This window comes from Streptomyces sp. NPDC048290 (genome assembly GCF_040652095.1).
Taxonomy (GTDB): Bacteria; Actinomycetota; Actinomycetes; order Streptomycetales; family Streptomycetaceae; genus Streptomyces.
Map to the genome: position 1 here is coordinate 112,438 of NZ_JBEZLM010000025.1, position 47,796 is coordinate 160,233.

Genomic DNA, 47,796 nt, shown 5'->3' on the forward strand with positions numbered 1-47,796 from the left:
CGTTCCAGAAGATACGGGAGCGCGGCAGGCGGCTGCCCGCGTTGCCGGGTGCCGACCTGCGCATCCAGTACCTGGTCAAGGATGTCCCGCGGCGCGGCGAGGTCCGGTACGCGCTGATCATCGAGGAGGGCCGCATCGTGGACCTGGTGGAGGGTGTCATCGACGACCCCTCCTTCGACGTCACCATGGCGTACGAGGTGAGCGTGCGCCTCCACCGCCTCGAACTGACCCCGCCGGAGGCGGCCTCGGCCGGCCTGGTCACGGTCGGCGGGGACAGGACCAAGCTCCCGTTGATGATGAGCGTCGTCGGCCGCCCCGAGTACCAGGCCCTGGTCAAGGAACTCGCCGACATCACCGAGTTCTGAGGAGCGGCGGGCTGCGGACGCCGGACCACCGCGATCTCCGCAGCCCGCCCGGAGCTTCTGCCCGGTCGTGTCAGCCCGACCGTCACGGTTCCCCCCTGCCCATCGGAGACCTTGCATGATGATGAGCGCGGAACACACGGAGTGGATCACCCTCACCGCTCTCGGTGGTATCGCCCTGGTGCTCGTGGTCGGAGCGGCCTTCGCCGCCCTCGCCCGCCGCCTCCGCCAGCCCACGGTCATCGGTGAGATCACCGCCGGGATCTGTCTGGGACCGAGCCTTCTGGGGCTGCTGCCCGGCGAGTTGCCCGAACAGTTCTTTCCACCCGAGGTCCGTCCCTATCTGAACGTCGTGGCCCAGGTGGGGCTGCTCCTGTTCATGTTCACCATCGGCTGGCACTTCGACTCCGCCTCGCTGCGCGGCCGAGGCCGCGCCACCGGCACCATCTGGCTGGGCGCGGCGGCGCTGCCGATGGCGCTCGGCTTCGGACTCGCCGCCTGTCTGTACGGCTCCTACCAGGTGGTGAACGGCGAGCGGATCGAGTTCCTGCACTTCGCTCTCTTCCTCGGCACCGCCATCTCCATCGCCGCCTTCCCGGTGCTGGCCCGGATCATCACGGACAAGCAGCTGCACCACACGCGCACCGGGCACCTCGCGCTGGCGCTCGCGGCGCTGGACGACATCCTGGCCTGGTGCCTGCTGGCCTGCGTCGTCGCCCTGGTGTCCGCGACCGGCGCCGGCACCTTCCTCGGCGTCATCGGCTGGGGTCTGCTCTACATCGGCGTGATGCTGGCGGTGGTCCGCCCCGTACTGGCCGCCCTGGCGGCACGGGCCAGCACCGCCCTTGCTCCGGTGCTCCCCATGCTCGCCGCCGCCGGCGCCCTCGCCTCGGCCTACGTCACCTCCCACATCGGCCTGCACGCCATCTTCGGGGCCTTCTTCTTCGGCCTGGTCATGCCCCGTACCGACCAGCACGGGCTGCTGCGCCAGTCCGCGCTGATCCCGATCGAGCACACGAGCAAGCTGCTCCTTCCGGTCTTCTTCGTGATCACCGGGCTCGCCGTGGACCTGACCGCGCTCACCGCGACCGGTGCCCTGCACATGGTGCTGATCATCGCGGTCGCCTGTGCGGGAAAGCTGGGCGGCGTGCTGCTCTTCTCCCGCCTCAGCGGCATGGGCTGGCACGAGTCCTACACACTCGGCCTGCTCCTGAACACCCGGGGCCTCACCGAGCTGGTCATCCTGAACGTCGGCCTCGGCATCGGGCTGCTCAGCACCGAGTTGTTCACCGCGATGGTGATGATGGCGCTCGTCACCACCGGCATGACGTCTCCGCTGCTGTCCCGCACTCTGCGCCGCCCCGCAGCCACGGCTGTGGCGTCCGGGCAGCAGGACACCCGACCGGCGACGGCCCTCCCCTCCCCCGGCCCGCGCTGACCCCGCAGCGCACCCACCACTCGCCGAGCAGGAGAGACCCATGGACTTCGGCTGGAACGACGACCAACTGGCCCGCTACGACAAGACGTTGTCCGACGTACGCGGGGCCTTCCCGTTCGAGGACACGTCAAGGGCGACGGACCACTACCGGCGCGAGGACTGGCTGCGCCTGGGCAAGCTCGGCCTGCTCGGTCCGAGTGTCCCGGCCCGCTACGGCGGCGGCGGACTGGGTGCGCTGGAGACCGCGCGGCAGATCGAGGCGCTGGGCCGGGGCTGCGCCGAGACCGGCCTGGTCTTCGGCGCCAGCGCCCACCTGTTCGCCTGTGCCATGCCCCTCGTCGACTTCGCACCGGCCGCTCTGCGTGCGGAACTGCTGCCCGGCATGTGCACAGGTGAGCTCATCGCCGGCAACGCGATCACGGAGGCGGACGCGGGCTCCGACGTCTCCAGGCTCGCCGTCACCGCGCAGCGCGTCCCGGGCGGCTGGCGGCTCAACGGCGAGAAGAGCTTCGTCAGCAACGGTCCCCTGGCAGACGTCTACCTCACCTACGCCACCACCGACCCGAACGCCGGGCACTTCGGCATCACCGGCTTCGTCGTGCGCCGTGGCACGTCCGGACTGGCTGTCGGCGGGCCGATGGAGAAGATGGGCCTGGCGCAGTGCCCCGCCGGCACCGTCCGGTTCGACGACTGCTTCGTGCCCGACGCCCAGCTGCTCGGCGAGCCCGGACAGGGCGCGGCGATCTTCCAGCATTCCATGGGATGGGAGCGCGCCTGCCTGTTCGCCGGATACGTCGGCCTCATGGACCGCCTCGTCGACCAGTGCGTCGAACACGCCCGCAGCCGTCGCCAGTTCGGCCGCCGACTGACCGCCTTCCAGGCGGTCTCCCACCGGATCGCCGAGATGAAGCTGCGCACCGAGAGCGCGCGTCTGCTGCTCTACCGCGCCTGCTGGGAGATGGACCAGGGCCGTCCCGCCACGCTGTCTGTCGCGCTGTCGAAGCTGGCCGTCTCCGAAGGCGCGCTGAGCAGCGCGCTGGACGCCGTACGGATCTTCGGCGGGCGCGGCTACCAGCGGGCCGACCGCATCGAGGCCGCGCTGCGCGACACCGTTCCCTCGGTGCTCTTCTCCGGAACCTCCGACATCCAGCGCGAGATCATCACCAGGGAGCTCGGGATATGAGGCTGCACCAGCTGCTCAGCGACTCGGCGAGGAAGTATCCCAGGGCCCTTGCCGTGGCGGGTCTTCAGGAACGCGCCACCTACGAGGAACTCGACCGTCTCGCCGACCGCTACGCCGCCGCCCTGAGCGACCGGGGAGTGCGCCCCGGTGACCGGGTCGTCATCTGGAGCCACAAGAGCGTGGCCACGGTCGCGGTGATGCAGGCCGTGCTGCGGATCGGCGCGATCTACGTGCCGGTGACCGGCGCCAATCCGCCCGCCCGTCTCGCACTGATCGTGGACAGTGCGGCGCCCGTCCTCGTCGTGGCCGACGCCGAGGCCGCGCCGCGTGCCGCACAGGCCGACTGGGCCGAGCGTGTGGTGAGCCTGCCCGACCTCCTCGGCGACGAGACGAAGGGGGCCGCGCCGCCCGCGCCGTACCGGAGCGCACCGGACGACCACGCCTACATCCTCTACACGTCCGGCTCCACCGGCGCGCCCAAAGGGGTGAGCATCAGCCACCGCAACGCGCTGGCCTTCGTCGAATGGGCGGCGGCCGAGCTGGAGATAGGGCCCGACGACCGGCTGTCCAACCACGCGCCGTTCAACTTCGACCTCTCCGTGTTCGACCTCTACGCCGCGTTCCTGTGCGGCGCCTGCGTCCACCTGGTGCCCGAGGACATGGCCTACGTGCCCGCCCACCTGGCGCAGTTCATCCGCGAGAGGGAGATCACCGTGTGGTACTCGGTGCCCTCGGCACTCAACCTGATGATGCGCGACGGCCGGCTCCTCGACGAGCCGCCCCCCGCCGCGCTGCGGGTCTGTGTCTTCGCCGGCGAGCCGTTCCCGCTCCCCCAGGCACAGGAGCTGCGCCGGAGCTGGCCCAAGGTGCGGATGCTCAACTGGTACGGCCCGACCGAGACCAATGTGTGCACGTCGTACGAGGTCACCGACGCGGACCTGGAGCGCACCGCCCCGCTGCCCATCGGGCAGGCCTGCTCCGGCGACACCGTACGGCTGGAGGCGGCTGACGCGGCGGACGAGGGGGAGATCGTCGTCCTGGGCCCCACCGTGATGCTGGGCTACTGGGGACAGCAACCGCACGAGGGGCCCTATCGCACCGGCGACCTCGCGCGGCGGGACGAGGACGGAACCCTGCACTACGTCGGCCGGCGCGACCAGATGGTGAAGATCCGCGGCCACCGCGTCGAGCTGGGCGAGATCGAGGCGGCGCTCCTGTCGATGGAGTCGGTCGCCGACGCCGGCGTGGCGGTGGTCGGTTCCGGCTTCGAGGCACGGCTGCACGCCGTGGTCGTCCCCGCCGGCGCGCAGTCCCCCTCGCTCCTCGCCGTCAAGCGCCACTGCGCGCAACGACTGCCCACGTACATGATCGTCGACCGGATGTCCGTCTGCGCCGACCTGCCGAGAACCCCCAACGGCAAACTCGACCGGCGCGGACTCGTCCGTGCCCTCGAGGCGGGTGAGCTGTGATGGGAAGCCCTCTGCGAGCACACCTGAGCGACGACACCGAGCTCGCCTCCGTCGACCGGGAGACCTTCCGCTCGCTGCTCGGCTCCCTCGCCAGCGGCGTCAGCGTGATCACGGTACTGGACGGCTCCGGGCCCAAGGGCTTCACCTGCTCGGCGGTCTGCAGTGTCTCCGCCGCTCCCCCGATGCTGCTCACCGGGGTCAGCAACCGCAGCGGCACCCTGCGGGTGATCAAGGAGACCGGCCGGTTCGCCGTGAACTTCCTCAGCGAGCACGGACAGAGCCTGTCCGCCCTGTTCGCCTCGGACTGCGGCACCAAGTTCGACGGCATCCGGTGGGAGCCGGGCAAGGTCACCGGGATGCCGCTCCTGGAGCCCACGGTGGCCCACGCCGAGTGCGTCCTCGCGCAGTCCGTGGTCGCCGGGGACCACACGCTCATCGTCGGCCGGATCGTCGGCGGCGGTATGGAGCAGCAACGTCTGCCCCTGGCCTACTGGCGCGGCGACTACCGGCGGCTGCTGGGTCCGGAGCCGTCACGCGCGGAGGAGTCATGAGCGCCCACGCACAGGACGTCGTCGCCATCGTCGGCGCGGGATGCCGCTTCCCCGGCGGCGGCAACAGCCCCGAAGGGCTGTGGCAGTTGCTGCGCGGCGGCACCGACGTCATCACCGAGGTCCCCGCGTCCCGCTGGGACCTGGAGAGCTACTACGACCCCGAACCGGGGACGCCCGGCACCATGTACACCCGGTGGGGCGGATTCCTGCCGGACGTGGACAAGTTCGACGCCGCCTTCTTCGGTATCGCGCCCCGCGAGGCGCGGCAGATGGACCCGCAGCAGCGGCTGCTGCTGGAGGTCGCCTGGGAGGCACTGGAGGACGCGGGCATCCAGCCCGGGTCGCTCGCCGGCAGCCGTACCGCCGTCTTCACCGGCGGGCTCGGTGCGGACTACTTCGTCCTCCACTCGCAGCGGGCCGGCCGCACCGGCATCGACCCGTGGTACGCGTCGGGCAAAGAGCCCAGCTTCAGCTCGGGCAGGCTCTCCTACCATCTGGGACTGCGCGGTCCGAGCATCTCGCTGAGCACCGCCTGCTCGTCCTCGCTCGTCGCCGTGCACCTGGCCCGGCAGTCCCTGCTCCTCGGTGAGTCGGACGCGGCGCTGGTCGGCGGTGTGAACCTCCTCCTGGCGCCCGAGCTGACGATGTTCATGTGCCAGGCGGGAGCGATGTCCCCCCAGGGCCGCTGCAAGGTCTTCGACGCCGGCGCGGACGGGATCGTACGGGGCGACGGCTGTGCCGTGCTGGTCCTCAAGCGGCTCTCCGACGCGCTCGCCGACGGGGACGACGTGCTCGCGGTGATCCGCGGTTCCGCCGTCAACCACGACGGGCACAGCGTCGGGCTGACCGTGCCCAACACCGAGGCCCAGCAGGAGCTGCTCCAGGACGCGCTGCGCAGCGCCGGCATGGATCCGCACGACATCGGCTACGTCGAGGCGCACGGTACGGGCACACCGCTCGGCGACCCGATCGAGATGTACGCGCTCGGCCATGTGCTCGGCCGGGGCAGGCCGCGGGACGAGCCGCTCATGGTCGGCTCGGTGAAGACCAACCTGGGACACACCGACGCCGCCGCCGGAGTGGCGGGCCTGCTCAAGGCCGCGCTCGCGGTCCGGTACGGCGAGATCCCGCCCCACCTCCATCTGCGGACGCCCAATCCGGCCATCTCGTGGGACGCGTGGCGGCTGCGCGCCCCCTCGGCGTCGGAGCCGCTGCCCTGGCCGGGCAGTCCGGGTCGGTCGCGGGCGGCGGGTGTCAGTGCCTTCGGACTCAGCGGCACCAACGCGCATGTGATCGTCGAGGAGCCCCCCGTCCGCCCGGTGACCGCGGACGCCGGACCCGGCCCCGGGGCGCCGGCACAGCTGGTCCTTCCGCTGTCCGCGCGCAGCGGTGACGCGCTGCGCGAGCTGGCCGCCGCCCACCGCGACCGGCTGGCCCGGCTGGCCGAGGAGAGCGGCCCCGAGAGCGCCGGCGTCCTCGGCGCATACGTCGACACCGCCTCCCGGCGCCGGACCCACCACGGGCAGCGCAGGCTCGCCGTGACGGGTGGCGACGCCGCAGAGCTGGCCGCCGAGCTGGACGCGCAGCTGCGGTACGGGAGCGCCGGGGCGGTGGCGGGCGACCGGCCGGGCGGCGTGTGCTTCGTCTTCTCCGGGCAGGGCAGTCAGTGGCCGGGGATGGGGCGGCTGCTGCACGAGCGGGAGCCCGTCTTCCGTGCGCGCCTGGACGCGTGCGACGCGCTGATCTCCGATCTCACGGGCTGGTCGGTCCTCGCCGAGCTGACGGCCGACGAGGAGCACTCCCGCCTCACCACCGACACCGAGGTCGCCCAGCCGGTCGTCTTCGCGGTCCAGGTCGCCCTCGCGGCGCTGTGGGAGTCCTGGGGTGTGCGACCAGGGGCCGTGGTGGGGCACAGCATGGGCGAGATCGCCGCCGCACATGTGGCGGGGGTGCTGTCGCTGCCGGACGCCGTACACATCGTCACGCACCGCGGCCGGCTGCTCCAGGCGGTCGCGGGGCAGGGCCGGATGGCCTCGGCCACCCTGTCCGAGGCCGAGGCCGCCGCACTGGTCGAGCACCACGAGGGGCTGTACATCGCGGCCGTCAACGGCCCCCGCAGCACCGTCGTGGCGGGCGAGCCGTCCGCTGTCGACGCGTTCGTCCGGCAGGTGCGGGAGGAGGGCGGCGACTGCCGGACCATGCCGGGCGGTTACGCCTTCCACACTCCCCGGCTGGCCCCGTACGGGGAGGAACTGGCCGGGCTTCTGGAAGGCATCCGGCCGCGCGAGAACAGTGTCGCGATGTTCACCACCGTGCCGCACCCGCGGGGCGAGGACACGCGTCCCGGCTTCGGTGCCGGGCACTGGGCGCGCAACGTCAGCGAGCCCGTGCGTTTCCACGAGGCGATCGAGGCGGCACTGGGCGCCGGACACCGGACCTTCGTGGAGATAGGTCCGCACCCCGTCCTCGCACAGCCGATCGCCCAGGTGCTCGACGCCCAGGGGACCGCGGGACTTGTCGTGCCGTCGCTGCGGCGCGCGACCGACGACGTGCGCACGGCACGAACCGCCCTGAGCGCCCTGTACGCGCGGGGCGTGCCCGTCGACTTCACCCACGTCAACCCGCGGCACGACACGGTGAGTCATCTGCTGCCGGGCTACCCCTGGCAGGGCACACGTCTGTGGTTCCCCCCGGGGACGGTGAGCGAGCCGTTGCCCGCCGAAGCACCCGCGGAGCCGGCGCGGACCGCGGCGCCCGAGGAGTCCGCCACCACGTACGAGGCGGCCGACCTGGCCGTCCTGGTCGGTGACTTGGTGGCTCGCGCGCTCGGTCTCACGGAGGGCGGCGCGGTCCGGCGCAGCCAGGGCTTCGCGGAGCTCGGGATGGACAGTCTGGGCGCCGTCGAGCTGGCCAGGTCGCTGGAGCGGGTCCTGCGCCTCGAGCTGCCCAAGACCGTGGCTCTGGACCATCCCACGGTCGACCGGCTCACCGACCACCTGCTGCCGCTGCTTCCCGCCGCGGCCGGTCACCCGCCGACCGCGACCGCACCGGACCCGCACGCCGCGACCGCATCGGACCCGCAGGGCACGCCCGCCCCGGACCCGCAGGGCACGCCCGCCCCGGCGCCCGGCGGCACGGCCCGCCGCGAGTCCGGGCCCCGGCAGCCGCTGCCCGGCTCCGCGGCCTTGACGGCGCCGGCGGACCCCGCGCCGTCACCTGGCCCGAGCGGTCCGGAGCCGATCGCCGTGGTGGGTCTGGGCTGCCGCTTCCCGGGCGGGGCCGAAGGGCCGGACGCGTACTGGAAGATGCTGCGGGACGGCGTGGACGCCATCCGCACCCTTCCCGAGGGCCGGTTCGACGGGGCCGGACTGTGGCGGGGCGGATTCATCGACGGCGTCGACGAGTTCGACGCGGCGTTCTTCCGGATACCGCCCCGTGAAGCCCGCGTGATGGACCCGCAGCAGCGGCTGTTCCTGGAAGTCGCGTGGGAGGCGCTGGAGCACGCGGGCCTGCCGTCGACCGACCTCGCGGGCACCCGCACCGGTGTCTTCCTCGGCATGAACTCCACGGACTACGGCCAGATCGTCACCCGGCACCCTGGCAACATCGACGCCTTCTACGGAACGGGGAACTCCTTCACGGCCGCCACGGGCCGCCTGTCCTACCTGCTGGGCCTGCACGGTCCGAGCCTGGCCGTGGACACCGCCTGCTCCTCCTCGCTGGTCGCCGTCCATCTGGCCGTGCGGAGCCTGCGGTCGGGCGAGAGCGAGGTGGCTGTCGCCGGGGGCGTCAACCTCATCCTGAACGACACCATCCACCGCTCCACCAGCGCGATGGGGGCACTCGCCGCGGACGGAAGGTGCAAGACCTTCGACGCCTCCGCGGACGGATACACGCGCGGCGAGGGATGCGGCATCGTCGTCCTCAAGCCCCTGTCCGCCGCACTCGCCGACGGCAACGAGGTGCTGGCGCTCATCCTGGGCTCGGCCGTCAACCAGGACGGCGCGAGCAGCGGCCTGACCGTGCCCAACGGCCCGGCCCAGGAAGAGCTGTTGCGCACCGCCTTCGCCGACGCGGGAGTGCATCCGGACGAGGTCGGCTACGTCGAGGCGCACGGCACCGGCACCCCACTGGGTGACCCGATCGAGCTTCAGTCGCTCGGCGCCGTGCTCGGCCGGCGGGAGAACGGTGCACCGTGCCGGGTCGGCTCGGTGAAGACCAACTTCGGGCACCTGGAGGCGGCCTCCGGCATCGCCGGACTCATCAAGAGCGTCCTGGCCCTGCACCATGCCGAGATCCCGCCGCATCTGCACTTCAGGGAGCCGAGCCCGGACATCCCCTGGGACAGCCTGGCCCTGGACGTGCCGACCCGGTCCGTGGCATGGGAGTCGCCCGGCGCACGCCGGGTCGCCGGGGTCAGCGCCTTCGGTTTCAGCGGCACCAACGCGCACGTGGTGCTCTGCGAGCGCCCTGCCCCGCAGCCCGTCCGGGCCCGCACCGAACCGACCCCGCACACCGTCGGGGAGGGCACGTTCGTCCTCCCGCTGTCGGCGGCGACCCGGCCCGCACTCGAGGCGCAGGCACGGGCCTACGCCGCACTGCTGACGGCCGGCGAGGGCACCGCGCCCGCGCTCGCCGACCTGACGTACACCACGGCGCTGCGGCGCAGCCATCTCGACCACCGGCTCGTGGCGGTGGGCCGGGACGAGGCCCAGCTCGCCGAGCGGCTCCACGCCGTCGCGCACGGCGAGAGCGCCCCGGGGACCAGCGTCGGGCAGGCGGGCGGGCCGTCCCGGCGCGGACCGGTGTTCGTCTTCTCCGGGCACGGCTCCTACTGGCGCGGTATGGCCCGCGACCTGATGCGGGACGAGCCCGTCTTCCGCACGGCGGTCGAGGCGTGCGACCAGGAACTGCGGCGACACCTGGACTGGTCGGTGGCACGCGTCCTGGCCGAGGGCGAGGAGCCACGGGCCGAACTCGACCAGCAGTTCCTGCTGTTCAGCATCCAGTACGCGCTCGTCGAGCTCTGGCGCAAGCTGGGCGTGGAGCCGGCGGCGGTCACCGGCCACAGCATGGGTGAGGTCTCCGCGGCGCTGTGCGCGGGCGCACTCGACCTCTCCCAGGCCGTGGACGTCATGGCGCACCGCACCGAGGTGCTGAAGGACCTCATGGGCAAGGGCGCCATGGCCGTGGTCGGTCTCGACGCAGAGCGCACGGCCACCGAACTCATGGGGTACGAGGACCGGCTGTGCGTCTCCGTGGTCAACAGTTTCCGGTCGACGGTCATCTCGGGCGACAGCGGCGCCCTGGCCGAGATCGAGGAGCGGATGCGGCGCGAGAACGTCTTCTTCCGCACGATCGCTGCGGGTGGTCCGGCGCACAGCCCGCTGGTCGAGCCGCTGCGGGCCCGCCTGGTGGACCGGCTGTCCGAGCTGACAGCGGTCGCTCCGCGCACCCCGCTGTACTCCTCGGTGCTGGGGGCGCGGATGGACGCGCCGCCGGACGCCGACTACTGGGGCCGGAACCTTCGCCAGCCGGTCTGGTACGCCAACTCGGTGCGCGCCCTGCTGGCCGACGGCTACGACACGTTCATCGAACTGTCCCCGCACCCTCTTCAGCTGACACCGACCGAGCACGAGGTGGAGGCCGCCGGTGTCAGCGACGTCCTGCTCATCCCCTCGCTGCTCCGGGACACCGACGGGCGCGAGGCGCTCCTGACCGCCCTGGGCAGGCTGCACACGGGGGGCCGCACCGTGCAGTGGCGGCGTCTGCACCCCCGTGGCGGCAGACTCGTGGGCACTCCGCGCTACACCTGGCAGCACAAGCGCTACTGGGTCGAACACGAGACCGCGCCCGCCACGGGCACGGTCGGCGGCCACCCGCTGCTCGCACGGGAGCTGCGCACCACGGGCCCGGAGGGTTCCCGGATCGTGGAGGCCGAGATCGGCAGCGACCTGGCCGGGCGGCTCGGCGCCCCCCTGACCGGCGAGGCGGCACGGCTGCCCGCGGGCGGCTGGCTGGAGCTGGCCCTGGCCGCCGTCACCGGTCAGGGCGACAAGCCGTACCGGCTGGTGGACGTCGCCCTGGAACGGCCGTGCTTCGTCACCCGGGAGCAGGGCGTGGTGGCCCAGCTCGTGCTCACCCCGGGGGCGGCCGGTGCGCGCGGCTTCGCCCTGCACGCCCGGCGGGGCGAAGGGCCGTTCCGCACCATCGCCCTCGGCAACTCCCTGCCCGGCCGGGGAAGCGGCGCGTCGTCCCCGCCGGACGGAGTGCCGGACGGACTGCCGGACGGACTGCCGGACGGACTGCCGGACGCCTGGACCGAGCCCGACGGTCAGCTCGCCCAGTGGTGCGCCTCCCAAGGTGACCGGGCTGCCCGTGTCCTCGCCGTGCGGCGCGGACCGCACGCCCTGGAGATCGACATGGAGCTGCGCCCCGCCACCTTGCGCTGGCTGGGTGACCCGGAGGTCCTCGAGACGGCGCTGCGGCTGCCCCACGTGCTGCTCGGCGCCGGCGAGGAGCTGGTGCCCCGCCGCATAGGTTCTCTCACGGTGCACGCGAGGCCGGGTGAGCGCGTACGCGTGACCGCCTGGCGGACACCCGAGCACGGGGACCGGCCGCAGGCCCATGTGCGGGTGAGCACGCCCGAGGGCGAGATCCTGGCCGAGCTACGGGATGTGCTCCTCGCGCCGGCGCCGCAGCGGGCACCGGCCGCCGAGGAGAGGCGTCGGGCCGCGGAGAGCCGCTACCGCGTCGACTGGCGGGAACGGGCCCACCCCGGTACTCCCGGCAGCGGGCACACCATGGGCGCGTACGTACTGCTCGCCGACCGCGGCGGCGTCGCCGGCGAACTGGCGGACCGGCTGCGCGGGCTCGGCCACACGGTGCACATCCTCGTGCCGGAGGCGGGCGGGCAGCTCGCGGAGCGGCTCACCGAGGTCCTGCGCACGAGTCCCGCGGACTCGGTGCGCGGCATCGTGCACCTGACCGCGCTGGACCTGCCCGACCACGCGCCCACGCAGGACGAGTCGCTGCTCGACGCGGCCCGGGTCGCGGCCTCGGTACCGGCCGTTGCCGCCGCCGCGCAGGCGGTCACCGGCTCCGGGCAGGACCCGGCCCGCGTCACCTATGTCACGCGCGGCGCGGTGCGTCCGCACCGGGGTGAGCTGCCGGCAGCGCTGCACGCCCCCGTGCACCGGCTCGCGGGCGTCACGGGAGTGGAACGGCCCGCGGTCTGGGGCGGCGTGCTGGATCTCGATCCGCTGGTCCGGGACACCGGGGCCGACGCCGCGGCCGTGCTCGCCCACCTCCTCGCCCTGGACGACGAGGACCATGTCGCTGTACGTGACGGCCGCAGGCTGGTCGCACGTATCGTCCGCTGCGCGCCGCCGGAGCCGGTGCTGGAGCAGCCGGCGCTGCGCACCGACCGTACGTATCTCCTCGCCGGAGACGACGGGGAGCTGGCCGGGCACGTCGAGCGCTGGCTGAAGGAGCGCGGAGCGGGGCACGTGGTGCGCACCGGGGCGCTGGTGTCCGAGCACGACGGCTCGGGGGCCGGCCGGGTGGCGCGGCTGATCAAGGAGGCGGAGCAGCGGGACGTTCCCGTGGCCGGCGTGCTCTGGCTGGGGGCCGGCTGGAACCTGGACTCCGCCGATGCCGCGCCGCCCGAGCAGGACGAGCTGGCCTCGCTCGCGCGCGACCGGGCTCTCGGTGCCTGGACCCTGCACGAGGTGTGCCTCGCCGAGGGCCTGGACCTGGACGTCTTCGTCGTCTTCGGTTCCGTGGCGTCCCTGTGGGGAGCTGTGGGATCGGGCCGGCAGGCCGCACCGGACGCTCTTCTGACGGCCCTCGCCGAGCATCGGGACTCGCTGGCGCTACCGGTCCGGCAGATCGCCTGGACGCCGTGGGACGGTGTCGGTCTGCTGGACGGGCAGAGTGCCGCTCTGATGGTCCGCAGCGGTCTGGAGCCGCTCGCTCCGCCGGACGCCCTCGAGCTCCTGGATCACGCGCTGGCGGGGGACGACGCCCTGTCCGCGGTGGCGAGGGCCGATTGGAGCCTGCTGCTCCCGCTGTACCAGCGGACACTGCCCTGGCCGCTCTTCGACGAGCTTGCCGCCGAGGGTACGGCGGCTCCGGCGGGCCGGGGCGAGCTGCTCGACCGGTTGCGGGCGCTGCCGGTGGCAGAACGTGACGATCTCCTGCTCGACTGCGTGCTGGAGGAGGCATCGGCGGTCCTGGGGCTGGACAGCGCCGACGAACTCGGGCCGGATCAGGGGTTCTTCGAGATAGGCATGACGTCCATCACCGTCCTGGAGATGCGGATACGCCTTGAGCGCCGTTTCGGTTGCAGCCTTCCGGCGACGCTGGCGTTCGAGCACCCCACGTCCGCCGCCGTCGTACGCCATCTGGCCACCGAGGTGCTCGCCCTCGGCCAGGACCCGCGGCCCACGGCGCCAGCGGCGCGGCCGGCCCCGCCGCCCGCGACCCCTGTGGCGGCGCCCGGAACCACTGACCTGGCGGGGGCCTCCGACGACGAGCTGCTCACCCTGCTCGACGACGAGCTTGCCGCGGCGGACGAGCTGATCAACCGGACCTCGTACTGACCGACCACGCATCTCAGGAGGGAAAGACCATGGACACGTTGGCCGATGCCGTTGTCTCAGGTGCGCCACCGGAGGTTCTGGCGCGTGAACCCGTTCCGCGCCGCTACCTCGCCGCACACACCCGCCGTGAGGACATCGGCATGTTCGCGGGCGTCGAGGACAAGGACGTACGCAAGTCACTGCGGGTGGGCCACGTGCCCATGCCGGAACTGGCCCCCGACGAGGTCCTGATCGCCGTCATGGCCAGCTCCGTCAACTACAACAGTGTCTGGGCGGCCATGTTCGAGCCGCTGCCCACCTTCAACTTCCTGAGCCGCTTCGGCAAGGAGGACCGCTACGCGGCACGCCACGACCAGCCCCACCACGTCCTGGGCTCCGACGCGGCCGGGGTGATCGTGCGGGTCGGGCCGGGAGTCCGGCGCTGGCGTGTGGGCGACCATGTCGTCGCCACCTGCGTCCAGGTGGACGACCAGGAGCCCGCCACGCACGCCGACGGTATGCTCGGCGCCGGCCAGCGCGCCTGGGGGTTCGAGACGAACTTCGGCGGTCTCGCGCACTACGCCGTGGTGCGGGCGAGCCAGTTGCTCACCAAGCCTGCTCACCTGACGTGGGAGGAGGCCGCCAGCAACATGCTGACGGCGTCCACCTCCTACCGCATGCTGATCAGCGACCGGGGCGCCCGGGTCAAGCTCGGTGACGTGGTGCTGATCTGGGGCGCGACAGGGGGACTTGGCGCATTCGCCGTGCAGCTCGTCAAGAACGCCGGTGGCATCCCCGTCGGCGTGGTCAGCTCCGAGAGCAGGGCGCAGCTGCTGCGCGGTCTCGGCTGCGACGTGGTGATCAACAGGTCCGAGATCGGTATCGGCGGCGCGGCCACGCCGGAGCAGACCATCGAGCAGGGCAAGCGTCTGGGCCGCCTCATCCGTGCCGAGGTGGGCGAGGACCCGCACATCGCGTTCGACTACGTCGGCCGCGCCACGTTCGGCATCTCCGTGTTCGTCGTGCGCCGCGGCGGGACCGTCATCACCTGCGGTTCGAGCTCCGGTTACCGGCACGAGTACGACAACCGCTATCTGTGGATGAACCTGAAGCGGATCATCGGCAGCCACGCGGCCAACCTTCAGGAGCAGGCCGAATGCAGCCGCCTGTTCAGTCTCGGAAAGCTCGTTCCCGTCCTGTCCACGGTCTTTCCGCTGGAAGAGGTCGGGGAAGCGGTGCGGCTGGTCCAGCGCAACGCGCACATCGGCAAGGTCGGGGTGCGATGCCTGGCTCCTCGCGACGGCACCGGCGTCACGGACCCCGCTCTGCGGGCCCGCATCGGTGAGGAACGGATCACCGCCCTGAGGAACGCCGGCTGACTGCGTCCGCGACAGGCGACAGGCGGCACATCCTCACCAGGAAGAGAGGGGACTGGCCATGGCCAGGCAAGGAATCGGCATCCTGAGCACCGGTTCGTACGTCCCGAAGGAGGAAGTCAGCAACGAGGAGGTCGCCGCGCGGGTCGGGGTGGAGACCGAGTGGATCGAGCGGAAGACCGAGATCATGGGGCGCCGTTACGCGGCGCCGTCCGAAGCGACCTCGGACCTGGCGACCCGGGCCGCGCGGCACGCCCTGGACCAGGCCGGTCTCGACGCCGCGCAGATCGACTACATCATCCTGTCGACCTCCACCGGCGACTCGCCCCAGCCGCCGACCAGTTACCTGGTGCAGGACCGCATCGGCGCCTGGAACGCCGCTTGTTTCGACATCAATGTGGTCTGCAGCGGATTCGTCTACGGCCTGGAACTGGCCCGCACCCTGGTCGCGCGCCGGCCCGCGGCCCGGGTCCTGGTGATCTCGGCCGACCTCTACTCGCGCTGCCTCGACTTCTCCGACCGGCGAACGGCCGTGCTGATCGGTGACGGCGCCGGGGCCGCGGTGGTCGGCGCGGTACCGGAGGGCACGGGCTTCATCGACATCCGGCTCGCCAGCCGTGGCGACGCGCATCGGCTGATCCGGGTGGAGGCGGGTGGCAGCAGGCTTCCCGCCTCGGAGGCGACCGTGGCGGAGGGCGGTCACTACTTCCGGATGGAGGGACGCGGTGTACGGGACTTCGTCCTCGAACACTTCCCCCCGCTGGTGGCACGTCTGGCCCAGGACTGCGGCGTCGGCGTCGACGAGATCCGCCACTTCGTGCCGCATCAGCCCAACGGCGTCCTGCTGCGCCAGCTCGCCGTGGAGTGCGGTCTGGGCGCCGCTCGCACCCACCGCACCCTGGAGCGCTACGGAAACATGGGCAGCGCCTCCGTCGCGGTCACTCTGGACGAGGCACACCGCGCCGGCGCACTGCACGACGGTGACCTCGTACTGATCGGGACGTTCGGGGGCGGCATGTCCCTGGGGGCCGGTCTGCTGCGCTGGTCGGAGGCATCATGACGGCGCGTCACCCGGAGGGGGCCGGCATCCGGCGCGCCGGTGTGGTCGGCTGCGGGCTGATGGGCCTGGGCATCATCGAACTGTGCACGCGGGCCGGCCTCGACGTGGTCGGCGTGGTGCGCTCGGTGGGCGCCGCCGACAAGGGGCGCGCCCGCCTGGCGGAGTCCCTCGGGCGCTCCGCGCGGCGGGGCCGGATGTCGCAGGACGAGGTGCGGGCCTGTCTGGACCGGGTCCGTTTCACGACGGATCTGCTCGACCTCGCCGACCGCCAGTTCGTCATCGAGTGCATCCCCGAGAACCGGGCGGCGAAGAGCGAGCTCTTCACCGAGCTGGACAAGATCGTGGAGGACCCGGGCGCCGTCCTCGCCTCCAACACCTCGTCCCTGTCCATCATGGGCATGGGCCGGGCGACCAACCGCCCCTCCCATGTCCTGGGGGTGCACTTCTTCAGCCCGGCCCCTGTCATCCCGCTGGTCGAGCTGATCCCCTCGCTGCACACGGACGCCTCCGTGACCGACCGCACCGAGCAGTTCCTGACCGAGACGCTCGGCAAGGAGGTCATCCGCTCGACGGACCGGACGGGTTTCGTGGTCAACACCCTGCTCGTGCCCTACCTGCTGTCCGCCATGCGCATGGTGGAGTCCGGGTTCGCCACCGCCGAGGTGATCGATCAGGGTATGCAGGGCGGCTGCGGCCACCCGGTCGGGCCTTTGCGGCTGGCGGACCTCGTCGGACTGGATGTCGTCGCGTCGGTCGCGGGCGCCTTGTACGAGGAGTTCAAGGAGCCCCTGTACGCACCGCCGTCGCTGCTCAGCCGCATGGTCGAGGCCGGGTGGCTCGGCAAGAAGGCCGGGCGCGGCTTCTACACCTACGCCTAGCCGCGGCCCGCCCCAGACGCACACCGGAGAGGAGAGGGACCCACGTGCGGCCACCGTCCGTCGACGACGACCCGACCGAACTGACGCTCTACTGTCTCGCCCACGCCGGAGGCAGCGCGGCTCCTTACCGGCGTTGGGGGTCGTTCGTGCCGCCCGGCTGCCGGGTGGTGCCGCTGGAACTGCCCGGCCACGGAGCCCGGCTGCGGGAACCGCTGGCCGACGGCCTGGACGAACTGGTGGCGGGGCTCGTGCCCACCGTCCTTTCCTCGGCCGGGAGCCGCTTCGCCGTGTTCGGGCACAGCTTCGGTTCCCTTGTGGCGTTCGAGCTGAGCCGCGAGCTGAGCCGGCTCGGCGCACCCCCCGCCGCACTGATCGTCGCGGGGCGCAACTGCCCCACCGGGACGCTTTCGCACCACCCGATGCATCAGATGCCGGACGAGCGGCTCCTCGGCGAACTCAGCCGGTACGGCGGCATTCCCACGGAGCTGCGGGACGTACCGGAACTGCTGCGGGTCTACCTCCCGGCCATCCGCCACGATCTGCGTCTCACCGAGACCTACACCAGGTCGCCCGGCCCGGCGCTGCGGGTTCCGCTCTCCGTCTACGCCGGGCGCCGCGACCGACTCATCGAACTTCCGCAGGTGTTCGGCTGGGCGCACGAGACCACGGCCCCGTTCGAGATGACGGTGCTGTCGAGCGGTCATTTCCTGCTGGACGGTGAGGACTTCAGGGCGTCGCTCACCGACCGTCTGCGCCGGGTCTTGACGGCCCCCGCCCCCGTACCGGCCGGCTCCCCCTCACATACGACCGTCCGGGCGACCAGCGCGCTGTGACGTGCTGCTGAGCCCGCGCACCCCAGCGGGTCCAAGCCCATCAACTCAGGAGACAGACCGTGGACACAACCGACCGCGACGTGATCAGCAAGGCTGTCAGCCAGTACATCGGCGACAACTTCCTGGACGGCAGCGACATCTCCGAGATCTCCCGCGACACCCCTTTGCTGGAGTGGGGCGTGCTCAGCTCGATGAACACATCGCTGCTGATCAACTACATCCAGACCGATCTCGGGGTGGCCGTCCCGCCGACTCATCTGACCGCCAGGAACTTCACGGACGTGGACGCCATCACGGACATGGTGCACGGCCTCGCGAAGGAACTGCGGTGACACCGAAAGGGAGAAAGACAGTGGACGCAGAGTTCGACGTCGCAATCATCGGTGGCGGACCGGCGGGTTCGACCATGGCCTCCTACCTCGCCAAGGCGGGGCTTTCGGTCGCGGTCTTCGAGAGCGCGGTGTTCCCGAGGGAACACGTCGGAGAGTCGTTGGTGCCCGCCACGACTCCGGTGCTCCTGGAGATAGGAGCCATGGCCAAGATCGAGGAGGCGGGTTTCCCGAAGAAGTACGGTGCGGCCTGGACCTCGGCGGAGGACCGCGACATCGACCACATGGGCTTTCGCGGTCTGACCCATGACTTCCGCGGCGCCGGCATCATGTTCAACGAGCGCAGCCAGGACGGTGTGGACCGCGACTACACGTTCCACGTGGACCGCGGCACGTTCGACCAGATTCTGCTCAAGCACGCCGAGGAACTGGGCGCCAAGGTCTTCCAGGGCGTCCGGGTCGGCAAGGTCGACTTCGACGGCGAGATACCGCAGCTCGAGGCCAGGATAGGCGGCAGGAGCGTCAACATCCCGGTCCGTATGGTGGTGGACGCGAGCGGTCGCCGTACGCACCTGGGGACGCAGCTGAAGTTCAAGGTGCCGGACCCGGTGTTCAACCAGTACGCGGTGCACACCTGGTTCAAGGGCATCGACCGTCAGGCCCTGTCCGCGGACAAGGAGCAGGCCGACTACATCTTCGTCCACTTCCTGCCGGTCAGTGACACCTGGGTGTGGCAGATCCCTATCACGGACGACATCACCTCGATCGGTGTCATCAGCCAGAAGCGCCGCTTCCAGGAGGCCGGGGGCGACCGCGAGAAGTTCTTCTGGGACACCGTCGCCAGCCGTCCCGCGCTGCTCGACGTACTCAAGAACGCCGAGCAGATACGCCCGCTCAAGACCGAGGGCGACTACAGCTACGGGATGAAGCAGATCGCCGGTGACAACTTCCTGCTCATCGGGGATGCCGCACGATTCGTGGACCCGATCTTCTCCAGCGGTGTGAGTGTGGCGCTCAACAGCGCCCGGATCGCCAGTCAGGACATCATCGCCGCCGCCAGGGCGGGTGACTTCTCCAAGGCCCGCTTCACCGCCTACGAGACGAAGCTGCGGCGTGGTGTGCGCAACTGGTACGAGTTCATCTCCATCTACTACCGGCTCAACATCCTCTTCACCGCGTTCGTCCAGGACCCGCGCTATCGCCTCGACGTCCTCAAGATGCTCCAGGGCGACGTGTACGACGACGCGGAGCCGAAGGCCCTGGCCGCCATGCGCGCGGTGGTCGAGACCGTGGAGAACGATCCGGACCACCTGTGGCATCCGTATCTGGGCGAACTCAGGGCGCCCTCCACGGCTCCGGCCTTCTGACCGGTCCGGGCCGCAGCGCCGCGAGTACCTCCCGCATCGCCCAGCCGGGGGTGTGGGAGGTATGCGCGGGCCCGGTGGGTGGCCGCCGGTGCACCCAGCTCACCAGGTAGGTCCGTTCCGCGCCGGGCACGGTGGCGGTCGAGCAGTCCCAGCCGGCGACCGGATGCCAGTCGCCGTCGGGGCCGAGGGAGCGCTGCGGCGGTCCCGGCCGGGCGAACCCGATGCGGTCGAAGGGGTAGCGCATCCCCTGCCCCATCGCCTTGCTGTACGCCTCCTTCAGCGTCCACAACCTGATCAGTTCCCCGTTGCGCCGTTCCGGCGGCAGCAGGACGAGGAGGGCCCGCTCCTGGGGCGTGCACACGCTGTTCTCCCATCCCTCGCCGCCGAGCCACCGGTCGGCGGCCTCCGCGTCCACGCCGACGCGGCCGTGCCGGCTCACCGCGGCGACCAGCAGGGGGCCGGCGTGGCTCAGTCCCAGCTCGAGTTCGGCGCAGCCTCGAACGTAGGGGCGCCCGTGGGGCATGTAGGCGATGTCCACGCTCTGTGCGGGTGCGTCCATCGCCTGGGCGGCGGTGTGCCGGAAGAAGACGCGGGAAGCCAGGTAGCGCTCCCGTGCGCGGGGGTGGGACAGCGTCAGGTAGTGGGGCAGGTTCGTGCCGAGGAGCCGACGCAGCGAGGGTCCGTCCGGGCGGTCGGGTGTCCACTGGGGAACCCAGCCGTACGCCACGGCGAGGCCATGCCGCAGGAGACTCTCGCGCAGCGGTGACCAGGGGCCGCGGGGGCCCGGAACATGGACCGGTACGACCGGGTCGGCGGGCACGGGTCAGTCCCCCAGGGTGATCGGTGCGGCCAGCGGGACGGCCCGCAGGTCGTAGCTGAGGCCACCGTCGAACCGCGCGAGCATTTCCTGGTGGACACGGTCCAGACACGACAAGGGGGGTTCGGTCGGGGCGGTGTCCAGCAGCCCCGCGATGCGGTGCAGCGCGGCCGTCAGCCAGCAGGTCTCGGCCAGGAAGCCCCGCGTGTGCGCTCGTTGCTGCCACCAGACCCCGACACAGGCGGCGGCGGCCACCAGCAGGGCGTAGCGGTCCGCGAGCGAGCGGGCGTACGGACCCAGCAGGGCCTTGTGCCCGGCCGCTGCCAGCGGCGCGCAGGCCTCCCCCAGCCCCGTGATCGCGCCGGCCAGGCGGTCGAGTTGCGCGCTCAGCGCGGCGTGGCAACCGGGGTGTGTGGCCGTGTCTCCCGCGTGCTCGATGCGTGTGGCGTGGTGGGCGAGCGATTCCAGCGGGGCGTCGGTGCCGGCCGCGCGCGGGCAGTGCGCCGGGCGGGCCAGGTCGAGTGCCGGCAGCGGCGCGTCGGGCTGGAACAGCGTCTCCGGAATCCGCGTGCGCGGGTCGCTGGCGGTGAGGACGTGGCCGGGCGGGCGGGTGGGGAGCCGGGCGACGAGTACCGCGTAGGCGGGCACCTCGTCCTCCGTGGGCCACAGGGGGGACGTCAGCGCCCCGAGGCGGTGGGCGAATCTCCGGTACCGCGGTGCGCCGCCGAGCCGCCTCCCTTCGAGGACGGTGGTCAGATCGTGCCCTGTCTCCGTCAGCAGCCGCTCGGCGAGGTAACCGGCGGCTGCCGCGTACACGGACGCCCAGTCGGGCAGGAGGTGGATCGCGCGCGCGGCGCAGAGCGTGACGCAGTCACTCACCAGCAGGTCCAGGAAGGCCCCGGCCAGCACGCCGGGCCCGGACGGTGCGGCGGGCTCGGGGCGGTCGGTCGCGTGCGTCGGCTCGATCGTGCCGCGCAGCAGGGAGTCGAAGCGGGCGATCACCGCCGAGGCGTGCACCCCGTGGGTCAACCGCGCGGCCCGCAGGGCGAGTTCGAGTCCGGCTCCGGGCTCGTCGACGACCGCGTCCCAGCCGAGTGTGCGGCTGTGCCCGCCGGGTGGCATGTCGCGGGGGTCGAGCAGCAGCGTGGTGTGATCGCGGCCCGTCCGGCTCATGTGGTGACGTGCCGTGACGACCAGCGCGTGGCAGCCGTGCGGGGGCGCGGGGGCCGCCGCCGCCGCGGACAGCCGCAGTCCGCCGGGGCCCGTCCGGGCCGTGAAGGTGTCGTGCGGTGGCGCGGGACCGCCGCCCGCCGGGGCCATCCGGTCGCCCCGCAGCAGGAGGGCGGCTGCCCGGTGTTGCTGGCCCCGGGAGCCGCCGGACCAGATCCGCACCGCGGACGGGAAACCGCTCAGCGTGTGCCAGGCGGCTTCCGGCAGGCCCCTGCGAAGGACCGTGCGCACCACTTGGTGCAGTTCCTCCGCGTCCTGGAGGCGCCCGCCGACGGCCACCGGGACGAACTCGGCGGGGAAACCGTAGGCGCGCAGGGCGACCGCCACCCGCTCCGGAGCCTCGCCGGCACCGGAGAGGGAGCGGTCGAGGCGGGCGATCCGATTCACCAGGGGACGTTCCCGCGCTCGCGCTCGGGAAGGCGCCGCCGCTCGTCACGGAGCGGTGCCAGCGAGCGGACGAGCACCTGCCGGGTCGTGCCGGGGTCGATGACGTCGCCGACCAGACCGCGTTCCGCCGCGCTGATCCGCGGGACGACGCCCGACGGCGCCACCTCGCGGGCGAGGATGCCGCCGTGTCCGGCAGGCGCCGCGACGCCCTCCTGGACGCGGGCCCCGGCTGCGTCGTTCAGGCTGACCAGTGGGGCTCCCGCCGCGGCCGCCCTGCGCATCACCTTGTGCGCCTTCGCCGCGCGCGCTTCTCCGAGCGTGCCCGCGAAGACGCGGAAGTCGTGGGCGTACACGAGTACCTGGCGCCCGCGCACGGTGCCCCTGCCGGTGGTGGCGCCGTCGCCGTCCGGTCCGCGGTCCTCCAGGCCGAAGCCGGTGGTCCGGTGCCGGCGCGGGGGCTCGGACTCCGGGAAACCGTCCTGGTCGAAGAGCGGGTTCGGCCGTTCCGGGACAGTGGGCTTCCCCTTCGTGTGCTGCCTGTCGGTCGCTTCGGGACCGGGGCCGTCGAGCAACCGGTCCTTGCGTAGCCGTCGTCGTGCGGTCGGGCGTGCCAGGCCGCTCGCTCCGCACGGCGGGGACTGTGCCGACATGATCCGGCTCACCGCGTGGTGACGGAGAAGGGGAGATCCGCGCGCGGGGTGGCTCCCCAGCGGTTGGCCGTCACCGGCGGCGGACCGGACAGGGCGCCGTCGTGGCGGTTGAGGCGTTTTTGCGCGGGCTCTCCGACAAGCACGGCGTGGTGGATCTCCTTCACCAGCGCCGAAGGCTCCAGGCCCAGCTCACGGGCCAGCGCGTCACGCAGGTTCTGATAGGCCCGCAGGGCACGCCACGAACAGCCCGTGCCCTGGAGGGCGACCATGAGCTGGGCGCACAGGTTCTCGTTGAGCGGGTTCTGCGCCACGAGAACCTTGAGTTCGGGAACGAGCGCGGCGTGTCGGCCGATGTGGAGGTCCGCGCAGATGCGTTGCTGCAGTACGGACATCCTGCTCTCGTTCATGCGCAGCGCATCGAACTGCAGCACGTTGCCCACCCTGACGTCGACCAGCGCGGGGCCCCGCCACAGGGTCAGGCCCCGGGTGAAGTAGTGGGAGGCGAGCCGGTGGTCGCCGGACTCGGCGGCCGTACGGCCGGCCTCGGCGAATCGGTCGAACCTGAGCCAGTCGAGGTGTTCGGCACCGACCCGGAGCAGGTAGCCGCCCTGCTGTGTCACCAGGACGTCCTTGGCCCTGCGCTCGTCGTTGTGCCCGATCGCCCAGGCGATCTTCCGACGCAACTGGAGCACGTAGGTCTGGAGTATGGATGAAGCGCTCTTGGGAGGTGACTCCCCCCAGAGCTCTTCCATCAGCATGGAGACGGTCACCATTCGGTCACCTTGCAGGCTTAATAAAGCCAGCAGCTGCCGCAGCTTCGTGGCAGACGGCACAATTGAGATCCCGTTTTCGACAGCACTGATCGGCCCGAGTACTTTGATCTCCACTGATGACTCCCCCATCGGTGATGCTGGTGACCCAGGAACTCAAAAAGGTGACGAACCACACGCCCTATACGACGCTCCCGGACCCTAGCGTCGGCAGACTCTTCGGATGCCGACTAGCCTCTCGCATACACTCCCTCGGTCAGGAGCATGTCAAACCTGGAGCCGGAAAAATCCACGATTGAGAGCACGGAAAGAAGGGCGGAAAACAGGGTTCTCAACGCTTGAATCCGGCCACGAATGATTCGGCCTCCTGGCAGGCAACTGAGGCCGCACAGTGTGATCACCGTCGACCTGGCCCCGCACTGACCTGCATCGACTCACTTCCTCTTACGTAATGACATAAAAGGAACCCCCGTTCCCCACATTGAAAACGTTCCTGATTCAAGCTCTGCCGCAAACGGGCCGGCGAAGGAACGAAGTGACCCCTGCAAGGGCTGGCTTACCTGCCGCGCCCGAGCGTATCACTGCATCAATATCGCGTGTCAAGCATAACCCATTTCAGCGTCTCGTCCAGGGCATGACTTTCGTAGGCACCCGGCCTCTGGAACACCCGCCATGAACCCCGAAAGCAATGAGGTCTTTCAGTGCCCCTGCGTCGAAATAGTGGAATATCCCTCCTTCCCGCCTCCTCGGTAATTCGACTCCGGAGTCTGTGATTCCGCCAGGGCGCCCCGCACGGAATTCACATGCTCTTGTCACGACTTTGAGTTGCCATATCGGCGCCGGGGTGCTCCACCCCGGCCGCACCCGGGGGGAGCGACGCCGCATACCGCGCGCGCCGCCCGGCGTCCGGATGGCGGCAGAGGGCGTGCTCCGCGAAGCCGCACCCCGCGCCGGGGATGCCACCGACCGTTCGCCGCCGACGCTCCGGCAGGCCGCCTTCGCAGTCGACGCCGTCCCGACCGGACGCTTTCCCCAAACGCTCTTCCGGCACAGCGACTCCCCTCCACCGAACCGCAGCCTTCGCCCAGATCGGTACCGTACTGTACGGTACCGTTCGAGCCTCCGAAAGACCGTCCGGTCGGCCCCCGGATGCGAACGCTCCGTCGGTTTCACCGACGGCCGGAGTCCCGCCCCGTGCGGGGTCAGCCCGCCGAGGGGCGAAGCGCGAGTGGCAGCACCACGTTGTCGACGAACTCACGGACGTCGTCGACCCCGAAGGGCTCCCCCAGGTTGAAGCGGCGGAAGAAGATGACCGCCGGCGCCAGTTCCCACAGCGGTTTCACGTCGACGTCGGGCGGGATCTCCCCCCGGTCCTGCGCCCGCGCGAAGGCGGCCGTGAGGGTCTCCCGGCGCATGGCGATGTACCCGTCGCGGATCGTGCTGGCCAGCTCGGGGTTGCGGCCGAGTTCGCCGAGCAGGTCCACCATCACGTCACCGAACCGGTCCAGTTCGTGCAGGATGTCGCCCAGCGCGGCGATCAGATCGCCGCGCAGCGATCCGGTGTCACGCTCGGACGGAAGGTCGCGGGTCGCGTTCACGAACGCGGCCACGATGAGGTCCGACTTCGACGGCCAGCGACGATAGACCGTGGCCTTGCTCGCGCGCGCCCGGGAGACGACGCCGTCCACGGTCAGACGGCTGTACCCCACCTCACGCAACACATCAAGAGTCGCACTGAGCAGCTCGTCTTCGCGGGCCTGCCCTCCCCGCAACGGTGTTGACATGCCAGCAGTTTACGCGAGCCCTTCACCGCTGGTACGGTACCGTACCGTACTGCTCGAGTTCGCGAGGGAGTCCCGATGCCGTCCGCACCCCTGCACCCGGCCCAGCCGTATCCACAACGTTGGGCTGGACTCAGCGTCCTGGCCCTCAGTCTGTTCCTCGTGGTCACGGCGAACATCGCGCTCGTCGTCGCGGTGCGCGACGTCGCCCAGGAGCTGCACACGACATCGAGCGAGCTCCAGTGGATGCTGGACGGCTATCCGCTCACCGTCGCGGCACTGCTCTTCGCGCTCGGGGCGGTCGGGGACAAGTTCGGCCGCCGCGCCGCCCTCATGTGGGGCCTGGCCGGGTTCGCGGCGTTCAGCATGATGGGCGGACTCGCGGACGAACCGTCGATGGTGATCGCCGCCCGGGTGGGGCTCGGAATCTCCGGCGCGCTCATCATGCCGGCCACGCTCGGCCTCGTCCGGGTCACCTTCACAGACGACTCCGAGCGCAAGCGCGCCCTGTCGCTGTGGGGTGCCGCTGCCGGTCTCGGTCTGGCCGGCGGCCCGCTCCTGAGCGGGGCGCTCGTCGAACCGTACGGCTGGGAGGCCTCCTTCTACCTGAACGTTCCCATCGCCCTCGCGCTGCTCATCGCCTCGGCACCCCTGCTCCCCGCCTCCCGCAACCGGGACGCCGGACGCCTTGACCCCTGGGGGGCGTTGCTGTCCTGCCTCATGCTGGGCGGCCTCGTGTACGGCGTGATCGAAGGCCCGGCCAAGGGCTGGCTCTCGGGCGAGGTCCTGGGCGCCTGGGCGCTCGGCCTGGTCGCCCTGGTGGTCTTCATCCTCGTGGAACGCCGGGTCAGCAACCCCATGGTCGACCTGACCTGGTTCAAGAACACGTACTTCGCCGCCGGGGCCGGCTTCGCCGGACTGATCTTCACCATCGTGATCGGGATGATCTACCTGGTGTCGCTCTTCTCCCTCCAGTTCCTCGGCCACAACGCACTGGAGGCCGGGCTGCGTCTGCTGCCCGCCGGCATCGCCCTGATCGTCGGAGTGCCTGTCGGTGAACGGCTCTACCACCGGATGGGGCCCCGCCTGCCCATCGCCATCGGGGCGTTGCTCGCCACGGGCGGTGCCTACGCCCTGACCACGATCGACATCTCCAGCGACGACACGGTCCTCATGGTGTCCGGCGCACTGTTCGGGCTCGGTTGCGGTCTGGCCGTCCCCGCCATGACGGACTCGGTCATGGCCAATGCGCCCGCGGCACGCGGCGGCGTCGTGGGCGGCACCTTCGATGCGGCCATCGAGGTCGGTGCGGCCCTCGGCATCGCGGTCTTCGGCAGCGTCCTCAGCACGGTGTACGACGACAAACTGCCCGCCCAGGTCACCGCTCAACTGCCTCCCGCGGCCCGGGAAGCCGCCGAGGACTCGCTCGGTGCCGCCCTCTCGGTCGCCCAGCAGCTTCCGGACCAGGCGGCACGACCGCTCATCGAGGCGGCGCGCTCCGCCTTCATCGACGGCACCAGCACCGCGTCCTACACCGTGCTCGGCATGGCGGCCCTCACCACGGTGCTGGCCATCGTGCTGGTGCCCAAGCGGCCCTCCCCGAAGGAATCCCCGGCGGAAAGCCCGGCCCCGCATTCGGCATCCCCGACCGCCCAGGGGGATACGGCCAAGCGGGTCTGAGCCGGCCACAGTTCCTGGACCGACCCGCGCTCGCGGCTTGTGGTTCAGGACAGCGCGCCCGGGACATCCCCCGTCCGGGCGCGCTGCCATGTCCGGAACCCACCACGCTCGAGAAACAGGCAAGCCTTCCCTCACGACCAGCAGTGGCCCACTTGACCTGCGGCAGGCCGCTTTCTATACCACTGCTAGAGCGGCAGTGTGGGCCCCGTTCCCTACGGTGTGGCAGACGCCAACGCCCTACGGAGCCTGCAGTGGCTGAAACCCGCGTCGGGCGCCCGATGCCCCCCGTGCGTTTCAGCCACGACGCGTGACAGCGGCCTCTTCGCGAGACGCTCTCACGGGGAGTTCCTTCACTCGTGAGGAAATGATGCAGCAAAGGAAATCAATAAGGATTCTCGTAGTAAGCGAACGAAACGTCGTAAGGGCCGGATACCGCGCCCTCCTGGAGAACGTCCCCGATCTGAAGATCGTCGGCGAGGCGGAGAACGTGGCCCAGGCCATCAAGATCTCGGCCGCGCAGTGTCCCGACATAGCCATGCTTGACTCCGAGAGCGACTCGATCGACGTGCCGGCCGTGCGCCGCATGATTGCCCTGCAGAAGGCGAAGTTCACCCTGATGCTGGTCGACAGCATCGACCAGCGGGTGCGCCAGCTCCGGGGCGTCGGTGTCGACGGCGTTCTGCTCAATCAGTCGAGCTCGGACATGATCTGTGCCGCGGTGCGCTTGATAGCCGCCGGCTACACCCTCATCTCCCCTGCGGGCGCCCGGCAGCCAGAGAGCACCATCGCCGCGGTGAAGGACAGCAACAACCTCGAACACCTCACTCGACGTGAGGCCGACGTACTACGGCTCATCGCGCGGGGAATGACCAACGCGGAGATCTCCACCGAGCTCTCCGTGAGCGAGAGCACGGTCAAGTCCCATGTCCAGCACATGTTCAACAAGCTCGAACTGCGCAACCGTGTGCACGCCGTGATCTTCGCCTACGAGATCGGCATCGTCAGAACGGGCACCACCGCGGAAGCAACGCCCCCTGCCTTGATGGCTTGTGCGGGCTGACGACTTCATGCCTGGTCGGCGGCGAGGTGAACGGTGCGGGTTCCGGTCTGCGGTTCTGTCGATCGACCCACGCTCTGCGGATTGCCGGACGTTCGCCGCGCCCAAGCGGGCGCGTCGGACCCTTGGGTGACCCTCGCTCAGGACTGCGGCGGTTCCCGGAGGGCGACGACGTGGCCTGCGGTGTGCGGAGCACGCGCGGTGTCCTTGAGCCGGTGCTCGAGAACGAGGATCAGGTCGGCCTGGTGGATGGCGGCGCCAAAGACCGGGATGCCGGCCCTCTGAGCCCGTTCGGTCCGGGCCTGGCAGGACCGCCGCGCGGGAGGACCTCGGCTTGGCGGCCACGCTCGGTGCGGGCCTGTTCGATCAGGGCCGGTTGTTCGCTGGACGCTTCCGGTTCGGGGAAGGCTTGAAAGCTGAGTGAGGGCATCGCAGCGGTCTGCGGTTGCAGGGCTTCGGCGATCGATGGGGCGATACGGGTCGGGGCGCGACGGCCTGGTGCGCGGCGAGTGCCTGGTGGTGGCCGGGTCCTGCCGTCACGCCGACTTCCGCACGGGTGATGCCATGGCCCGAAGCCCTGGCCGCGCGTCTGCCGCTCCCCCGCTTACGCGATGGCCGGGTCCACCCGGGAGGTCCGGGCGGCCCGGCGGTGCGCGTCGACAGCGTCAGGGAACTCCGGGCTGTCGATCTGCTGGCATCCGGGCCCCGTGGTCTGCCGCGGACTTCGGAGATCGGCCCGAACCGCGTTCTTCACCTTGACGAGGGGATGGCGCTGCCGCTCTCCGCCGGGGTCTATGCGCGATGCGCCGCAAGTCCCGCGATGAGGGTGTGGGCGGTGATGTCGAATTGAGAGTCCCAGTCGCCGAGGAAGTCTGACAGGTGTGCCGCGAGGGTGGGGTAGGTCTCACGGTCCTCGGTGATGCGCTGACGCAGAGCGTCGCGGCTGGCGTCCTCTGCCCGATCGGCCCATGCGGTCTGGGTCGAGGCGGAGGCGATGACCAGCTGCGACACCGACGCGGCTGCGGCGGCGAGGGTAGCTCCTTCGAAGCCTGCCCGGCTGAGTGCGGCGTAGACCGTCTCGGAGCGCGCCAGCGCATGGGGTCCGGCCAGGGGGCGGGTGCCGGCGAGGGAGGCCGCCCACGGGTGGCGCAGGAGCATGGCGCGAAGCTGTCGCATGAACAGCAGGATGATGTCGCTCCAGTCGCGTTCCGCGGCGTTGGCCGGCAGTGCGACCTCGGCGAAGACCTCATCGAGGGCGAGGTCGAGAACGTCGCCTTTGGTCGCGACATGCCAGTACAAGCTCGTGGCGTGCACGTCGAGGTCACCGGCGATCTTCCGAAGGCTCAGCCCGTCGATGCCTTCCCGGTCGAGCCGGTCGACGGCGATCGCGATGATGCGGTCGCGGCTCAGCGCGGGAGCCCTGCGGCGTTGCTGCGGCGCGCGGAACCACACCGCGCCGGGGGAGTTCTCGTCCTGTTTGCCAGCCATCCCTAGACCCTATCGCCCTGAGTAAGCCCTACGGTGTAGGTTTCATTCATGACTGTTGGAGAGAGCTCGATCAGTGGCATCCGCCGTGATCCACGGCGGTGGGTGATCCTGGGTGCGGTCTGTGTCGCGCTCACGGTGATCGTCATGGACAACACGATCCTCAACGTGGCGATCCCCACGATGCAGGACGATCTCGGGGCAAGCCCGCCCGAGTTGCAGGCGATCGTCAACTCATATGTCGTCGTGTTCGCCGGCCTGCTGGTCGTGGCGGGGCTGATCGCGGACCGCTACGGACGACGGCTCGCGGTGATCGCCGGACTGGTCGTCCTGGCTGCGGCTTCCGTCGCAGCCGCCTTGGCGACGACCGCGCTGTGGCTGATCGCGGCCCGCACCCTGATGGGGATCGGAGCGGCACTGGTCATGCCCGGAACGCTCGCGATCCTGGTGCATGTCTTCGATCCCGGTGAACGGGTCAAGGCGTTCGCGGTGTGGTCGGCGGTCGGATCGGCAGCCATGGCGGCCGGCCCCCTCCTCTGCGGCGTGCTGGTCGAGCAGTGGGGGTGGCCGGGAATCTTCGTCATCAACGCCGTCATGGCGACCGCGGCGGTCGCCCTGATCGCATGGCTGGTCCCCGAGTCACGCGACCGGCAGCATCGCTCCATCGACCTGTTCGCCGCGGTGGCGATCACCGTGGCGATGGCCTCGTTCGTCGGCGCGATCATCCTCATCCCCGATCACGGTCCCCTGTCCCCCGCGGTGCTGGCGGCCTTGGCCTCGGCTGTCGCCGGCGCGGCCGTGTTCTGGATACGGCAGCGGCGTGCTCGCGCACCGATGATCGAACTCAGCCTGTACCGCGACCGACGGTTCGCAGGTGCCAGTGGAGCGGTTGCCGTTCTGGCCATCGGCACCGGAAGTGTGCTGTTCATCCTCACCCAGCACCTCCAGCACGTACTGGACTACTCGCCGTTGCAGGCGGGGCTCGCGATCGTCCCGCTGGCCATCGGTGTCGTCGGGGCCTCGCCGGTCGGTGCCCGTCTGCCCCAGCGCATCGGTCACCGCCGGTCCATCATCATCGGCTTCACCGTCACCGCCGCCGGGTTCGCCGTGCTCGCCACGCTCACACCGACCAGTGGCTACGTCGCCGTCGCGATCGGACTGCTCCTCGCCGGGGCCGGATCCGGCCTCGCGTCACCGGCCGTCCACACCACTGTCCTGGGAGCTGTGCCCCCGGACCGTGCGGGGATGGGCTCAGCGCTCAACGACACCCACCAGCAACTCGGCATCGCGCTGGGCGTGGCGTGCATCGGCAGCATCGCCGCCGCCGGCTACCGGTACTTCGCACCACCGAGCCTGAACGTCGACACCGGGTCATCACTGGGCAGCACCCTCAACGACCTCACAGCCGACCAACAGCACCTGATCGACAGCGCACACCTCGCGTTCACCCAGGCACAGAGCGCCGCCATGCTGATCTGCGCCGCCTTCGCACTCACCGGTGCCCTCATCGCGTGGCGCATCCTGCCCCAGGAGGGCCGGCCTGACTAGCCACTTGCCTCCGGAAGGCGTCGAGGCTGTTGGTGGCGTGAGGCTTTAGCGAGAGCCGGTGTGGACGGTTCGTGTGCCGGAGTCGTCGCAGCCGGGGTGGTGGCGATGTTGTGTCTCGCGGCAGTGCGGGACACAGGGTGGGAGGTGCTGCCGGAGCAGGCGCGGCAACTGCCCGCTGAGCCGGCCACCCGGTTTCCGACGCACCCGCCTCCACCGCCTGACCCGTGCACAGACACCTGGGCCGGACTCGGAGTCTTCGCCTACGACCTCCACCGGACGGCCCCCACCGCCCGGTTTCCGGCCACCCGCCCCGGCGTCCCTTGCCGCCCGCGTCTCCCGTCCGCCACGCTCGTCCGGCATGACACACCGACACCCCACCGAGCCGAGAAGCCTCCTGGACGGGCTGTGGTGCCCCTACCCGGAGCGGACCAACCCGCACCTGCCCGCCGTACGGCGACCGCACCTGGAGTGGATGCTCCGGTAGCGGATGATCGGGTCCGAGCGGGCCGTCCCCGCGTACGACGCCTGGGGGATGGACCGGCTGGCGCTGGACCTGGTGGAGCGCCATGGGCCGCGCGCTCCCCGAACGGCTGGCCCACCACCCGCGCCTGCGCACGCTCTACGACCTCGCCCGCAAGCACATCGGCTGGGTCAACGACGTCTTCTCGGCCAACCGCGAACGTTCCACCGGAGGCCAGAAGTACAACCTCGTCCCCGTCATGGAACGCCCGGCCGCGCCCGCACCCTGGCCGACGGCTGTCCGCGCGACTTCCACCGCGTCAAGCGGTCCCTGCCGGAGGTCTGGGCCGAACTGGAGCTGACCGACGCCGAGCGCCGCACCGCCGCCGACTATCTCACCGGCGTCGAGCACTGGATGGCCGGCCACATGTACGGGGACCCCGACCCCAGCCGGTACGTGGAACTGACGGTCGCGGACGTCTGCCCGTCGCCGGTGTTCTTCGGACCCGGCTACGCGGAACTCGTGGGCGGCGCCCCGAAGAGTCCCGAGTAGGTGACGCGGAGGCGGGGTCGAGCCCTACGCTGTGGCCCGAAGGATCGGTCGTCCACCGGGGGGTACTCGATGATCGTCGGCGTCCACGGCATCCGCTGCTACCGCTATCTCACCAAGGCCGGTGACCCGGAGGGCGCCGCGCTGGCGCTGGCCGCCGAGTGGGGTGCCGCGCTGGGCAAGGGGTACGACGGGGTCGCCTACGAGGCGGGCGGGCTCGCCGCGGCGTACTACGCGCATCTGCTGCACCTGGGGACCGCGCAGGGCGCCACCGACGAGGACCCCGCCCTGCTCGGCGACACCGGGCAGCGGATGCTCGCCGACTGGGCCACCGCCCTCGGCGCCCCCGACGAGGTGCTGATGGGACGGGCGGGGCTGCCGGTACGGCAGATCGCCGAATGGATCGCCACCTGGCACGGCGCGCTGGCCCGCCGGGTGGTCGTGCTGTTCTGCCGGGAGGCCGACACCTACCTCGGCGACCCGCTCGGCGAGCGGCGCGTCCAGGTGCGCGCCGCGCTGAGCCGCGTACTGGAGGAGCGCCGCCCGCGGGTGCTGCTGGCGCATTCGCTGGGCAGCGTCGTCGCCTACGAGACCCTCTGGCACCGGCCCGTGGAACTGGACACCCTCATCACCCTCGGCTCCCCGCTCGGTCTGCCCGGCGCGATCCGCGACCGGCTGTCCCTGGGCCCCGGCAACGAGCACCTCACCGGGCAGCGGCCCCCGGGCGTCCGGCGCTGGGTCAACATCTGCGACATCGGGGACGTCGTCGCCATCCCCCGGGACCTGCCCGCCGTCTTCCCCGGGATCGATGTCCACCACGAGGTGAGCCTCGGCCCGATCGCCACCCACAAGGCCACCCGCTATCTCGCGGTGCCCGAGGTCGCCGCCGAACTCGCCCGGCTGCGCTGACCCGGGGCCCGCCGCTCAGACCGCCCGGCCCAGGACCACGATCTCCCACTCGCAGCCCAGCACCAGCCGGTCACCGCACACCAGCAGCGACTGCACGGCACCCGGAACGCCCAGCCCGCCCGTCTCCGGCCCGGGGCCCCACACCCGCACGGCCCCGTCGTCCGCCGCCACCACCAGCGCCCCCGCCCCTGCCCCACCGCACGCCAGCGCGTTCACCCCGCCCACCACCGGCAGCGGCTCCCCCCGCTGCCGCCCCCGCCCGTCCCCGGCCAGGTCCCACAGCCGTACGGCCTGGTCCTGACCGCCCGTCACGGCCACCGGGACGCCCTCCCGTTCGGTCCACGACAGGGCCGTCGCCCAGCCCTGGTGCGCGGCGACCGGCGGCATCAGGGGCAGCCCCGTCGACAGGTCCCACATCCGCAGCGTCCCGTCGTCACCGCACGACAGCACCGCCGCACGCGTGTCCACCGTCAGACAGGCCAGCGCGTTCACCCCGCCGACATGCCCGGCCAGCGGCAGCCCCCGGCGCCGCCCGGACTCCACGTCCCACAGATGCAGCAGCCCGTCGGTGCCCGCCGACACCAGCACCGGCCGCCCGTCGAGCACCGTCGCCGCCAGCGCCTGGACGGGCGCGGTCGCCGGGGAGAACGCGGGCCCGTACGGCGTGCCCTCGCGCAGATCCCAGGCACGTGGCCGCCCGTCACCGCCCGCCGTGACCACCAGCGGACGGCCCCGGACGGTCACGACGGCCAGGGCGTGCAGGGCGGCCGGCCGCGCCCCGGCGGCGCCGGTGACGGCGGTCGGGACGGGCGGGCCGAACGGCGTGCCCTCTTCCAGGTCCCAGCGGTGCAGCAGCCCGTCCGCCCCGGCCGACACCAGCACCTCCCGGCCGTCCAGCGGGGCGTGGGCCAGCGCCGTCACCCACGAGGTGTGCCCCGGCGCGGGGGCGCCGCGCGGACGGCCGGGCGGCACGTGCCACACCCGCAGCGCCGGGTCCAGGCCCGCCGAGATCAGGACGGGCGGGTCGGAAGGGGGCCGGGCCAGGGCGGTCACCGCGACCATGTGCTGCCCGACCAGCCGCCCCTGTTCGGTGCCCTCGGCCGGGTCCCAGATCCGGATCGTGCCGTCCCGGCCGCCGCTCAGCAGCCGCAGCCCCGAGGGCTCCGGCCCGCCCGCCGTCCCGTCCCCGTCGACATGGGCGAGGGCGTACACCGGTCCGTCGTGCGGCACCGCCGACGTCGCCAGCAGCGTCCGCGCGTCCGCGTCCCACACCCGTACATGGCCGTCAGCGCCGCCGGTCACCACACGCGGACGGTCCCCGGCGGCGGCCAGCGCCAGGGCCGTGACCCGGCACGGGTGAGGCAGATCGGCCGTGCCGTCCTCGCCGAGCGGGGCGCACAGCCGGACCGTGCGCTCGTCGTCGGCCACCGCCACCAGCGGCCCGCCCGCCCCCGACAGACACGCCACCGCCGTCGACCGGCCGAGCCCGGAGCGCAGTTCCTCGGCCGGCAGCCCGCCCTCCAGATCCCACAGCATCAGCCGTCCGTCGGCGTGCGCCGTCACCGCCATCCGCCGCTCCACCACGTCCACACAGCCCAGCGCCCGCACCTCACGCGCATCCGTGAACAGCGGCTCCGGACCCTGCCACGGCTCCAGACCGGGCAGCGCCCGCACCTGCGGCACCCCGTCCGCCGCCACCACGATCACCACCCGCTGCCCACCGAGTTCCGTACAGGCCAGCGCCCTGATCTCGCCCCGCCCGGGATCGGCCGCCGCGCGCACCCTCCCGTGCAGGGCGTCCCACACCCGCAACCGCCCGCCACGCGTACCGCTCACCACGTCCGCGGCGCCGCTGGTGGGCGTGGCCAGCACGGTGACCCGGTCCCCGGGCAGCGGCAGGGTGAAGGCGTGTGCCGCGCTGATCTGGCTGGCGGTCGCCCACTGCGGCGGCCACCCCATCGGCGGCCCCTGTCCGGGCCCCGGTCGCGCCAGCCGGTCGGCGAGGGTACGGGCGCCCCGCCGTACGGCGTCGATGGCCAGGATGTGTCTGCGGCCCTCGTCGGGGACCGCCCGGTGGACGTGCGCGCTGGTGCGGTACACGGCCGCGGCCCGGCGGGCCGACTCGGACCCGGCGTGGCCGAGTTCGGGATCGAGGCGGTCGGGGTCGGCGTGCACCAGGAAACCGGGGTCGGTGCACAGACCGTCGAAGGCGTCCGCGTCCACGGCGTGCTGGGCGAGATGGCGGCGCAGATAGTCGTCCAGCCCCGCCCACCGCAGGGACCGCTGGGGGTCGCCGCTGTCGCGCAGAGTGTCCAGGAGCGCGGCGTACACCGCCTGCGCGGCCGTCGCCCCGGCCGCCGCCCGGGGTCCGGGGGCGGCCTGGTCGCGGAGTTCGTCGGCGATGCTCTGGTGCAGCAGCCGGTACAGGGCGGTGCCCCGGCCGTCGGGCACGGTCCGCAGGAAGGCCCGGAGTTCACCGAGGAGGCGGGCCACCTCGGCGGTGCGGGTCTCCTCGTCGCCGGGGGGCCCGGCGCCACCCGTGTCCGACCCGGCGCCGGACGGGTCGAACATGTGGGCGACGGCCGCGACCAGCCCCACCGGCAGCCCGTCGCCCTGCGCGAACGCCAGCGCCGTGAGCACCGGCCGCAGCAGATGGTGGGCGTGGTCCCCGGCGAACTGCAACTCCAGCAGACCCGGCAGATCACGCGGCACCGCGTCCCCCAGCTCCGCTGCCGCCCCGGCGTCCTCCAGCGCCGCGCGCACCCCGTCCTGGAGGGCGTACGAGGTGTAGAGCGCGGCGATGAGATGGGGGCCGGTCGCGGCGGGACGGCCGGAGTCGGCGAGGGCGTGCGCGGTGGCGGCGGCGAACCGCTCCGCCCCGACGGCCCCACCCGCGCCGGACGGGCCGGCCCCGGCCCCGACGTCGGCCCCGACCTCAGCCCCAGCCTCGGTCCCAGCCCCAGCCTCCGTCCCGGCCTCCAGCAGCCGGGTCACATAGGCCCGCAGATCCGCCTCCAGCGCCTGCTGCCCCACCGCGTCCAGATCGATCAGGTCGCCGTCGACCCTGGCCCCGGCGATCAGCCGCAGACAGGGTTCCTCGTCGCGGGCGGCCAGCAGGACCCGGCACAGCGGGAGCCCGTCGGGCCGGTCCAGGGTGGTCAGCGGCTGGAACAGGTCCCGCAGCAGCTCCACCGGGTCCCGGGCCTCGTCCAGCGCGTCGGCGACCACCACCGGCGGCGGCCCCGTGCGCCGGCTCAGCGCCTCGATCAGCCGGCGCGGATCGGTCTCGGGCCCCTGGGCCGCCCCGGCCCAGTCGGGACCGTGCGCGCCGAGCCGCCGGACCAGGGACCGCACCACCTCGGCGAGCGTGCGCTGCCGGGCGTGGACGGGCAGCGGCGCCGACCGCACGGCCAGCTCCCGGCCCAGCGGCTCCCACACCTCCCGCGTCGGCCCGCGCAGTTCGGGATGGGCGGCGCAGAGCACCACACCGAGGAGCGCGGACTTGCCCGCGCCGGGGCTGCCGGTCACCACCATCAGCCGCCGGGCGGTGGCCGATCCGTCGGTGAGCCACCCGGCCAGCCGCTCCACCTCCGCCGCCCGACCGGTGAACAGACCAGGCCGCGCCCCGCCTTCGGAGCGAGCGGCGGGAAAGGCCGCGCCGCCCTGGGCGTGCCGGCGGAAGTGGTCCGCGTCCGCCACCTCGTCCAGGGACGGCGCCGCGGCCCCCGTTCCGGGCGGCAGCGGCCTGCCCGCCTCCCGGTAGCCCGGGTTGGGCAGGAACGGCAGCGTGGGGCCGAGGCCGTCGAGGGCGGTGACGGTGATGTTCTGCGGCCGTCCCCGGACGGCCTCGACCTTCCTGCGCAACCGGGCGCGCACCTCGTCGGCGAACCAGAGGAAGGGGACGTACCGGCTGCCCGGGTCGTACTGGAGCCGCCCCTGCGCCAGCGCGGTCAGCACCTCGGCGACGGCCTCGCTGAACCGGCCGTCGATCGCCGCCTCGCTAGCGGTGGACGCGGCCATCACCCAGGCGCGATGGGATCCGTCGAGGAGGCGGTCCAGCTGCCAGTCCAGCCGTGCGGCGGCCCCCGAGTGGCACAGGTCCAGCAGGAAGAGCACCAACGGCCGCCCGGGATAGTCCTCCACCTCGGACAGCCAGCCCGCCACCGAGGTGCGCGAGGTGTGGACACCGTCCGCGCCGAGGACGTAGAGCCCGGTGGGCCTGAGCACTCCGTGGCTGACGACATGGACGATCAGCACCTCGTCCTGGCCGCCCTCGGCGAGACGGCGGTGGACGGCGTCCCCGAGCCGCCCGGCGGACGGCCCGCCGTCCCCCGTACCGTCTTCGTCGCCCGTACCGTCGTCGCCTGACAGGAGCCGCTCGCAGGCGTAGCCGAAGCAGGGCAGCTCCAGCGCCGCGGTGAGTGCCGCCACCCGTCCGGCCGCGAACTCCAGCGGGTCCGGACCCTCGTCGTCCTCGACTCCCCCGAACTCCGTCCCGGCCGCGAACGAGGTCACCCCCACGCCCAGCGCCCGCCGCACCACCCCGTCCCCTGACGGCACCGGCCCCTCGCCCGACGGGGCCGCCGCCCCGGTGGCGGGGGCGTCCGTCATGACCCCTGCGGGCGCTCGGCCGCCGCCGGCTCCGCCAGGACCAGCGCGAGTTCCGCGGTGCCGGGACCGTCCGGGCCGGCGCCCGCGCGCAGCCGGTCCAGGGCCAGCGCGCCCCAGGCCGCCGCGCCCGAGCCGTCGCCGCAGGCGGCGAGGGACCGCACCTGGTCGCGGACGGCCTCCCGCACGGCCGGGTCGTCGTCCCCGAGGGCGCCCATGGGCTCCAGATGGCGGGTCAGGGCCAGCAGATCACCGCCCCCGTCGAGCGGATCCCCGGACACCGCCGCGTGCCAGGCGACGAACGTGGCCCGCGCCAGCCGCCCGGCCGCCGCGGTCCGCGCCGCGTCCATCCGCGCACGCCGCACCCGCCCCACGACCGCCGGCACGAACACCGTCCCTCCACCCTCAGCCACACCGGCCAGCCCCGCCCCCGTCAGCGCCTCCAGCGCGGCACCGCAGGTCTCCGGCAGCGCCCGCGTCAGGAACGGGACCGGCACCGGCCCGTGCGCCAGCACCGCGCACAGATCCAGCAACCGCCCCGCCGCCGGGCACTCCCGCACCACCCGCTCCTGCGCGAGCGCGCACATCTCGCCCACCGGGTCCGCCAGCGCGGCGGCGGGCCGGGCCGCCGGGTCGGGATCGGCACCGAGCGCGGCGAGCAGCACCTCGGGCGGCTCCCCGCCCAGCACCCCGCCCGCCATCGCCAGCGCCAGCGGTACGTCGTCCAGCCGGGCGGCGATCCGCAGCGCCACCGGGGCGGTCAGACCGGGCACACGGTCGCGCAGGAAACGGATCGCGGTGGCCCGCTTGAACGCGGGGACCCGGTGCGACCGCGCACCCGGCGGCCAGGAGGCGCCGTCGTCGGCCGAGGTCACCAGCAGCGTCCCCGGCCCACCGGGCAGCCGGGGCGGCAGGTCGGCGGGCGCGGCCCCGTCCACCACCAGCAGCCACCGCACCTCGTCCCGGCCGTCCGTGGCGGCCAGCAGCGCGGGCAGTCCGGGCCCGGTGACGGGCCGCCCGCCCGTCGTCCACACCACCTGGTCGTACTCCTGCCCGTACCGCGCCACATAGCGCGCCGCGGCGGTCGTCGACCCGCCTCCCTCACGGGCCGTCAGCACCTGCGCCGCGCCCGGCCCGCCGAACGCCCCGGCGTGCACCTCCGCCAGCAGCGCGTCGTCGTCCGCCGCCCCGGGCACCGGCGGCAGCGCACCCGACAGCACGGGCGCCGCCGCCGGCACCGCCCGCGGCTCCTCGGCCGCCGCCTCCAGGCGCCGGGCGAGGGTCTCGTACTCCCCGCTGAGGTGCCGCAGCGCCTGCGCGGTCACCGTGGCGAAGGGCCGGTCGAGACGGGCGACGGCCACGGCGTCCTCCTCACCGCGCAGCAGGGCGGTGAAGTCGGCGGCCGGGTGCCCGGAGCGGCGGCCCTCGTCGACCAGCCAGTCCGCGACCAGCTTCATCGTCCGCAGGATCTGTGTGCGCCGCGCCGAGTGCAGCAGGACCTCCCGCACACCGGGCCGGAACTCGAACCGCACCGGCCCCCCGGTCGACCCGTCCTCGTCGGCGCGGGTCACCAGGCCCGTGAAGAGGACCTCGGTGAGCACCGAGGGACGCGGATCGCCGAGTACCGACGCCTGCACCAGCCGCATCACCGGCAGGCTCAGCGGAACCGCCGCGAGCTGCACCGCCAGCGCCTGCGCCGCCGGACTCGCCCCCTCGCGGAACGCCCGCACCAGCTGCTCCGGGTCCTGCGGACCAGGGTCCGGCACCGGACCGGGCGACACCGCCACCACCGGACCGGGCGACTCCGGGACGAGCGTGGCCACCGTGTCCCACACCGACGTCTCCCCGCTCACCAGCGCCGCCCACGGCCCCAGCCAGCGCGGATCCAGCTCCAGCACCGGTACCGCCATCGCCCGCGGCGCGGGCCGGTGACCGCCCAGCGGGGTCACGGCGAGCCGGACGTTGGCCGTGCCGGGCGTCTGCGAGCCGAGCCGTACGTCGTGGACGGTGAGCGCGCTCTGCCCCCACATCCGGCGCGGCAGCAACTGCACCAGGGCGACCGGACCCGCCTGCCCCCAGGTGCGCAGCAGCCTTCCCAGGGTGCCGTCCGCCCAGGACGGGCTGACGCAGTCGGAGGCGACCAGCACGACCCGTCGGCCGGTGGTGTCGAGGATCTCCAGCGGGCTGCGGTCGGCCCGGTGCTCGTCGGGCCCCGCGGTCGGCGGACGCAGCACGATGCCCCGGGCCGGGATCTCCTCGGTGGGCAGCAGCCAGTGCTGCACGGACCTGAACGCCCCCACACTCCCGAGCACCGACAGGAACTCCCGCACGGTGTCCCGCCACACCATCATCGACACCGAGTCGTCCACGACGAGCACCAGATCCAGCCACCGGCTGGGCGCCGGACGCAGCACGGGGGACCACTGCGCGGTGTCGATGATGCGTTCCACCGTGGCCTCCTCGTCCAGTTCCAGTGGGCCCCTGCCCCCGGCCGGGACCCAGCGGGTGAGCGGGCGCAGCGAGCGGGCGAGCGCCCCGTGTCCCGGCAGCGCGGCGGGCGCCGGCAGCCGCAGCCGGTCACCGGGCGGGCTGGAGATGCCGGGCGCGGCGTCCGGCAGGTACAGACCCATCCCCGGCGCCGGATCGTGGGCCGGCCGAGGCTCGGCAGGCGCCGGGGACCCGACCTCCTCGGCCCAGTCCCCGTCCGCCGGCACCTCGGTGTCGATGTCCCGCACCGCCGAGAGCGGTCCGGTGTCGGGGGACGGCGCCACCTGGGCGTACGGACCGACCCACTCCGCGAGCCACAGCGCGTCCGCCAGCGCCTCCGGTTCGGGCGCGGGACCGGTCTCCAGCAGCCGCAGCAGCGCGGCCACGTCCCGTGTCATGTGCCCGGCCCGAGCGGCCTGAGCAGCAACCGCACCAGTTCGTCGCGGCCCTCCACGGTGCCGTTCCCCGTGGCGAGATAGAGGGCGTTGAGGAGCTGGTCGGTGGAGACCAGGCCCTCGGCCCGGTTGCGCAGGAAGACCTCGATGATCTCCCGGCCGCGTTCCATCCCCGCGTGGCCGAGATGCGCCTCCACGATCCGGGCGAGCTTCTCCAGGTCGGGCTCGGGCAGTTGCAGGCTCACACAGCGGCGCAGGAACGCCGGCGGGAACTCCCGCTCCCCGTTGCTGGTCAGGATCACCAACGGGAATACCGTGCACTGCACCTGGCCCCCGGTGATCTGCGCGGTGCGGCCGTCGGAGGTGAGCACATCGATCGTGGGTTCCCTGGTGAGCCGGACGAGCTCGGGAATCTCGAACTCCCCCTCCTCGAACACGTGCAGCAGGTCGTTGGGAAGGTCGAGGTCGCTCTTGTCCAACTCGTCGATGAGCAGTACCCGGGGCCGCCGGGAGGGCAGCAGCGCGGTACCGAGCGGGCCGAGCCGCAGATACGACCCGATGTCCGAGCGTTCCTCACGGGGCGGGCCCGGGACGTCGTCCCGCTGGGCGCGCAGCGCGGCGAGCCGGCTGGCCTCCTGGAGCCGGCCGATGGCGTCGTAGGCGTACAGGCCGTCCCGCAGGGTGGAGCGGCTGGTGATCGCCCAGCGCAGGACCGGGCCGAGGCCCAGCTCGTGCGCGATCTGATGGGCGAGCGTCGACTTCCCGGTGCCGGGGCGGCCGGTGACCAGCAGCGGACGGCGCAGCAGCAGCGCCGCGTTGACCGCGTCGACCGTGTGCGGGTCGGACTGGTAGACGGTGGCCCGGTAGCGATAGCGGTGCTCCTCGCCGTCCGGGCCGGGCGCGGGCCGGGTGACGGCCCGCCAGGGCGGTGGCTCGGGCAGCCGGTCGATGCCGTCGTGGCGCTGACCATGGCCCTTGTAGATGTGCCAGTCCTGCATGTCGTCCAGCCCTTCCGGCCCGCCGTCCGGCCGTCCTGCCGTGTCCCCGGCGCTGGGTCCGCGCCGTCGTGTCGTGCTCGTGTCGTCGCCGGCCCCTCATTACGGGCCGCCGGGTTTAGGGCCATCGCAGTGCGCCGCCCCCCGCTCCGACGGTACGCGTCGGATCGTCCCAGAGAAGTGCCAGCCGCCGACCCCAGTCACCGTCGGCCGACTCCAGGGCCTCGGCCCGCAACGACCGTAGCCGTTCGGGCAGTTGCTCGAACGCGCCGCCGTGCATCAGCTGCCGTGCGGTGTGCCGGAACGTGCCCGGCGGCGGCCCCCCGAACGGTTCCTCGCCCGCCCGGTCCCACAGCACCACCGGGACACCGGCGTCGAGGGCCGCGGCCAGCGACTCGGCGGTGGAGGGCAGCGCGCGATACCCGGACCCGTCCGGTTCGACCACGACCGCGCAGAAGCGCTCCCCGGCCGCCCGCAGCGCCTGCCGCCGCTCCTCCCCAGGGCCGGATTCCAGCCACAGCACATCTTGCTCGGCGAGTGCGTGCCGCCGCGTCTGGACCTGCCAGCGCCGGGCCCAGCGCTCCCGCGCGGGCGGATCCGTGGCCCGCTCCAGATCCCGGACGACGACCGGGCAGCGCAGCCCGAGCGGCGTCCCGCGCGGATCCTCCCGCCCGGCACCGGCGCCGCTCACCCACCGGTCCACCGGAAGGTCCAGCAGCGTCCTCGGCAGCAGGAACTCCACCCGCCGCGGCGGACGCCCGCCCCCGTAGTCCCGTACGACGTCCAGGAAGCCGTCCACCAGGGGCGGGATCTGGTCGAGGGTGCGGGGCTCGTCCTCCTGGGCCAGGGTCAGCAGGCCGTCCGTGCCGTACTCCAGCCAGGCCGACACCAGGAAGGAGCCGCCCCGGGGCAGATAGGGCTGGAGACTGAGGACCAGGAGGACGCCCAAGTCGGCGGGGTCGGCGGGGGGACGGTGCGGCCGGGCGTAGTCGAAGCCGAGGCGGGCGGAGAGCGCCGCCGTCCAGTCGTCCGCCTCCCGGCGCAGCCCGTGCGAGGCGGTACGGCCCTCCGCGAGGGCCATGGTGAAGCGCAGCACTCTGGGGAGTTCACCGGCCCGCGCGGTCAGATCCTCCAGGACGGCCACGGCCTCCGCCGGATCGTCCGGCGGCTGCCCGGCCGCCGGACCGGCCACCTCCAGATAGGCCGCCAGCCACGGCCTGCGCCCCGGCTCCCCGCGCAGCATCCGCAGCAGCGCCCGCCGCTCGTCCTCGGTCAGCGCCGACTCGGCCCAGCCGCGGGCGAGGATGTCCGCGAAGTACCGGAAGCGCTCCAGCTGGGGGCCCGGACCGTGGAACTCCGCCAGCACCTCCGCCAGCGCCGTCAGCCCGCCGGGCACATTCAGACAGGCCCGTACGATCGCGACGGCCTCCTGTCGCGCCGACGCGTGGAGCGGCAGCCGGGCGCGGATGCCGGGGTCCAGCTCACCGACGATGACCTCGCGGGTGGGCAGGTCACGGAAGGCGGCCATCCCGGTCAGGACATCGGTGAGCTGTCCGAGCGCCCCCTGAGCGTCCGCCCTCCCCATCAGCGGCGCGGGCCGCGGGCCGGGGTCGTGCCGCCGACTGCCGCCATGCCACGCCTCCGGGAAGATCGGGTCACCGCTCAGGGACCAGGCCAATTGTAAGGAGGGGGGTCAACCGGGGGGCGGGTTCAGGAGATTCGGTGGGCCGTTCGCGTGCCATGGGCCACGACGGTGGGGACGCGCGCGGGTACGGAGATGTGGTGGCCCGCGAAGTCCTGCGGCGGCTGGGGATGCTCGCGGTGGGACGGTTGGTCGATCCGCTGCTCATGGGCCTGTCGATGGCCCTGTGTGAGGAGGGTGCGTGCGACCGCGCCGACGCGGGAGTGCCGTTCCCCGCTGGGGCTGCTCCCCCGGGCGACCCAGCGATGTCGGACGACACCGTCCGCGACAGCGGCGAACCGGGCGGCAGGGCAGCCCACCACCAGGTGCTGCTGCCCGCCGGGAAAGCGCTCACTGTCCGCAGCGGCGCGGACGCCCTCCTCGGCGCGATCGGCAACCTGCGTCTCAGGCGGCATCGGCGCGCGTATCGCTTCCGCGTGCCCGCACGTGCCGCCGCTCTCGCCTCATTCAGCTCTTTCAGCAAGTCGCTGGACCTGGTCGACGGATATGTCGGTGGTCCACTCCCAGCCGGGCTTGGCCGACGGGCCGACTCGCGGATCGCTGGGGACACGGCCCGCCCGCACGGCAAGGACGTACGCCCGGTCCTGCTCGATCCGCGCGCGCATCTCATCGGCCCCGCAGACCGATCCGTGGCCGGGGACCATCACAGCGACATCGCCGGCGACCTCCTCAAGCAGGCGCAGTCCGGTGAGGTACTCCCCCACAGGGTCATTGGTGTCGTTCAATTCGTCGAGGTTCGGGACAAGGACGTCGGAAAGCATGTCTCCGGCGACGAGGACCCCGCGCTCCGCGATCAGCAGCGCCGCATGGCCCGGCGCATGAGCCGGGTGCTCGATGATCCGGGCGCGAGGGCCGTTCCAGGGAACCTGTGCCGCTCCGGCCGGCAGACCGGTGATGAGGCCGTACAGGTCCAGCGGTGTCTCCTCGGCGATTTCCGGCGGCAACCCCTCGGCGACGTGCGCCTTCCAGTCCGGGGCCGCCCGCACCTCACGCATATGCGCCGCGCAGCGTTCGGTGCCGTACCGGGGCGCGTCGCCGTACCCGGGGTGCCAGAGCACGTGATCCCAGTCAGGATGCGTCGCGAAACCCGCCACCACGCTCCGGCCCAGCTCACGAAGGTCGTCCGCGAGGCACGTCATCTCGCCCTCGGTCAGCCCGGGGTCGATGAGCAGCACCCCGGTCGGGCCCTGCACCACGACGGCGTTGTTCTCCAGCAACTCGCTCCGGTGGGTCAGCACACCTTCCGCGACCTGTCTCAGCATTGCACTCCTTCTGCGTTCTGCGGGCGGTAGAGCCGGTGCGAAAGCACCCGCCACACACATAGACGAAACAGCCGACCAGAAATCATCGCCGGTGTTGTTGAGGTGACCCGGCCGGGCGTGACCGGTCTGGTTCTTCTGCCGGTGGAGCTGGGGTTCGGTTCCGGGCGGACCTGCTGGCGCCGCCTGCGGCGGTGGCAGGAGTCTTCGGCCAGCTGCACTGCATCCTGCTGGCCGGGCTGGACACGGCCGGGTACCTCGACTGGACGCGGGCTTGTGTGGAGGGCTCCCGTGCGGGCGAAAAGGGGGTGCCGACACTGGCCCGTCGCCGGGCGACCGGCGCAAGACGGGCAGCGAGCATCACCTGATCTGCGCTGGACGCTGCACTCCAGTCAAAGTCAGCACCACCGCGGCCAACGCCCACGACGTGACCCAGGATGGCGTCGGTGCCGTTGATGTCGATGAGGCCGACGAAGGGCTGGAGGTCGCGTCCGGCGGGGTCGTGGGCAGCGTAGTCCTGGAGTTCGCCCCAGGAGGGGAAGAGCAGCAGTTCGGGGGGTGGGTGCGGCGTCCTTCAGCCCACCAGGCTCCCCGGCGCCCGTCTCCGGCTACGCCCTGGACGGCTCTCCGGCCCGACGTTCCCGGCGGATCTCGCACTCCCCCGCGGTCCGGCCGGGCGGGTGGCTTGACACAGGGAGTCGTCACGTGCCCGCACTGCTGACGACAGTAATCTGGTGTGCGTGTCCGCCTCCCTCCTGAGGTTGGCCGGCAGCCGACGAAGTAAGGCCCATGCTCCGCTCCTGCATCCATCCGAAGTGAGGAATGGAAGATGAGTGACCGTTCGACATCACCGGTCAGTGCCAGCGGTTCCTCCGGCGAAAATCACCATCACGCCTGGGCGAAGCTCCCGGAGGGCGAGTACCTCACAGAGATGCGGACCACATGGGTCGTCCCCAGTGTCCCGAAGGACGTGAGCAATCACGACGTCTTCATCTATCTATGGCCCGGGGCCGGCTCCGTCCTTCAGCCCGTGCTCGCCTTCCACGCCGGATATCCCAAGTGGTATCTGCACACGTACGCCATCCACGGAGGCGAAAGCGTCAAGGGCGAAGACTACGATGTCGAGGTCGGCGACACCGTTGTCGGTGTGATCAAACTCAAGGAGATCACATCAGACGGAAAGTACACATACCGAGTGTTCTTCGAACGGGGCGACGGCACGGAGTACCCGCCCGAGACGGCTTGTGAACAGACATGGCCTGAAGCGGAGTCCGGGATCTGCCAGTACATCGAAGCATTCGGCGATCCCCACGGGGACCAGTACCCCGCCGAGGAGTACCTCAAGATGTGCGACATCACGGTCACCTCGAACAAGGGACCCGTGCCGGCCCAGTCGATCGTCTGGGACCTCTCCACCAGCCCGCAGGCCAAGATCGTAAACGGCGATCTCTGGCTTCCCTACCGGGCCTGACAGGTCACCGGGCAACGCATCCGCCCGACACCGACGCCGCAGAAGTGTGTGGAGTCGCGTTGTGGGCCCGGCGGCCATTCTGTCCCTCGCTGGTGGGCTCGGCCGGTCTGGTGTGCACGGCGATGTCGCCGGGTTGTCCGGTGCAGCGGTTCCTGAGGCTCCGTAACGACGGACCCGCCTCCGATTCCGGCCCGGCGCGCCGGAGCGGGGCGACAGCGCCGGTCGTGCGGGCCAGGTGGCAGCTGTCCCTGTGTGTCCTGCCGCGCACGGCGGCTGAGGCCCCCGTCCAGGATCGCGCACTGGACCTGCGGTGCACCCTCTTCTCGAACGGGTCCTGCTGCACCGGAGCGGGAACAGCCCCCATGGCCGACGAGGTGCCGGACAGAAGGACGGCGGTGGCCAGAGGGGCGGCCGACACCAGAATGGTCTTCCTCACAGCACGATCACGGCCCACCGCCAACCGCCCACAACGCCCTTCCCGAGCGCATCCACCACATGGTGTGAACACATGGAGGAAGGCGTCCGCACGACGGACCGACCGGGCACGGCAACCCTGCGCCCGGCGGGCCGGGACCTGGTGGCTGAAGCCGTGCCGGTGCGCGGCTACCCGCTGAAGCGGGACGCGTCCGTAGGCACGTAGCGCAACCCCGGACTTGCCGGATCGAATCTCGGCAGCCCGGGAGGCAGAGCGGTGTGCAGGGCCGCGAAGATCCTCCGCATGGCCTCGTCGGTGCACTCCGCGACCGTACGGGTCGCCTGGAGCATGACGCCGCCGACGCTGAGCGCAACGATCCGGTGGAACGCCCCGGATGCGGCGAGGGCTTCGGGCCCGCCGAGTCTTCTCGACAGTTCCCCGGGACACACCGTCGTCCAGGAGTAGCCCCTGAGCTCGTTCCTGGCCTCCCGAACCGAGTCTCGGACTCTTCGGTCCAGCATACAGTCGAGGCGGGTCTCCTAGCCGGCGAGAGCGTCGTCGCCCAGCCAGGCGAAAGCAGGGTTCGCTCCATCCAGCGCGGAGACGAGAAGCTCCACGGCGCACTCGCAGTACCCGAACTCCCACCAGAGGAGGAGACCACCGCCGGTCACCGTCCCCCAGCGGCCCGCTCCAGCAGGTGTTTCACAGGCGGTCGCTCATGGCGTGCATGGCCGTCCTGACCCGGTGGGGGCGGCCCAGCCAGATACCGCGGGCCGGTGGCGGGCACCGAGGAGCGGTTCCACGCCAGCAGTCATGTCCTGCGCTGCTCCTTGACCATCTGAGGGCTCCCCGCTCGGCAACACACGACCGGGGCCAACATGCCTCGTGACGCGGTACGCCGGAGTGATGCGATACGCGCAGGGTGGTGGATTGACTGCCGAGGGGCAGCGATCCGGCGGGAGGCTGGCGAGCGGTTCGCCCGCGGTGACAGGACAGCGATGACAGCCCGGGATCTGCGGATCGGCGAGCCGTCGGTGAAGTCGTGGGCAGGTATGGCCGCAGGTGGAAGCACCGCGGCGGCGAGCGATGTCTGGATCGTCCACGAGGACGCGGCCGGGTTCGTGATGTCGCCTCCTCGTGCGCGCACCTGGGGCCACATCACTCCGGCCTGAGCCGGGCTCCGAGTCGCACACGGCGGTGTGAGAGCCGGACCACCCACTTTCCACGGGGGGGGAGGGACGTCCGGTTCTCGCACCGTTTCCGCATGTCCGGGTAGTTGCAACCCGTTCATGGACCTGAACCTGGCGTCCCAACAGTCCGTTCGATCAAGTGGACCAGCGCTCAAGCAATAGTGAGGTGGCTCGCGATGTCCCTTCAGATCACCGATCCTCAGATGCGGGCGCTGTTCCACGCCTTGACCGGGATGGAGTGGTACGAGGCGGACGAGGACAAGCTGCTGGCCGTGTCCGAGGAGTATCTGCGGGCGTCGAAGGATCTGCGGACGCTCCAGGAGATCCTGCTGCAACTCGCGGTCCATGTGAAGGAGGGTTTCGAGGGGCAGTCGGCGGACGCGTTCGTGCAGCGTATCGAGACGCTGCTGGGCGGGAAGAACGGTCAGCCCGACTTCTTCGAGGCGTCGGTCCTGTCGATGAGCGAGCTGGCGGAGTTCGCGCGGAAGATCTCCAACCAGGTCGAGTACACCAAGCTCAGCTC

34 protein-coding genes and 2 pseudogenes (1 of these 36 only partly in view) are annotated in these 47,796 nt (G+C 72.1%); 24 read left to right on the plus strand and 12 right to left on the minus strand.

Going from position 1 to position 47,796, the window contains the following annotated elements:
• The 12 genes from AB0D49_RS33345 to AB0D49_RS33400 all read left to right on the plus strand — a co-directional run.
• Positions 1-365, plus strand: the 3' portion of a protein-coding gene (locus tag AB0D49_RS33345; RefSeq protein WP_362764974.1) for a hypothetical protein. Its footprint begins 31 nt before the window's first position; 365 of the gene's 396 nt are visible here — the last part of the coding sequence; its start codon lies beyond the left edge, outside the window; it ends in the stop codon at positions 363-365.
• 121 nt (positions 366-486) lie between these two features.
• Positions 487-1,800, plus strand: coding sequence for a cation:proton antiporter (locus AB0D49_RS33350; RefSeq protein ID WP_362764976.1), 1,314 nt, complete (start codon positions 487-489; stop codon positions 1,798-1,800).
• A gap of 40 nt (positions 1,801-1,840) precedes the next feature.
• On the plus strand, positions 1,841-2,983 hold the full coding sequence (locus tag AB0D49_RS33355; RefSeq protein ID WP_362764979.1) for an acyl-CoA dehydrogenase family protein: 1,143 nt from the start codon (positions 1,841-1,843) through the stop codon (positions 2,981-2,983).
• Complete coding sequence (locus AB0D49_RS33360; RefSeq protein WP_362764982.1) at positions 2,980-4,452, plus strand: amino acid adenylation domain-containing protein; 1,473 nt, start codon at positions 2,980-2,982, stop codon at positions 4,450-4,452. The genes AB0D49_RS33355 and AB0D49_RS33360 overlap by 4 nt, the downstream gene beginning before the upstream one ends.
• Positions 4,452-5,003: a flavin reductase family protein gene (locus AB0D49_RS33365; RefSeq protein ID WP_362764984.1), complete on the plus strand. Its 552-nt coding sequence runs from the start codon at positions 4,452-4,454 to the stop codon at positions 5,001-5,003. Before AB0D49_RS33360 ends, AB0D49_RS33365 begins: the two co-directional genes overlap by 1 nt.
• Positions 5,000-13,606: a beta-ketoacyl synthase N-terminal-like domain-containing protein gene (locus tag AB0D49_RS33370; protein WP_362764986.1), complete on the plus strand. Its 8,607-nt coding sequence runs from the start codon at positions 5,000-5,002 to the stop codon at positions 13,604-13,606. Before AB0D49_RS33365 ends, AB0D49_RS33370 begins: the two co-directional genes overlap by 4 nt.
• 29 nt (positions 13,607-13,635) lie before the next feature.
• Positions 13,636-14,964: a crotonyl-CoA carboxylase/reductase gene (ccrA, locus tag AB0D49_RS33375; RefSeq protein WP_362764989.1), complete on the plus strand. Its 1,329-nt coding sequence runs from the start codon at positions 13,636-13,638 to the stop codon at positions 14,962-14,964.
• A 58-nt stretch (positions 14,965-15,022) separates the two neighbouring features.
• Positions 15,023-16,021 (plus strand): ketoacyl-ACP synthase III, encoded by a 999-nt coding sequence (locus tag AB0D49_RS33380; RefSeq protein WP_362764991.1) that lies wholly within the window; start codon positions 15,023-15,025, stop codon positions 16,019-16,021.
• A complete protein-coding gene (locus tag AB0D49_RS33385; RefSeq protein WP_362764993.1) occupies positions 16,018-16,899 on the plus strand; it encodes a 3-hydroxybutyryl-CoA dehydrogenase in 882 nt (293 codons plus the stop codon). Before AB0D49_RS33380 ends, AB0D49_RS33385 begins: the two co-directional genes overlap by 4 nt.
• 44 nt (positions 16,900-16,943) lie before the next feature.
• A complete protein-coding gene (locus tag AB0D49_RS33390; RefSeq protein ID WP_362764996.1) occupies positions 16,944-17,732 on the plus strand; it encodes an alpha/beta fold hydrolase in 789 nt (262 codons plus the stop codon).
• 59 nt (positions 17,733-17,791) lie between these two features.
• Positions 17,792-18,064 carry an acyl carrier protein gene (locus AB0D49_RS33395; RefSeq protein WP_362764999.1) on the plus strand — a complete coding sequence of 91 codons (273 nt, stop codon included), beginning with the start codon at positions 17,792-17,794 and terminating at the stop codon, positions 18,062-18,064.
• A 20-nt stretch (positions 18,065-18,084) separates the two neighbouring features.
• A complete protein-coding gene (locus tag AB0D49_RS33400) occupies positions 18,085-19,428 on the plus strand; it encodes an NAD(P)/FAD-dependent oxidoreductase (RefSeq protein ID WP_362765002.1) in 1,344 nt (447 codons plus the stop codon).
• Here AB0D49_RS33400 and AB0D49_RS33405 read toward each other — a convergent pair.
• From AB0D49_RS33405 to AB0D49_RS33425, 5 genes and pseudogenes are all read right to left on the minus strand, one after another.
• The gene (locus AB0D49_RS33405) at positions 19,397-20,248 is read right to left on the minus strand and encodes a 4'-phosphopantetheinyl transferase superfamily protein (protein ID WP_362765005.1); all 852 of its coding nucleotides are present in this window, start codon (positions 20,246-20,248) and stop codon (positions 19,397-19,399) included. The genes AB0D49_RS33400 and AB0D49_RS33405 overlap by 32 nt on opposite strands.
• A 3-nt stretch (positions 20,249-20,251) precedes the next feature.
• Entirely contained in the window at positions 20,252-21,862 is a 1,611-nt protein-coding gene (locus AB0D49_RS33410; protein WP_362765007.1) for a hypothetical protein, read from the minus strand.
• A 131-nt stretch (positions 21,863-21,993) separates the two neighbouring features.
• Positions 21,994-22,512, minus strand: a pseudogene (locus AB0D49_RS33415) (carboxyl transferase domain-containing protein); the annotation flags it as partial.
• An 8-nt stretch (positions 22,513-22,520) separates the two neighbouring features.
• The gene (locus tag AB0D49_RS33420) at positions 22,521-23,345 is read right to left on the minus strand and encodes an AfsR/SARP family transcriptional regulator (protein WP_362765009.1); all 825 of its coding nucleotides are present in this window, start codon (positions 23,343-23,345) and stop codon (positions 22,521-22,523) included.
• A gap of 1,139 nt (positions 23,346-24,484) precedes the next feature.
• Positions 24,485-25,066, minus strand: coding sequence for a TetR/AcrR family transcriptional regulator (locus tag AB0D49_RS33425; protein ID WP_362765011.1), 582 nt, complete (start codon positions 25,064-25,066; stop codon positions 24,485-24,487).
• A gap of 75 nt (positions 25,067-25,141) precedes the next feature.
• On the opposite strand from AB0D49_RS33425, the gene AB0D49_RS33430 reads away from it, so the two are divergent.
• Both AB0D49_RS33430 and AB0D49_RS33435 read left to right on the plus strand, forming a co-directional pair.
• Positions 25,142-26,743 carry an MFS transporter gene (locus AB0D49_RS33430; RefSeq protein WP_362765013.1) on the plus strand — a complete coding sequence of 534 codons (1,602 nt, stop codon included), beginning with the start codon at positions 25,142-25,144 and terminating at the stop codon, positions 26,741-26,743.
• Positions 26,744-27,107: 364 nt separating this feature from the next.
• Positions 27,108-27,803 carry a response regulator transcription factor gene (locus tag AB0D49_RS33435; RefSeq protein ID WP_362765016.1) on the plus strand — a complete coding sequence of 232 codons (696 nt, stop codon included), beginning with the start codon at positions 27,108-27,110 and terminating at the stop codon, positions 27,801-27,803.
• A 789-nt stretch (positions 27,804-28,592) separates the two neighbouring features.
• Here the strand turns inward: AB0D49_RS33435 and AB0D49_RS33440 are convergent.
• Entirely contained in the window at positions 28,593-29,288 is a 696-nt protein-coding gene (locus AB0D49_RS33440; protein WP_362765018.1) for a TetR/AcrR family transcriptional regulator C-terminal domain-containing protein, read from the minus strand.
• A 48-nt stretch (positions 29,289-29,336) separates the two neighbouring features.
• Between AB0D49_RS33440 and AB0D49_RS33445 the strand changes: the two genes are divergently transcribed.
• The 5 genes from AB0D49_RS33445 (at position 29,337) to AB0D49_RS33465 (ending at position 32,751) form a co-directional block, all read left to right on the plus strand.
• Positions 29,337-30,833: an MFS transporter gene (locus AB0D49_RS33445; RefSeq protein WP_362765021.1), complete on the plus strand. Its 1,497-nt coding sequence runs from the start codon at positions 29,337-29,339 to the stop codon at positions 30,831-30,833.
• Between the two features lie 358 nt (positions 30,834-31,191).
• Complete coding sequence (locus AB0D49_RS33450) at positions 31,192-31,317, plus strand: hypothetical protein (protein WP_362765024.1); 126 nt, start codon at positions 31,192-31,194, stop codon at positions 31,315-31,317.
• Between the two features lie 82 nt (positions 31,318-31,399).
• Positions 31,400-31,654: a terpene synthase family protein gene (locus AB0D49_RS33455; protein ID WP_362765027.1), complete on the plus strand. Its 255-nt coding sequence runs from the start codon at positions 31,400-31,402 to the stop codon at positions 31,652-31,654.
• 53 nt (positions 31,655-31,707) lie between these two features.
• Positions 31,708-31,845 (plus strand): hypothetical protein, encoded by a 138-nt coding sequence (locus AB0D49_RS33460; protein WP_362765030.1) that lies wholly within the window; start codon positions 31,708-31,710, stop codon positions 31,843-31,845.
• Between the two features lie 69 nt (positions 31,846-31,914).
• On the plus strand, positions 31,915-32,751 hold the full coding sequence (locus tag AB0D49_RS33465) for a hypothetical protein (protein WP_362765033.1): 837 nt from the start codon (positions 31,915-31,917) through the stop codon (positions 32,749-32,751).
• Positions 32,752-32,766: 15 nt separating this feature from the next.
• Here AB0D49_RS33465 and AB0D49_RS33470 read toward each other — a convergent pair whose 3' ends face one another.
• From AB0D49_RS33470 to AB0D49_RS33495, 6 genes are all read right to left on the minus strand, one after another.
• Positions 32,767-37,362, minus strand: a complete 4,596-nt coding sequence (locus AB0D49_RS33470; RefSeq protein WP_362765036.1) for a WD40 repeat domain-containing protein — start codon at positions 37,360-37,362, stop codon at positions 32,767-32,769.
• Entirely contained in the window at positions 37,359-40,244 is a 2,886-nt protein-coding gene (locus AB0D49_RS33475; RefSeq protein WP_362765039.1) for an SAV_2336 N-terminal domain-related protein, read from the minus strand. Before AB0D49_RS33475 ends, AB0D49_RS33470 begins: the two co-directional genes overlap by 4 nt.
• On the minus strand, positions 40,241-41,239 hold the full coding sequence (locus tag AB0D49_RS33480; RefSeq protein ID WP_362765041.1) for a MoxR family ATPase: 999 nt from the start codon (positions 41,237-41,239) through the stop codon (positions 40,241-40,243). Before AB0D49_RS33480 ends, AB0D49_RS33475 begins: the two co-directional genes overlap by 4 nt.
• A 115-nt stretch (positions 41,240-41,354) precedes the next feature.
• On the minus strand, positions 41,355-42,914 hold the full coding sequence (locus AB0D49_RS33485) for a hypothetical protein (protein WP_362765044.1): 1,560 nt from the start codon (positions 42,912-42,914) through the stop codon (positions 41,355-41,357).
• 32 nt (positions 42,915-42,946) lie between these two features.
• Positions 42,947-43,333 (minus strand): hypothetical protein, encoded by a 387-nt coding sequence (locus AB0D49_RS33490; RefSeq protein ID WP_362765047.1) that lies wholly within the window; start codon positions 43,331-43,333, stop codon positions 42,947-42,949.
• A gap of 48 nt (positions 43,334-43,381) precedes the next feature.
• On the minus strand, positions 43,382-44,200 hold the full coding sequence (locus AB0D49_RS33495) for an MBL fold metallo-hydrolase (protein WP_362765050.1): 819 nt from the start codon (positions 44,198-44,200) through the stop codon (positions 43,382-43,384).
• Between the two features lie 135 nt (positions 44,201-44,335).
• Here AB0D49_RS33495 and AB0D49_RS33500 point away from each other — a divergent pair.
• The 5 genes and pseudogenes from AB0D49_RS33500 to AB0D49_RS33520 all read left to right on the plus strand — a co-directional run.
• Positions 44,336-44,439: pseudogene (locus AB0D49_RS33500) on the plus strand (IS5/IS1182 family transposase); the annotation flags it as partial.
• A gap of 587 nt (positions 44,440-45,026) precedes the next feature.
• Entirely contained in the window at positions 45,027-45,668 is a 642-nt protein-coding gene (locus tag AB0D49_RS33505; RefSeq protein WP_362765053.1) for a hypothetical protein, read from the plus strand.
• Between the two features lie 508 nt (positions 45,669-46,176).
• Positions 46,177-46,308, plus strand: coding sequence for a hypothetical protein (locus tag AB0D49_RS33510; protein ID WP_362765056.1), 132 nt, complete (start codon positions 46,177-46,179; stop codon positions 46,306-46,308).
• Between the two features lie 773 nt (positions 46,309-47,081).
• Positions 47,082-47,255 (plus strand): hypothetical protein, encoded by a 174-nt coding sequence (locus tag AB0D49_RS33515; RefSeq protein ID WP_362765058.1) that lies wholly within the window; start codon positions 47,082-47,084, stop codon positions 47,253-47,255.
• A 194-nt stretch (positions 47,256-47,449) separates the two neighbouring features.
• Positions 47,450-47,796 (plus strand): hypothetical protein (locus AB0D49_RS33520; RefSeq protein WP_362765061.1); only part of this gene is annotated, 347 nt, incomplete at its 3' end.

Coding starts and splice junctions, on each gene's coding strand:
- AB0D49_RS33350 (WP_362764976.1), top strand. CDS start 487: ATGAGCGCGGAACACACGGAGTGGATCACCCTCACCGCTCTCGGTGGT.
- AB0D49_RS33355 (WP_362764979.1), top strand. CDS start 1,841: ATGGACTTCGGCTGGAACGACGACCAACTGGCCCGCTACGACAAGACG.
- AB0D49_RS33360 (WP_362764982.1), top strand. CDS start 2,980: ATGAGGCTGCACCAGCTGCTCAGCGACTCGGCGAGGAAGTATCCCAGG.
- AB0D49_RS33365 (WP_362764984.1), top strand. CDS start 4,452: ATGGGAAGCCCTCTGCGAGCACACCTGAGCGACGACACCGAGCTCGCC.
- AB0D49_RS33370 (WP_362764986.1), top strand. CDS start 5,000: ATGAGCGCCCACGCACAGGACGTCGTCGCCATCGTCGGCGCGGGATGC.
- ccrA (WP_362764989.1), top strand. CDS start 13,636: ATGGACACGTTGGCCGATGCCGTTGTCTCAGGTGCGCCACCGGAGGTT.
- AB0D49_RS33380 (WP_362764991.1), top strand. CDS start 15,023: ATGGCCAGGCAAGGAATCGGCATCCTGAGCACCGGTTCGTACGTCCCG.
- AB0D49_RS33385 (WP_362764993.1), top strand. CDS start 16,018: ATGACGGCGCGTCACCCGGAGGGGGCCGGCATCCGGCGCGCCGGTGTG.
- AB0D49_RS33425 (WP_362765011.1), bottom strand. CDS start 25,066: ATGTCAACACCGTTGCGGGGAGGGCAGGCCCGCGAAGACGAGCTGCTC.
- AB0D49_RS33430 (WP_362765013.1), top strand. CDS start 25,142: ATGCCGTCCGCACCCCTGCACCCGGCCCAGCCGTATCCACAACGTTGG.
- AB0D49_RS33435 (WP_362765016.1), top strand. CDS start 27,108: ATGATGCAGCAAAGGAAATCAATAAGGATTCTCGTAGTAAGCGAACGA.
- AB0D49_RS33440 (WP_362765018.1), bottom strand. CDS start 29,288: ATGGCTGGCAAACAGGACGAGAACTCCCCCGGCGCGGTGTGGTTCCGC.
- AB0D49_RS33445 (WP_362765021.1), top strand. CDS start 29,337: ATGACTGTTGGAGAGAGCTCGATCAGTGGCATCCGCCGTGATCCACGG.
- AB0D49_RS33450 (WP_362765024.1), top strand. CDS start 31,192: ATGACACACCGACACCCCACCGAGCCGAGAAGCCTCCTGGACGGGCTG.
- AB0D49_RS33455 (WP_362765027.1), top strand. CDS start 31,400: ATGGGCCGCGCGCTCCCCGAACGGCTGGCCCACCACCCGCGCCTGCGC.
- AB0D49_RS33460 (WP_362765030.1), top strand. CDS start 31,708: ATGGCCGGCCACATGTACGGGGACCCCGACCCCAGCCGGTACGTGGAA.
- AB0D49_RS33465 (WP_362765033.1), top strand. CDS start 31,915: ATGATCGTCGGCGTCCACGGCATCCGCTGCTACCGCTATCTCACCAAG.
- AB0D49_RS33470 (WP_362765036.1), bottom strand. CDS start 37,362: ATGACGGACGCCCCCGCCACCGGGGCGGCGGCCCCGTCGGGCGAGGGG.
- AB0D49_RS33475 (WP_362765039.1), bottom strand. CDS start 40,244: ATGACACGGGACGTGGCCGCGCTGCTGCGGCTGCTGGAGACCGGTCCC.
- AB0D49_RS33480 (WP_362765041.1), bottom strand. CDS start 41,239: ATGCAGGACTGGCACATCTACAAGGGCCATGGTCAGCGCCACGACGGC.
- AB0D49_RS33490 (WP_362765047.1), bottom strand. CDS start 43,333: ATGCCGCCTGAGACGCAGGTTGCCGATCGCGCCGAGGAGGGCGTCCGC.
- AB0D49_RS33495 (WP_362765050.1), bottom strand. CDS start 44,200: ATGCTGAGACAGGTCGCGGAAGGTGTGCTGACCCACCGGAGCGAGTTG.
- AB0D49_RS33505 (WP_362765053.1), top strand. CDS start 45,027: ATGAGTGACCGTTCGACATCACCGGTCAGTGCCAGCGGTTCCTCCGGC.
- AB0D49_RS33510 (WP_362765056.1), top strand. CDS start 46,177: ATGGAGGAAGGCGTCCGCACGACGGACCGACCGGGCACGGCAACCCTG.
- AB0D49_RS33515 (WP_362765058.1), top strand. CDS start 47,082: ATGACAGCCCGGGATCTGCGGATCGGCGAGCCGTCGGTGAAGTCGTGG.